Below are 57,671 nucleotides of genomic sequence, written 5' to 3'. Positions count from 1 at the left end.
CGCTGATAATCAGGAAGGTGGATTCTGGGTAAATGGAGCTGGAACCCCAACAATACATATTGATGGAACCGGAGCTAATGTAGATACTATCAACACAGGTGTAATTGCTTCCGGTTGGCATAGTGTAAAATATTTTGAACGAGCAGGAAGGAAATATGTTGCTGTCATTGGAAGAAATGATGCAACTTTTGGATTGACCATGTTGGTTTATGATATTACAACTTCTGAAAAATATCCAAAACACTTTCTAACGCTTTCTTTAACTAACGTTTATAATGCAAATGCAAATGCAACTGCGGATGTTACAGTTAAAGTTAATCCAACAGATGATTCATTTATTATTTATCAATTAGTTTCTAATAATGGCATTGCTGCATTTAAAGTTAATGCTTTAGATATCATTCAAGCGCGTGAAGATTTGAATGCTGATAACATCCCTGATAGAAAAACTGATACTGTATACGTTAAAGGAGTAGTATTCACTCCTAATTATCAAACCTCTAACCGTTCCTACTATATATGGGATGGTACTGCTGGTATTGCTACTTTTAAAAGTGGTTTGTTAAGCCCAGCGCTTAGTTTAGGAGATAGTGTTGGCATCACTGGTTTCATTGATCATTATAATGGTTTAACAGAAATTACTCCTTTAACTGATACAGATGTTGTAGTTTATAAAGACAGTGCCGCTTTACCTATTGAGCAAGAACTTACCTTAGCACAATTTAAAGCAACTCCGGAAGATTATGAAGCAGAGTTTGTACTTTTTAAAAATCTAACAAAAGTTTCTGGTAATTGGCCAACATCTGGAAGTGCAAATTTGACTTGCGTGACTGGTACCGATACCATTATTGTTAGGATCGATAGCGATACAGACATAGATGGTAATTTAGAGCCATCCTGGCCAAGTGATATTCGTGGAGTTATTACTCAATTCAGTTCTACAAATCCAGCTGCTGGGTATCAATTACAGCCCAGGTTTTTTACAGATTTTCTAGCAATTGTTCCAGTAGAACTAGCATCCTTTGCGTCAGTAGTTAAAGGAAATGTTGTTTCATTAAACTGGCAAACAGCTTCTGAATTGAACAACAGAGGATTTGAAGTTTACAGAAATAGTGAAATGGTAAAATTCATTCCTGGTTTTGGTACAACCAATGAAAAGAAATCATATCAGTTTGCTGATAATAATTTGAGCAACGGAACTTATACTTACAAATTAGTTCAGGTTGATTACAGTGGAGCCAAAAAAACAGTTGGCACTACTGAAGCGGTTGTAAATTCTGTTCCAACAGAATTTGCTTTGTTACAAAATTATCCAAATCCTTTTAACCCAAATACATTAATTAAGTTTGCCTTACCATCAGATTCAAAAGTAAGCTTAAAAGTATTTAGCATTATTGGTGAAGAAGTTGCCAGCTTAGTTAATGGCAATTTTGCTGCAGGAATTCACGAAGTTAATTTTAATGCTGTTAATTTCAACAGTGGAATATACTTCTACTCAATCAGTGTAAAGGGTGTTGATGGAACTAACTTTACAGGCACGAAGAAAATGATTTTAGTTAAGTAAACCTTAATTTTACATTCATTTTAGAAAGCCCCTCCAATATGGCGGGGCTTTTTTTTCCAGTCTAAAAGCAACTTCCAGTTAATTAATTCTATTCCATTTAAGAAAAAAAACACAGTTTGAAAGAAAAGATTCTCTCATTTAAGAAATCCAAAATGAAATGCTTGATTTTTTTGAATTATTATGTTTTAACTCTTATGGCAGGATTATTGTGTTTTGCTTTAGTGGTTTATTAACGGAGAAAGAGACGTTTACTTTTAACTATTGTTATGGAATTAGAAAGTATATTAAATAAAAATGAATTAACAAGAGAAGAAATAATTTATCTTCTTGAGTTATCTGATTTCAGAGATACCAGACGTCTTTTTGAAAAAGCAGATGAAGTTCGTAAACAATATTGTGGTGATGAAGTTCATCTTAGAGGAATAATTGAAATTTCTAACTTCTGCGAACAGGATTGCCTTTATTGCGGAATCCGAAATGGAAATAATGAACTTGAACGCTACAGAATGCAGCCGGATGAAATTATTGAAACCGCCAAAATTATTTCTAATATTGGGATAGGTACAATTGTAATTCAAAGTGGTGAAGATTTTGCTTTCGATACTGATAAAATTGCATATATAATTTATTCAATTAAGCAAGATGCGGATGTTGCAGTTACTTTAAGTTTAGGTGAACGGGAATTTGAAGAATACAAAACATGGAAATATGCCGGTGCAGATAGATATTTGCTTAAGCACGAAACGGCAAATCCAAAACTTTACTCAATCTATCACCAATCCCAAAAAGTGCAAGACCGACTTGAACACATAGAATTTCTAAAATCAATTGGATTTCAGGTTGGTAGTGGAAATTTGATTGGCTTACCGTTCCAAACTACAGAAGATATTGCTGATGATTTGCTGCTCTGTAAAAAATTAGATGTAGATATGGCTTCTTTTAGTCCGTTTGTACCTTCGCCGAATACTCCTTATTGGAATAAATCAATTGGAAGCGTTGAATTAACTTTAAAAACAATTGCAATAGGCAGAATACTTTTAAAGAATACTCACATTCCGGCTACAACTGCAATTGCTACAATCGATTCACTTGGTAGAGAAAAAGCATTGCAAGTTGGGGCAAACATTGTAATGCCTAATTTTACACCAAAAATCTACCGGGAAAAATATAAAATATATCCTAAGAAACACAATCTCATCGATGATCCAATTCACGGTACCGTTAAGATTCAACGCATCCTTGCATCGTTAGGCAGAAAAGTTTCCTGGTCAAGGGGCGATTCCATGAAACCAAATCCTGACTTGTCTCCAATCTCCTGATTTAGTATTATTCTAATAGAAGAATTATTTCTTTTACCATTTTTTCTTTGGAGTAAATTTATGAATAAATACTTTTTGGGTTTATCAACTATTTTTGCAATGATATTGTTTTTTACCGGGTGCTCAAAATCAGATAAAGGTTTTTGGGATGATGCTCTGAAATTTCAAAAAGAAGGTAAAGTAAACGAAGCAATTAATTCTTATGAAATGATTGTTGAGAAACATTCCCAAAGTCCGTTGGCAAACAAGGCACTTTTTGAAATTGCAAAATTATATCATGGCAATGCAGTAAAGAATGCTGATGGAAAAGAATCCTTAAAAAAAGCAGTTCAATACTATGATAGAATATTTAAAGAATATCCTAAAAGTGAAGAAGCCCCAAAAGCATTGTTTATGAAGGGATTTGTTCAATCAAATGATTTTAAGGATTTTGATGCTGCTAAAATAACATTCCAGAAGTTCATTGATACTTATCCAAATAATGAACTGGCAGCTTCTGCAAAAACTGAATTGCAAACCTTGGGTATGCAGCCGGAAGATATTTTAAAGCAAAATCTGCAATCAAAAAAATGACAGAAACTACACTTGACTATAGAAAATATTTAGATCCTTCGACTGTTTCTAAACTTAATTCTCTTGAATTAAAAGCACGGCTGGTTGTTGAAGGATTTCTGGTTGGATTGCATAAAAGTCCTTACCACGGATTTAGTGTTGAGTTCAGTGAGCATCGACCTTATATGCAAGGAGATTCCCTAAAAAATATTGATTGGAAAGTTTACGGTAAAACAGAAAAATTTTATATAAAACAATTTGAAGAAGAAACCAATTTAGTTTGCCATCTTATTCTTGACGTTAGCAAATCAATGGATTATGGCTACGAAAATAATATTAAGAAATTGGATTATGCTTCTATGCTTGCCGCCAGTTTAATTTATTTGATGCAGAAGCAGCAGGATGCGGTTGGGCTTACACTATACTCAGACAAAATAGAATCTTTTCTTCCACCTAAATCTTCCAAAAGTTATTTGCCGGAGCTTCTTAGAACTTTAAGCCAGGTGAAGCCTACAAGTACTACCAAAACTGCCAATTGTCTTAGCTCTGTTGCCGAAAAAGTAAAGAGAAGAGGATTGGTAATTATCATCTCCGATTTTTTTGATGATGTAAAATCTGTGCTAACTGCACTCAAGCATTTCCGATATAAAAAGAATGAAGTAATAGTTTTCCAGGTTCTGGATCCAATTGAAAGGAGTTTTGCTTTTAGCAGAGATGCAATTTTTAAAGATTTAGAATCCGCGGAAGAAATGACAACACAACCGCACCAGATTCAGAAAGCATATCAGATTGCGATGAAAGAATTTATTGAAATGATCAAAGAAGAATGTCTTAACTCCAATATTGAGTACAATCTGATAGACACATCTACGCCATTTGATAAAGCTTTGTTCAGCTACTTTAAGAAGCGAAGAAGGTTGATGTAATTAAGATTCCCTAATTTCCTTAAAATTTTTTATAATATCCCAGCATTTAGAAGAGAGTAAATTTGTTTCATAAATTCCGTGATCCATTTAGTGGTTTAAGTCATCTCGTAACGGCAATTTCAGCTTTGGTAGGATTAATCTTTTTAATTTTCACTTGTAGAGGTGATTTAATAAAATTAATTTCACTGCTTGTCTACGGAATGAGTTTGATTATAATGTTCTCAATAAGTTCAGCTTATCATCTAACATCTGCAAAACCAAAAACAATTGAAATTTTACGTAAGCTTGACCACTCTGCAATTTTTATTTTAATTGCTGGGACTTACACTCCTATTTGTATAAACCTGCTTACTGGTTTTTGGAGATGGGGATTGCTTATTATTATTTGGTTGATTGCAATAATTGGGATTATTGTAAAGCTGTTTATAATCAAAGCGCCCCGATGGATTTCTGCGAGTATTTATGTAGCAATGGGTTGGCTGGCATTAATTGCAATGAATGAAATTGTTACTGTATTTCCAACAGGTGCTTTAATCTGGTTATTCCTCGGTGGAGTTATCTTTACTCTTGGATCCGTTATTTATAGTTTCAAACTAATGAATTTTGTACCTGGTGTGTTTGGCTTTCATGAAGTATGGCACATCTTTGTAATTTTGGGAGGTCTTTGCCATTATATTCTAATATTTAAGTACGTTGCCCAAGCTGTATAAAAAAGTGCGGATTAAGTAAGTGTAATGAAAATTATAAATTTTTACTTCATTACTTTCAACTTTTATTTTTATATGTTCAAATTGATGAAATTAATTTTACATCATACTTTTAATTTCACTAAAATATTTATCAATAAATTTTTCAGCTTCTACAACTGTTTTAGCTTCTGTAATACATCTAATAATTGGTTCAGTGTTCGATTTTCTGAAATGCACCCAATGATCTTCAAAATCGATTCGTAAACCATCTTCAGTATTAATATTTTCGTTTTTAAATTTCTCAATTAGAGCATTAACAATTAAATCTGGATTCGTATTCTTCAGCTCAATTTTTCTTTTAGCAATATAATATTTTGGCAACTCTTCTTTCAATTCGGAAATTGTTTTTCCAAATTCTAAAAGATGCTGTAGCGTGATTGCGATACCAACCAAGGCATCTCTTCCGTAATGCAATGCAGGATAAATTACTCCACCGCTTCCTTCACCACCAATTATTGCATCCACTTCTTTCATTTTTTTTACAACATTCGCTTCTCCAACAGATGAACGAAAGACCTTGCATCCAGCAGCTTTGGCAACGTCATCCACAGCTCTTGTAGTTGATAAATTAACAACAACATTTCCTTTTTCTTTAGATAAAACAAATTTTACAGCCTGAGTAATTGTATTTTCTTCGCTAAACGGTTCGCCTTTATCCGTAATTAAAACTAATCGATCAACATCAGGATCCACAACAATACCAAGATCAGCTTTCGCTTCTTTTACAGCAGCCATTGTTTCTAATAAATTTTCCGGTAATGGTTCCGGCAAACGGGGGAAGATTCCTGTTTTCTCACAATTCATTTCAATCACTTCGCATCCAAATTCTCGCAGTAGATCAGGAATGCAATATGCTCCGGCTCCATTAACGCAATCTGCAAGTACTTTAAATTTTCTTTCCTTGATTTTTACTTTGTCAATGTACTTTAGTTTAAATACATCTTCCATATGTTTTTTCAATCCATTCTGATATAAAGAAATTTTCCCTAAATTATGCCAGCTTTTATAAGTTCTTTCCTTTGTCAGGATTTTTTGTAAATCAAGATTTTCTTCAGGGGTCATAAATTGTCCGGTACTATTCAGAAGCTTAAGAGCGTTCCATTCATTTGGATTATGACTTGCAGAAATTGCAATACCACCAGCGGCTCTAAGTGTTTTTACCGTGTATTGAACCGTAGGAGTAGGAACAATTCCAATATCAATAACTTCAATTCCTTTTGCGGAAAGAGTACCAACAACAATACTTTTTACCATTTCACCAGAAATTCTTGCATCCCTTCCAACCACTACTTTTCCTCTACCGCAAAAATCTGCATAAGCTGAAGTGTATTTAACTAAAACTTCTGGTTCCAAACCATCGCCTACCAGACCTCTAATTCCAGATATGCTAACCATTAGTGTGGACATCGTTCCTCCATAAAAACATTTTATTTTATTTTTAATATAAAATATTTATTTCATACGTGAAATATTCTGAAAGAAATATTTAGGTTATATTTACATTTAAATGAATTGTTGGCACAGAATTATTCCATTTGGGATATGTAACTAAATCAACTAATTTTGCAAATCATAAAAAGTGAATTTGAAAAGCAAATGAATAAATCATATATAAATAGAAAAAAACTCTCCTCCTTTAGTTATTTAATTTCTGCATTGTTGTTATTCAATATTGGGTGCTCAAAAGATTCCAGTAATCCAGTTATACCAACGGATAACCCACTTACTAACCCGCTGGATCCATTTGAACAAAATAAACGGCTTGGCAGAGGGATAAATCTTGGAAATGCCCTGGAAGCGCCGACAGAAGGAGAATGGGGTGTTGTTTTAAAAGAGGAATTTTTTCAATTGATTAAGGAAAAGGGATTCAATTCGGTTCGGATTCCAATTCGCTGGTCTTCTCACGCATTAACTGCAACTCCATTTACTATTGATCAAAAATTTTTTGAGAGAATTGACTGGGCAATAAATCAATCATTATCCAACGGACTTGCTGTAGTTATTAATATTCATCATTATGAAGAAATGATGACTGATCCTGTTAACAATAAAGAGAGATTTCTTTCATTGTGGAGTCAAATTTCTGCACGCTATGCAAATTATTCTGGCGATTTATTTTTTGAATTACTAAATGAACCGAATAACCAATTGACTCCAGACATCTGGAATCAAAATATTCTTGAAGCTATTAAAATAGTAAGGGAGAAAAATCCTTATAGAACATTAATTGTTTCTCCAGCTAATTGGAGCGGTGTTGAAAATTTATCAACTTTAAATTTGCCCAAAGATGAAAATAACCTGATTATTACATTTCATTATTATAATCCATTTCATTTTACTCATCAAGGTGCAGAATGGGTTTCCGGTAGCAATGATTGGTTAGGCACTAAATGGTTAGCATCTGCGCTGGAATTGGAAAATCTCAGTAGAGACCTGGATAGAGCTCTTTCCTGGTCAACAACAAATAACCGTCCACTTTACCTTGGGGAATTTGGTGCGTACAATAAAGCTGATTTGATTTCAAGAGCATATTGGACTTACTACGTTAGCCGATTGTCAGAGCAAAGAGGATTTAGTTGGGCATACTGGGAGTTTTGTTCCGGATTTGGTATTTATGATCAGCAAACAAAGTTTTGGAATGCGCAACTTCTTAATGCACTAATTCCTAAAAATGTTTAGAATTATTTCTGTCCAAAATAATCCATATGGAAAGTAAATTTTGGGAATTTCTTAGGTAAGTGAATGATATTATAAATCATCACTCCAATAGACATTCGATCCAACCAGGAAGACATGGGCCAGCCAAAGTGAATGTGAAGATGTTTTTCGGGAGGGAATTCATATTCAATAGTCTTAAGTAAACCGAATATCATATCAAATAATTTCATTTTCCGTTGGATTGAAAGGGAAAAATGATTTGGTGAAAGCGCCTTTGGTTGTTCTGTCCTTGGTGTGTAAAAACTAACGAATATTGAATCTTTGTGCTCTTCCTGGGCTTCCAATTCAGTTGGTCGACGGAAATAAATATGGACTTTATCAGCTATTGAATCAGCTATTGCAAAAATTACATCCATCGGAGTACTCGTAATCATTCGTACTTTAATTTCCGGAGACTTATATTTTGAAATTCTCAGACCTGCAAATAATACAATCGATGTTATACATAACCAAAGTACAGTTCCGTATGGTCTATGGATAATTATATAAGTAAAAGTACTTAACAGGATAATAAAAAGAATTAAAGTGCCAGTTCTGGAAGTTTTGTAAGTAATTTCTTTAGTTCCCCTTGAGTATCTATACATCAACAATGAGCCTGTGTTTATACAGAAACTTGCCACCAATCCTACGGCATACATTTCAGCAAGTATTGCCTGACTTCCGCTTGTTATTATTAATATAGCAGAATAAAAGAATGCATTAAGAATGTGAATCCTATATAACGATTGTTTTTTATTTAATTTAATAATTGATTCATAATTATATCTCTCAGCTATCTTTTCAATTAATTCTGCTGACGCTACCATCGCAGTATTAACTGCCATTATTAAAGTAAAAGTGGCTAAAATCGCAACTACAATCCCAAAAAATTGTCCATTTGTTAATGCTGCAAAAACAGGAATTAAGTCTGTTTCATGCTTTGATATATCTATTGGTGATGATAAAACTAATAATGCGATTAATGGAGTTACGATACCCACTGTTAGTGCAAGAAACAGATAAGCCTTTCTAATTTCTTTCCAACTTTTAACAAGAGAAGCAGTTTGAAGTACTGATTCTATACCTGAGTATGCTAGAATGCAACTTCCTATACCGATTATTATATTTTCATATGCAATGAAAGGAGAGCCTTCAGTTAAATCTCCTATGAATCCTTGAAAACTTGCAGCAATCTTTCCTGTAGAATTGGAATCTAAATTTAACGCACCACCAATAATTAAATTAACCAAAACAAATGCAGCAAAAACGAATATTAGAAAAGTAAATTTGGCATTTTCTTTTATGCCAATAATGTTGAGTGAAGTTATAAACCAGATTACTCCAAATTTTAGAATAAAATTTATTGCCGGGCTTGTTCCTAAAAATGATGTTCCGTTCTCAACCGCCGAAGCTGTTGAAATTGTTGCAGTTAAAACATAATCAACCAGAATAGATGAAATAGCAATGAATGAAAAACTTGGTCCAAGAACCATGTAAGAAAACGAATATACTCCGCCTCCTTTAATATTGTTTGCTTCTAAAATCTCAGCTATCTCAACCATCCTTGTAGAAAGGAATCGGATAAGGACTGAAGTAAGTGCGATATAAATTATAGCTTTTACACCTATAAACCGATGAGCTTCTGCATTTGCATAAAAGACTGATGTTAATTCGTCCATCAGGGTAATAATACCAATTGCAATCCAGGTTAAAAGCCACCGTCCATTCTGAAGATATGTAAGAAAATCTTTTTTGGAAACGAGCTTAATAAATGCTATTACAAGAAGAAGATTAATAATTATAAATATACTTGAATTCACTTTTAGACTTTATATTTGAAAAATCATAGATAAAAATAGGTGAATTTATTTGAAATTAGAAAAGAATATTTGTGGTTCTTAAAAGTCAATTTCCATTATCCAGGTTAACCACATTCTTCCTTGTTGAGGTAAGTTATAAAATCTTTTTTTGCTGTTAGCTTAATTAATAAATACGCAAGGAAAATATTTACAATAATAAACATAGTGGTTGTCGTTTATTCAATGATTCCAAAATTTATTGGTGGAGATATATTAAAAGACAAGATTTCCCTAAAAATTCAAATCAAATTTGTAGACGAGAATTATTTATGCACAAATAAAATAATAATTTTTGCGGTTTTTAATAAAATCGCTATATTTTGAACAACAAATTTGAATGGGCAGATAGCTCAGTCGGTAGAGCAATGGACTGAAAATCCATGTGTCGGCGGTTCAATTCCGTCTCTGCCCACGTTACAAAGAGGCATTACCGAGTGCCTCTTTTTTTATCTATAACCTTCAATCCTTCTTCTGTTACACAAACAGTTTTTTTTAAAGTTGTTTTATGTTAATTTTTAACAAAACATTATCAAGAATTTAATTGAATGAAAAATAAACTACAACCTATTGATGTTTTAAGAAATCTGTTAAGTAACCAGGAGTTACAATTAATAAAAAATGGTTTACTCGATCTTAAAAATGTTGTGGAAAATTCCGATAACCTGGAAATAGATTATTTGATTCCTAATAACAATGGGAATAAGAATAACATCAGAGAATATTTGTTGACTGAACTCAATCAAATAGTTGAAACGAAAACAATTGAAAGAACGAAGTATTACATCAGCCGTCTGATAAAAAGTTTGACTGTAAATGATGAAAACATTTTAAACGATCTTAATATGAATCTCTGGAAGCAATATGATGATATTATTACTGATAGCCTTTGGATATTTGATAAACGAGATACCTCCGGTGCGCATAACGCAGGATATTGGGGGAACTTTATTCCACAGATTCCAAATCAATTGTTAAGGAGATTTACAAAGAAAGGTGATTGGGTTTTGGATACTTTTCTTGGCAGCGGAACAACTTTAATTGAATGCAAGCGTCTTGGTAGAAACGGAATTGGTATTGAATTGTTACCTTCAATTGCTGAATTAGCAAAATTAAATATTGCAAAAGAAGAAGATATTTTTGGTTCAGATTATAAATCGAAAATAATTTGTGGAGACAGCACAAAAATTAATTTTGAAAAAGAATTGCAGAAAATTGGGATAGAAACGATTCAATTTGTAATTATGCACCCACCTTATTGGGATATTATAAAGTTCAGCAAGGATGAAAGTGATTTATCCAATTCAAAAAGTATTGAAGACTTTCTTGATCGATTAGGACAAATTATTGATGGAATTTATCCAATTTTAGGAAAAAGAAAATATCTTGCCTTGGTAATTGGAGATAAGTATTCTGGAGGTGAATGGATTCCTCTTGGATTTTATTCTATGCAAGAAGTTCTAAAAAGAAAATTCAAACTAAAATCTACCATCATTAAAAACTTTGATGAAACTAAAGGAAAGATGAATCAAAAAGAATTGTGGCGCTACAGAGCATTAAAAGGTGGTTTTTATATTTTTAAACACGAGTATATTTTCCTTTTCCAGAAAGTGTAAAAATGGAATTACTACAGATTGAAATTGAATTAAAGAAACGATTGGACTATCCTTACAATTGGGGAATGAAGCAGAATGATATTTTTGATAATCTTACTAATTTCATTTATCACACAGAAAAATTTCTTGATCTGCAAAAAAACATTAAGGAAAGATTTGATAAAAGAGTCGACTACGAATTACTTTCAAATTACGCTATGAACCGTTGGTTCAATTTCTGGTCTGCTCACGCAATAGAATTTATATTCTGCACGCTTCCCAATGTAAAACCTGCAAAGAATCATAAAGACAAACTTGTTGATTTTGAAATTATGGGAATAAGCTTTGATCATAAGACAACAGTATTTCCCAAAAAATATAATAAAACTATTGAAGAGGCACAGAAAGATCCAATCGATTTGATTAGATGGCTATATGTGAATCAAAGCCAACAGAAAAGAAAACACTTAAAGAACCGATTGTTTATAGTTCTACAATCACACGATGGTGAAAATTGGAAGCTTAAAGCTGAATTGTTTTGGTTGAAGGAACTGATTAAGAAATATGTGGCTGACTTCAATTCCAACAAATTATTTAGAATTGATTTAGATGAAAATAATTTTGTTCAGGCAGATATTATTTGGGGAATTAAGTGATGAAAGTTCTGTTGATAATTCCTCCATTTACACAAATAAACACACCATATCCATCTACAACTCAATTAGCAGGATTTCTTAAATCAAATGGTTATGAAGTTATTAATTTTGATTTATCATTAGCTGTTACTCTTCGTATATTTTCCAAAGAAGGATTAACTAAAATATTTTCTACAATTGCCGGGCAAAAATCAAAAAAAGATCAATATATAATCCGATGCCTGGCGTTATCCCAAAATTATATTGATGTAATTGATGCAGTTATAAATTTTTTACAAGGAAGAAATCAAAATCTTGCATACCGAATTATAAATGAAGATTTCCTGCCAAAAGGGAAGTCATTCGAAAAGGAAATTCCTGAAGACGCATTTGGGTATTTTAGCATTCAAGACAAAGCAAAATATTACTGCTCACTTTTAATAGATGATTTAACAAATTTAATCCGTAATACAATCTCACCACATTTTGGATTAAGCAGGTACGGTGAAAAAATTGCTACAAGCCTTTCAACCTTCGGACCAATTCTTAAGGAATTAACTCGAACAACAAATTTGATTGAGGATTTTATCATTGAAGAAACTTCTAAAAAAATTAGAGATTATAAACCCCATCTGGTAGGTTATACTATTCCATTTCCAGGAAATCTTTTAGGTGCATTGGTATCATCAAAATTTGTAAAAGATAATTTTCCTAAAACTAAAATTGTTTTTGGTGGTGGATATGTGAATACCGAATTAAGAAATATAAAAGACTCTAAAATATTTGATTATACTGATTACATTACTTACGATGATGGTGAACTTCCGCTGCTAAGTATAATTAATAATTTACATAGTAAGAATAAACCTAAAAATTTTATCAGAACATTGCGACGCAATAATGGTACATTAATTTTTTCTGAAAATGATCATAATGAACTATTTAAGCATGATAATTTTAATTCCCCATATTTAGCAGGAATTAATCCGGATGATTATATATCAATTACAGAAATGCTAAATCCCATGTACCGTCTTTGGACTGATGGCTATTGGAATAAACTTATGGTTGCACACGGATGCTATTGGCAAAAATGTACTTTCTGTGATGTAACCTTGGATTACATACGAAGATATTCTCCAGCAAAAGCTGTTACTGTTGTAGATTGTATGGAAGATTTAATTTCTCAAACAGGTAAAACAGCATTTCATTTTACTGATGAGGCTGCTCCACCAACTCTACTTAAAGAAATTGCATTTGAAATTCTAAAGCGCAAACTTAAAGTTACATGGTGGGGTAATATTCGTTTTGAAAAAGCATTTACAAAGGATTTGTGTAAACTGTTATCCTTATCTGGTTGTGTTGCAGTAAGCGGTGGGCTGGAAGTTGCTGATGATAGATTGCTTAAGTTGATTAACAAAGGGGTTACATTAGAACAGGTTGCAGTTACTTGTTCCAATTTTAGGCAAGCTGGAATTTTAGTACACGCATATTTAATGTATGGATTTCCTTCTCAAACTGAACAGGAAATAATAAACAGCTTAGAAATTGTACGCCAATTCATCAATTTGGACTTTATTCAATCAGCTTTTTGGCATTTATTTACGTTAACCATTCACAGTCCGATTGCTTTGAATCCCGGTTTCTACGGGATAAAAATAAAATCGTCTACAAGAAATTCATTTGCCAACAATGATTTGTTACACGAAGATTCCACAGGTGTTAATTATTATAAATATTCAGATGGATTAAACAAAGCGCTTTACAATTTTATGCATAGCATTGGTCTGGCTTGGGCTGCAGATAGTTGGTTTGATTTTAAAGTGCCACAATCAAATATTCCAGCAGAGTTAATAAAGAGTTATTTAGACAATTCCTATAAAGAGATTGAGTTAAATGATCGAATGAAAGTTTTATGGATTGGTTCTCAGCCAATTTATAAGAAATCTAACGATAAAATTGGGCTGCAAATATTTGGCAATTCTGCAGAAGGAAATTGGAAAGTAGACAAAAAAATTGGAGTTTGGTTGAGTGAAATTGCAAAGCTGTCCAGTTTTAATTCTGAACGGATATTTACTTATGGAGAATTAAAAAATAGTTTTCCCCTGGGTGAAAAGGAATTTGAAAAATTTATAAAGACTAAAGTTTGGAAAGAGATAAGAGAAATTTTTCTAATAATTCTTTAAGTTCAAAAATAATTTAAAAGTTTAGAAAAGTATAATTATGATTTGATTCCTGTATTTCCTGTTAAATAATCATTTTAATTTTTGCTTTGTTAACCCAGCCAATAGGAATGCAATTCCGGATGCTACTGCAACCACTAATCCCCAGCTAAAAGAAAATGAAACTCCTTCCACACCGGATACTTTTGAATTTACTTGCAGAAGTGCAATAAAAATTATAAGAATTATAAAAAGAGAAAGCACACCTGTTACAATAAATCCCAAATACTTTTTTACAATAAGCAGGTAAATCGTAAGAAAAATTATTAATACTATAGTAACAGCAAAGAAGGAAATATCACGCCACTGCCATAACCCATTCTGTAATTCAATATTATTCCAAACCGGAAAGATAGAAATGACCTCTTCATTTAATTTTGCAATTGGAATAAATCCTCCAATTAGCAATAATATTAACCCGAGAATTCCAAGGTATTGTTTTGATTTCATAACAACCACTTTGTTTTTCAAAATGAACTTATAATAATTTAAATCAATATTCAAGAAAGAAAGAGTTTGGAAAAAAATAATGGTGATAATATTTATATGGAAATTGTATTGCAATATCGATCAGAATGAATCCTAAATCTGTCCACAATATTTCAGATTAAGGTTTGAATAATCAACTCAGCTTTTTATATTTATAAACAAAAATTAAAGAGATAAGAATGCAGAGAGAAGTTTTATTAAAATCTGAGTTTCCAAAACTAAAATTGTTTAAAAAAGGGAAGGTTAGAGAAATATATGATTTAGATGAACATTTTTTAATTGTCGCATCGGACCGTCTTTCCGCTTTTGATGTGATTATGAATCAAGGAATTCCGTATAAGGGAATTGTCTTGAACAAAATTTCAGAATATTGGTTTAACTACTCAAAAAATATTATAAAGAATCATCTTATAACTTCCGATGTAAATGAATATCCAGCAGTTTGCCAGGAATATTTATCTGTATTGGATGGAAGATCAATGCTGGTAATTAAAACAGATGTTGTTCCAATTGAGTGCATTGTTCGTGGATATATCTCTGGATCGGGATGGAACGATTACAAAAAAACTGGAATGATTTCTGGAATAAAGCTTCCCGAAGGATTGGTAGAATCGGAAAAACTTCCCGAGCCAATTTTTACTCCATCAACAAAAGCTGAAATTGGTGAACACGACGAAAACATTACTGCAGAGCAAGCTATAAAAATTGTTGGCAATGAAATATTTGAGAAAATTAAAAGTGCTACATTAGAAATTTATAAAGCCGCTGCAGAATTCGCTTTAACTAAAGGAATAATTATAGCTGATACAAAATTTGAATTTGGAGTTTACAACGGAAAAGTAATAATTGTTGATGAAGTCCTTACACCGGATTCTTCCCGTTTTTGGCCAAAAGATAAATATCAAAAGGGAATAGCTCAGGAAAGTTTTGATAAACAATATGTAAGAGATTACCTTATTTCAATTGGATTTAACAAACAACCGCCTCCACCTGATTTACCAGAAGAAATTATCAAAGTTACGAGCGAAAAATATAAAGAAGCACTTTTTCAACTTACCGGTGAAAAATTGGATTAACTTATCATAAATAAATTTTACAGACTATAGAATTTTAAACTAACTTGCTGTTGTTAGATTGCAATTGATTTATTCCAAGGAGACATTTAGGAGTAAATAAATTTTTGTCTCATTAACAACAGTTTAATCAATCTTACATTATTTAAAAATTTAATAAATAAATGGTCTATCCTAATCAGTTAACTATACTCAGAATCATTCTAACGCCAATATTCCTGGTGTTATTTCTTTCTGAAGAACCACTTCTAAAGCAAATATCTTTAGGAGTTTATATCATTGCGGCAATTACTGATTGGTATGATGGTTGGCTTGCCAGAAAATTTAATTACATAACAAACTGGGGAAAATTTTTAGATCCGCTTGCTGATAAAATACTAACAGCTTCAGCTTTTCTTGCTTTTGCATTTTTAGGTATTTTAGAATTATGGATGGTGTTAATTATTATCATTCGAGATTTTGCAATTACAGGGCTGCGTGCTTATGCTGATTATAAAGGAGTTGGTATTTCTACAAGTTATATGGCAAAGTGGAAAACTTTTATTCAGATGGTTTTCATTTATTATCTTTTACTAATCTATACTTTAAAAACTATCAAACAAATTTATCTGGGAAATGAAAAACTGTTTGCATTGTTAACCGACCCAACTTTTATATACATTTGTATGGTGCTTGTAACTTTAATTACTCTTTATACCGGAATTTCATATATCTATTTCAACAGAAGATTAGTAAGGAAAATGTTTGGAGCGAATTAATTCTTTTGAAAAAATACTCGGTTCAGGATTTTATACCGGATATATTCCATTTGCTTCCGGCACTTTTGGAAGTCTGGTTGGTTTATTGATTTATTGTATTCCCGGGTTTGAAAATATTCATGTGATAATTCCTGCAATTATTGTTTTTTTTGTAATCGGAATCCAGATAGGAAATAAATTTGAGAAAGTGTATGGAAAAGATCCCGCACAATGCACTATTGACGAAGTTATGGGAATGTGGATCTCGCTTCTTTTAGTTCCTAAGACTATTTTAAATATGGTACTTGGTTTTTTTATTTGGAGAATTTTTGATATAATTAAGCCCTACCCGGCAAGAGATTTGGAGAAATTGGATGGTGGTTTAGGTATTATGATTGATGATTTTGTGGCAGCAATTTATTCTTTGATTCTTGTGCATTTTCTCCTTTTTATCATAAATAGGATGAATTAAATATTTATGAAAATTCAAATAATCAGTATTGGAGATGAAATTTTAATTGGTGATACCATCAACACGAATGCATTATTTATTGCCTCAAAACTGGTAGAAAATCAATTTGAAGTTCCCAAAATTACTGTTGTAGGTGATGATGAAGATGAAATTTTAAATGAATTTAATGATGCGCTTTCTAAAAATGATGCTGTGATAGTAACCGGTGGATTAGGTCCAACGCACGATGATATTACCAAGAAATGCATATCAAAGTTTTTCAATTCTGATCTAATCATAAATGAAGAAGCACTAAATGATTTGAAAATTTTCTTTGAGAAAAGAGGCAGACAGCTAACTGAAATTAACCGGATGCAGGCACTCGTTCCAGAAGTTGCCTCCGTTCTTAAGAATACCAAAGGTACAGCTCCAGGGCTATGGGTTGAGAAAGATAAAAAGATTTTGATATCGCTTCCCGGTGTTCCTTATGAAATGGAAGCCTTGATGGAACTTAGTGTTATTCCAAAACTTTTAATTGCAAGAGGCAAACTTAATAAAATTAAAAAAGTAAAAAATCTTTTAACAACAGGAATGCCAGAATCCTATTTATTTAACAGGCTTGGTAATTTGGATGAACTGCTTCAAGGGGCTAAATTAGCTTTTCTACCAAATCAATTTGGAGTTAAAGTTCGCATAACAGTTGAAGATGATACTGAAGATTCTGCAATAAACCGTTTAAGTGAAATTGAACAAAAAATTCGCACATTAGTTGGCAGATATATTTATGGAATAGAAAATATATCTTTGGAAGAAGTGATTGGTCGGTTACTTAAAGAAAGAGGTTTAACCATTGCTATTGCTGAATCCTGCACAGGCGGAATTATTAGCAATAGGTTGACCAATATAAGTGGTAGTTCCGATTATTTTGAGAGAGGATTAGTTACTTATAGCAATGCTGCAAAAGTAGAGCTATTAAAAGTAAATGAAGATTCAATAGTTGAATTTGGATCAGTTAGTGTGGAAGTAGCTAAACAAATGGCGGAAGGAATTAAAGCCATCAGTGGAACCGATATTGGACTTTCTACAACTGGAATTATGGGACCTACTGGTGCAACTTCTACCAAACCCGTTGGTTTGGTGTACATTGGATTTTGTCAGGAAAAAGTTTGCTTTGCAAAAAAATTCCAATTTAGTGAAGATAGAATTTTAAATAAGGAAAGATCTTCGCAGGCAGCATTGGAATTGTTACGAAGGCAGTTGCTGGGAATACCATATGAAGAATAGGTTATTTATAGCATTAAAATTACCACGGGATATAATTGATGAAATAGATTCTATTCGTAATTCGATTTATCAGGATGATATTGACAGAAAATGGGAATCAAAGGAAAAGTTTCATCTAACTTTAAAATTCCTTGGAGATGTTGAAGAATCCGATTCTGTTCCATTCATAAAAAAAATTAAACCTATTTTGGAAGGTTATAATAAAATTACCTGTGAATTTGATAAATTTGGATTTTTTTTATCGCGGATTCTGTGGATAAGTCTTAAAGTTGATGATAAGCTTTTAGAAATAGTTGATAAAGTTGAAAATGAATTTGAACATTTAGGATTTGAAAAAGAAAAACGTATGTTCAAACCGCATATTACTTTGTTGAGGATAAAAGAAAATCCTGATGATGAATTTATTTCAAGTTTCAAAAACTTTATTTTGCCGCAAAAAAGTTTTTACTGTAATGAAATATCATTGATGAAAAGTAAACTTTTACCTGGCGGTTCAGTTTATTCAGATGTAAAATTATTTAAATTGTTATAAACGGAGGAAAAATGTCTGCTGAGAAAGATGCAAAGTTAAAAATATTAGACGAAACGATTTCTAATATTGAGAAGAGTTTTGGTAAAGGCTCTATTATGAAATTAGGTAATGGAGTTATTGCTCCGGTTGAATCGATATCAACTGGCTCATTATCGCTGGATTGGGCGCTCGGTATTGGCGGCGTTCCCCGCGGCAGGATTGTGGAAATTTATGGTCCGGAATCTTCCGGCAAAACAACTCTTTGTTTGCACATTATGGCTGAGGCACAAAAAGTTGGAGGTCTTGCTGCATTCATAGATGCTGAACATGCACTTGATGTTAATTATGCTAAACGGCTTGGTGTTGATACAAATAACCTGTTAATATCTCAACCTGATTATGGTGAGCAGGCTTTGGATATCGTGGATACTTTAATCCGCAGTAACGCTATTGATATAATTATTATCGATTCTGTTGCAGCTTTGGTTCCCCGTGCAGAAATTGAAGGCGAAATGGGCGATGCCCACATGGCAATGCAGGCGAGATTAATGTCTCAAGCATTAAGAAAAATTACCGGCGCAATTTCAAGATCAAAAACCTGTGTTATTTTTACTAATCAACTAAGGAGTAAAATTGGAGTGATGTTTGGAAATCCTGAAACTACAACTGGCGGCAACGCATTAAAATTTTATGCTTCGGTTCGGTTGGATATAAGAAGGATTGCGGCAATAAAGGAAGGAACTGATGTAATTGGAAACAGAACAAAAGTGAAAGTTGTAAAAAGCAAAATTGCACCACCATTCAAGGAAGTTGAGTTTGATATTTTGTACAATGAAGGTATAAGCAAAGCTGGTGATGTAATTGATCTGGGTGTGAATCATGGAATAATTAAAAAAAGCGGTTCCTGGTTTACTTATGGCGAAGATCGGTTCCAGGGAAGGGAACAGATGAGGACAAAACTAAATGAACTCCCTGAAATTTTAGAAAAATTAACTCTGGAAGTAAAAACAAAACTGGGAATGATTAAAGAATTGGTTGAACCAGTTGAAGAAGTACCTGTAGTTAAAGAAAAGAAAAAGTAATTTCCTCTTATGCAAATTGCGGCAATTAGGAAAGTAAAAAGAAATGTACAGGTAATTTTAGACTCAGGTGAAGAGTTATTAATCAGGTATGAGATTTTTCTTAAAAATGGTTTAAGAAATGGCGATCCATTTACTGATGATTTAATTCAGGTTATCAGTAAACAAAACAAAATATTTGAAGCAAAGGAAAAAGCATTTAACCTTTTAACACGAAGGAATCATTCTTCAAAAGAAATTGAAAGAAAATTATTACAGCGCAAGTTTGATAAGGGAATTGTTACTGAAGTAATTATTGATTTGCAACAATCAGATTTTCTTAACGATGAAAGATTTACAAGAGAATATGTAGAAGAAAGATTAAGACTTTCTACAAATGGTTTAGGTAAAATTAAAAAAGAACTATATGCCCGGGGAATCCCGAGAGAAATAATTAATACAATTATTGATGAAAACAGTGATGTTGATGAAACTGATAATGCATTGGAGTTGGCAAAGAAAAAAATGAAATCTTTATCCTCAAGAAAAATAATTGATAAACGGAAGTTAAAACAAAAAATATATTCATTCCTTTTATCCAAAGGTTTTGATTACGAAACAATTGAAAATGCTTACAGAAAAATTATAACTGAAACTGGGAATGAAATTGGATTAAATGATGAATAATTTTGTTGGTGTAGATTACTTTAACATAGAAAATTTACTTTCAGAAGAAGAAGTCCTCGTCCGGGATACGGTTAGGGAATTTGTATCTAACGAAGTGATTCCAATAATTGAGGAGTATAATCGTAATTCCAAATTTCCAATTCAACTTGTTCCTAAAATGGCTGAGTTAGGATTATTCGGGAGTACTTTACCGGCTAAATACGGTTGTGCAGAAATGAATAATGTTGCATATGGTTTAGTTATGCAGGAACTTGAACGCGGGGATAGTGGAATAAGAAGTTTTGTTTCCGTACAAAGTGCACTGGTAATGTATCCAATATTTCAATTTGGTTCTGAAGAACAAAAAGATTACTGGCTTCCACTATTAGCTAAGGGAGAAAAAATTGGCTGCTTTGGATTAACTGAACCAGATTTCGGTTCGAATCCAGGCGGTATGATTACTAAAGCTGAAAAAGTCGATGGTGGATTTCTTCTTAATGGCGCAAAGATGTGGATTACTAACGGGACAATTGCAGATATTGCCGTTGTGTGGGCTAAGCTTAATGGAATAGTAAATGGATTCCTAATTGAAAAGGGAAGCAAAGGATTTAGCGCTCCGGAAATGAAAGGAAAACATTCTCTGAAAGCATCTGTTACCTCTGAATTAATTTTTGAAGATGTTTTTGTTCCTGAAAATAAACTACTGCCAAACACATCTGGATTGAAATCTGCTTTGATGTGTTTGAATCAGGCGCGATATGGAATTGCCTGGGGAGTTGTTGGTGCAATGATGGCTTGTTACGATGCAGCATTACAGTACTCACTCTCGCGAGTACAATTTAGTAAACCAATTGCAGCTTATCAATTAACACAGGAAAAATTGGTTTATATATTAACTGAAATTACAAAAGCCCAATTATTAAATCTGCAGCTCGGAAGATTGAAAGATTCCGGGAAATTAAAACATACACAGGTTTCTTTGGCAAAAAGAAATAATTGTGAGAAAGCACTGGAGATTGCCCGAATAGCACGGGAAATTTTTGGTGCAAATGGAATACTTGATGAATATCCGGTTATGCGTCATTCAGCCAATTTGGAATCTGTTAAAACTTATGAAGGCACTCACGAAATGCATACGCTGATTATTGGTGAAGATATAACAGGATTTCCGGCATATGATTAAACGATTTTAAAAACAATATTAATTTTAATTGAAATGAAAAAGAAACTAACTCCAAACAAAGGAAAACCCAAAGTAGTTTTTGAAGGATTTACATTTGATGATTTACTTTTACTTCCTTCAAAATCAAATGTATTACCACGTGATGTTGACATTACAACTTTTCTAACGACTGACATAAAGCTAAATATACCATTCCTTTCAGCAGCTATGGATACAATAACAGAATCGAAGATGGCAATAGCTATGGCGGTGGAAGGTGGTATTGGGATTATCCATAAAAATATGTCAATCGAAAGACAGGCAGAAGAAATTGATAAAGTGAAACGTTCTGAAAGTGGGATGATTTTGAAACCAATTACTCTTACTCCGGAAAAAACAATTCAAGATGCTCTTTTATTAATGAGCAAGTACCATATTTCCGGTATCCCGATTATAGACGAAGTTGGAAAACTTGTTGGAATTCTTACAAACCGAGATTTACGATTTGAACCCAACATTCATCTTAAAGTAAAAAATATAATGACTACAAATAATCTTGTTACTGCTCCGGTAGGCACTACGCTTGAACAGGCAGAAAAGATTCTTCAAAAACATAGAATCGAAAAATTACCCGTTGTTGATAAGAAAGGAATTTTAAAAGGATTAATTACCTTTAAAGATATTAGGAAGAAAAGGAAATTTCCTTTTGCCAGTAAAGATGAGCACGGAAGATTAAGAGTTGGTGCTGCCTTGGGAGTTACAAAAGATACTATGGAACGAGCTGAAATGGTTCTAAAAGCTGGTGCTGATGTTCTGGTTATCGATACTGCACATGGTCATTCATCAGGTGTTGTAAAAACAATAAAAGAGATCCATAAAAAATATAAATATGCTCAACTAATCGCTGGTAATATTATTAGTCCCGAAGCAGCGCTTGACTTAATACAAGCCGGCGTTAATGCAGTTAAAGTTGGAATTGGTGCAGGTTCAATTTGTACTACAAGAGTAATTGCCGGAGTTGGTGTACCACAAATATCAGCAATCATGAATGTTCATTCAGCTACAAAGTCAAAAGGGATTCCACTTATTGCAGACGGTGGAGTTAAGCAAACCGGGGATGTTCCAAAAGCGATTGCCTCCGGGGCAGATTCGGTAATGATCGGTGGTATGTTTGCAGGAGTTGAAGAAACCCCGGGAGAAAATGTTCTTCTTGAAGGAAGAAGTTTTAAAGTTTATCGTGGGATGGGTTCCCTTGGTGCAATGATGGAAGGCAGCGGAGATAGATATTTTCAGGATGCAGAAGATGGAATTAAAAAATTAGTTCCGGAAGGAATTGAAGGACGTGTTCCTTTCAAAGGTGCTTTAGCAGAAACAATCTACCAATTTGTAGGTGGACTTAGAGCAGCTATGGGTTATTGCGGAACAAAAAATATTAATGAATTAAAAGAAAAAGCTAAATTTATAAAAATGACAAATGCTGGATTGCGCGAAAGTCATCCACACGATGTTATAATTACTGAAGAAGCACCTAATTATCATATTTAAAAGTTTTTATAAAATTTTAGCCTAACGATTTTGAAAAGAATTAAAACATCCAGAATAATTAAACCAAATTTATAGGTTATTATGTTCAGAGTTCTTGTTATATCATATTACTTTCCACCAATGGGAATGGGCGGGGTACAGAGGACTTTAAGATTTGTAAAATACATGAAGAATTTTAATTGGGAACCGACAGTAATTACTACCGGTGCCACTAATTACTACGCCCACGATCCAGTTTTGTTAGAAGAAATTATAACAAATAATTTAAGAGTAATAAGAACAGATCCTTTAAATTCAGATTTTCTTTTTGCAAAAAATAAAACCTATAAAATGAAACCTGAATTTTTAAGAAAGTTTATTAGCAGAGTAATCAAAACCATTTTTATTCCTGATAATAAAAAATCCTGGTCTAAGAAAGCATTTGCTATTGCTAAAAATTTACTTGAAAAAGAAAAATTTGATATTATTTTCGTCTCTATTCCTCCTTTCTCATCGTTTAATATAGCTGCAAAACTAAGTCAAATGTTCGATATATCTTTGTTCGTGGATTATCGGGAGCTGTGGACACATAACCAGTTTTCATTTAATCTTACACCATACCACAAGTATCTTCACAAAAAAATGGAATATGGTGCTTTGAAGGTAGCAGATAAAATTATCACGGTAAATAGAAAGATAAAAGAAAAACTATTAAGCACTTTTCAGTTTTTAACGTTTGATGATGTGTTAATCCTACCAGAAGGATATGACCTTGAAGATTTTGCTAATATTACACGCGAATCGAAATTAAATAATAAACTTCGATTGACTTACGCAGGAATGTTTTATGAATTCATTACTCCAAAATATTTTCTAAAAGCTTTTAAGGAATTGACAATAGAAAGACCAGATGTAGCAGAAAATATCGAGCTTCATTTTATTGGATACTTGCTTAAAGAAAATCATAAGTTAATTAAGAAGTTAGGTTTGATTCCATACGTAAAAGATTTTGGTTACATTGATCATAAGTCAACAATAATTAAATTATTATCCAGTGATGTTCTTTGGATGATGATTGGAAACAGCAAAAACTCGGATACTCTTTCAACCAGTAAATTATTTGAATACTTTGGAACTCGTAAACCAATTATTGGGTGCGTTCCTGAAGGAGCAGCACGTTCTTCTTTACAGGAATATGGCGCTTCATTTATAACTGAACCAAATAATATTCAACAGATAAAGGAAACGATTATTCAGGTACATAAATTATATCGTGAAGGCAACCTTCCAAAACCAAATGAAGAATTTGTTGAGAAACATCGTGGTGATTATTTAACAGAGCAATTGACAAAACAATTTCAATTTTATTTAAGGGAAATATAATGAATGTTGCCCTAATTGGTTCCGGTGGAAGAGAACATGCCTTGGCGTATCAAATTTCTAAAAGTTCATCGCTCGACAAGCTGTACAACATCCCAGGTAATACCGGAACAGAATCGCTTGGAGAAAATATTTCCATCAAAGGAAATCCTGAGATTATTAATTTCTGCAAATCGAAAGAAATTGATCTGGTTGTGATTGGTCCGGAATTACCTTTAGTTGATGGTTTGGCAAATGAATTAAGGAAAAATAATATTATAGTTTTCGGACCAAATTCAGAAGCGGCGATGATAGAAGGAGACAAATCTTTTTCAAAGTGGTTGATGAAAAAGTATGGAATTCCTACTGCTGGATTCAAAACTTTTCATAAATCGCAATATGATGAAGTTTTTAATTATTTAAGAAAAAGTCCTTTCCCAGTTGTTATTAAAGCCTCAGGATTGGCGGCCGGTAAAGGAGTTTTAATTTGTAATAACAAGGAAGAAGCCGAGTTTGCAATAAAAGATATTTTTTTGAATGAAGTTTTTGGTTCCGCCGGTGATTCAATTGTTGTGGAAGAGTTTATGTTCGGAGAGGAAGCATCAATCTTTGCTATTACCGATGGAGAAAACTTTGTTTGTTTACCTGCTGCCCAAGATCATAAACGAATTGGATATAATGATACCGGTAAAAACACTGGTGGTATGGGAGCCTATGCTCCCGCACCAATAATAACCCAAGCATTACTAAAAGAAATAGAAGAAAATATTATTTTCCCAACTTTGTCAGCAATGAAAAAAGAGGACAAAACTTTTTCGGGCTGCTTATATTGTGGATTGATGATTACAAGCGAAGGTCCAAAAGTAGTCGAATTCAATTGCCGCTTTGGCGATCCGGAAACTCAAGTTGTATTACCTTTATTGGAAGGAGATCTCCTAAAATTACTTTACTCTGCTGCCGTTGGAAAACTCGAAAAAGAAGCAGTGAAATATAATGGCGGTTCCGCTGTTTGTGTTGTTGCAGCTTCCAAAGGATATCCGGATAAATTTGAAAAAGGATTTGAGATTAAAGGATTAGAGCAATTCAAATCTGATAATACAATTGTTTTTCATGCCGGTACAAAAAGAGAAAGTGATAAAATTATAACTAATGGTGGTCGAGTTTTGGGTGTTACCGCATTAACGGTGGAGAACAATTTAAAATTCTGTAAAGATAAAGTCTACGAAGCGATCAAGAAAATAGAATTCGAGAATATTTATTACCGGACAGATATTGCAGATAAAGGAATCAAAAGATTGCGGATTGATGAATGCGGAATAAAATTCTGCAATCCGAAATCTGCAATCTAAAATCAAATCATCCTGGCGGCCAGTTCATTTTTCTTCCACCAAGCAAATGCATATGCAGATGATACACTTCCTGCCCAGCATCCGGACCACAATTGATTACTAATCTATATCCGCTCTCTGAAATATTCTCCTGTCTGGCAATTTCATTTGCTGCGTTAAAGAGTTTTCCAAGCAAAGTTGCGTGTTTACCACCATTAATTTCTGATGTTTTTGTTATCTCATCATTCTTTGGAATAATTAAAATATGTGTTGGAGCCTGCGGATTTATATCCCTGAAAGCGAGAACATCATCATTCTCATAAACAATTGTTGCCGGTATTTCCTTTCGGATAATTTTTGAAAAGATTGTTTCTGCCATTATTCTTTTCCTTTCTCAATGTCATACTTTTTCATCTTTGCATACAGATGACTGCGTTGAATATCCAGAAGTTCTGCTGTCTTGCTGATATTCCATCCATTTGTTTCAAGCTGCTTAAGTATAAATGCTCTTTCAGCTTTTTCTTTAAAATCCTGGAACGAATTGGAGATATTTAAAATATCATCCATCTTAGCTTGCTGCGGGGAAATTAGACTAAACACATCTTTTTCTTTAATCTCTTTATTCGGAACCATAATTATAATTCTTTCAACAATATTTCTTAATTCGCGAACGTTTCCGCGCCATTCCATTACTTGCAACGCCTTTATTGCATTTTCATTAAACTCAACAGGTGCTATTTTATATTTTGCACAAATATCTTTAGCAAAATGCTTAACCAGCAAAGGAACGTCTTCGCTTCTTTCTCTAAGCGGTGGTACAAGAATAGGAATAACATTTAAACGGTGATATAAATCCTCGCGAAAATTTCCTTTCTCAATTTCATCTTTTAGATTTTTATTAGTTGCAGTAATTATTCTAACGTCAACTTCTATTTTTTTATTTCCGCCAACACGCTCAATCTTTCCATCTTCAATTGCTCGTAAAACTTTTGCCTGCGCCTGTTGACTCATATCCCCAATTTCATCAAGAAAAAGTGTTCCCTTATTTGCCAATTCAAATTTACCAATGCGTTGTTGCATTGCACCGGTGAACGAACCTTTTTCGTGACCGAACAACTCAGATTCAATTAACTCATTTGGAATAGCGGCACAGTTAACTTCTACAAATTTCTGGTCAGCCCTGCTACTCTGCTTGTGTATTTCCCTTGCTACCAATTCCTTTCCAGTTCCATTTTCACCTGTTATTAAAACTCTCACATCGGTTTGAGCGACCCTGGCAATAACATCCAGAACATTTTTTATTGGTGGCGTATTGCCAATAATTACTTCACTGCCAGAAATTGATTTTTTGAGTTCAATATTTTCTTTTAGCAAATTTATCTGGTTTAATGAATTGCGAATGCTCAGAAGCATTTTTTCGCGATCAATAGGTTTCTCCAGAAAATCAAAAGCACCAAGCTTGGTGGCTTTAACTGCGTTTTCCAAATTGCTGAATGCAGAAATTATAATTACGCTTACATCCAGGTTTTTTTCTTTTATTTTATTTAGTACCTCGAAGCCATTGATGCTCGGCATTTGAATATCCAATAGAACAACATCAAAGCTGCCAGCTTCAATTTTTTCTAAACCATCAACGCCATCGGTTGTGGTTTCAACTACATAATCCTCATACTCAAGGATCATTTTTATGCTTTCGCATATTTCTTTTTCATCATCAATAACTAAAATTGAGTTCATAAATTATAACTGAAAAATGTTAAATGATAAGCTGCCAGAATTTGTGATGGCAAAAGACTGATATTATTTTTAAGTGCTTTACCGAAAATATTTCCAAGATAATCTGTACAAAGATCTCTCTGATCAACCTTAGCCTGAATATAAAATTTCTCTTCGAAATCCTCCACAAAAATGCCAATAATTTCAGTAAAATCAAACCAGTAAGAACCATATGAAATGTAAGCGCTTCCGAAGAAATGAGCAAGCTTGTCCTTATCTCCAAAATCATTTTGAGGCGAATCATAAAATAAATTTTTGGGAAGATTTTTATTTTTTAACCGGAAGATGGAATCCACAGAATGTGGAAGATTAATGTTAATGGGAATATTAAGCAGTGGTGTAACAAGTGGAATTTGATTATAAGGAATAACAGTAAAAGTTAAATTGAATAAAGCATCACCAACATCGTTATTTGATTCTTGAAGTGATTTTATATAAAGCAAATCGAGTTGTGAAAAATCATCCATCTTTGTTTTGAGATTAGAAAAACTTTCTGAAGCAATAAAATGCGAAAGTTGATTTACGGATGCACCAAGTTTTGTTACCTGAGCGTTTAATGTAATTGATATAATTATTATAACGGCACTGAGAAGTTTAGAAATCATTCCGCAATATATTTTAATCATTTTTCTATAAATTAAAATAACAAAATTGCGTGTAACAATTATACCCGAAGAAATTTTATTTGCGGATTAGGTTTGTATTACACCAACATTAAACTTTTTTAACTCAGGATTATTATTTGCAATTTCTATTGCCATGGAAATGTAATTGCGAGTTAAAGCTGGATCAATTACTTCATCAACCCAAAGCCGGGCTGCCGCATAAACAGGAGTACTTTTCTCTTCATAAGATTTTTCAATTTCACCTAACATTTTTTTCTTTTCAGCATCACTTAGTTTTTTGTCTTCCTTATCAAGCTGCTTTATCTTGATGCTTAAAAGCGTGTTGCTTGCCTGCGAGCCTCCCATAACAGAAATTTTTGCATTTGGATAAGCAAAGATGAATCGAGGATCGTAGGCTTTTCCACACATTGCATAATTGCCTGCACCATAGCTGTTACCAACAATTATAGTAATCTTTGGAACAACAGAATTTGCCACTGCATTTACCATCTTAGCACCATCTTTTATAATTCCGCCTTGCTCTGCACGGCTGCCAACCATAAATCCCGTAACATCCTGAAGGAAGAGAAGTGGAATTTTTCGTTGATTACAATTCATTATAAATCGGGCAGCTTTATCAGCGCTGTCGGAGTATATAACTCCGCCAATTTGCATTTCGCCTGCGCCATTAATGGATTCTGTTTTTACAATATTCCTTTGATTAGCAACAATACCAACTGCCCATCCATCAATTCTTGCATAAGCGGTTATGATTGTTTTTCCATATCCGGCTTTGTATTCATCAATCTCTGATTTGTCTACAATCCGGGCAATCACTTCGTACATATCATATGGTTTGATTGTATTTTCTGGAAGGATTCCATAAATTTCTTCAGGATTGAAAAGTGGGGGATTAGTTTCAATTCTATTAAATCCTGCTTTCTGATTTTCAGAATACTTTTCTACCAGGTTTCGGATTTGTTCAAGGCACTCTTCATCATTTTTCATAATGTAATCAGTAACACCGGAAATATTTGATTGAACTTTAGCTCCGCCGAGATTTTCATTTTCAATATCTTCACCAATTGCTGCTTTAACTAAGTGAGAACCGGCAAGAAATACTGAACCTTCGCCATCAACGATTAATGCTTCATCACTCATGATTGGAAGATAAGCACCACCAGCTACACAAGGACCCATAATGGCGGCTATCTGTGGAATTCCCATCGAAGAAATTATTGCGTTGTTGCGGAATACTCGACCAAAGTGTTCTTTGTCCGCAAAAATATCTTCTTGAAGAGGTAAGAAAACCCCAGCGCTGTCTACTAAATAAATTATTGGAAGATGGTTTTCCATGCTCATTTCCTGGGCACGGAGATTTTTCTTAACAGTAATGGGAAACCATGCTCCGGCTTTTACGGTTGCATCGTTAGCCACAATTAAATGATTTCTATTGTGGATTTTTCCAATTCCGATTAATGTACCAGATGCAGGAGCGCCACCAAATTCATCATACATTTCATAACCGGCGAATATTCCAAATTCAAAAAACAAACTTTCCTTGTCAATTATTTTTTCAATTCTTTCCCTTGCAGATAATTTCCCTTTAGCTCTTTGGGCTTCTAACGCTTTCTTTCCGCCACCAAGTTTTATTTTATCTTTCAAACCTTCAATTTTTCTGTTGAGATTTTTGTTAAAATCTTCACGCTTAAGAAAAGATTCATTTGGTAAAATTGATGTTCCGATTTTTTTCATAAGTTTAAATAGCCTTCATTTTTATCTTCAGCTAACTTGCTTTGCTTTTAGTCCTTTAATAATTGTTTTGCAATAATCATTTTTTGGATTTCAGAAGTTCCTTCCCCGATAGTAAGTAGTTTTACATCGCGGTAAAATTTTTCTACCGGATAATCTTTTACAAAACCATATCCACCATGGATTTGAACGGCTTCATTCGCTGCCTTAGTAGCAATTTCGCTTGCATAAAGTTTTGCAATTGAAGCCTCAATTAAAACTTTTTCTCCATTATCTTTTTTTACTGCAGCTTTATAAGTAAGCAATCTGGCTGCTTCCAGATCAGTTGCCATTTCAGCTAATTTAAATTGTATTGCCTGGAATTCACTTAATTGTTTTCCAAATTGTTTTCTTTGCTTAGAATAATTAATGGACGCTTCCAAACACCCCTGCGCCAATCCAATTGATAATGCGGCGATTGAGATTCTACCACCTTCAAGAATTTTTAATGCTTGAGTTAATCCTTCACCATCGTTTCCAATAAGGTTTTCTTCCGGTACTTTGCAATTATCAAAATTTAGTTGAACAGTTTCACTTGCCCGCATTCCCAATTTATTTTCTTTTTTTCCAACTGAAAATCCTTGCCAGCCTTTTTCTACAATGAAAGCAGAAATTCCTTTTTTGTTTTTTGACTTATCACTTATTGCTAGTACGACTGCTGTTTCTGCAACTCCACCATTTGTAATAAAATTTTTTGTTCCGTTAAGAATATAGTAACCATCTTTTTTTTCAGCAGTGGTTTGCATACCTGCAGCATCGCTGCCGGAAGATGGTTCAGTTAATCCCCATGCACCAAGTTTTTTTCCTATAGCTAAATCAGGAAGATATTTTTTCTTTTGTATTTCATTACCAAATAAATTAATGTGGTTGGTGCATAGCCCATTGTGTGCGGCTAATGAAAGAGCTATTGATGGATCCACTCTGGCAAGTTCTTCTACGATCAAAGCATATTCAACATAGCCAAACCCCGAACCACCATCCTTTTCGGGAACAAGAATACCTAGAAATCCCATCTTGCCAAGTTGAGTAAATATTTCTTTAGGGTGAGTTTGCGTTTCATCCCATTCCATAATTTTAAGGCGAATATTGTTCTCGGCAAATTCTCGGATTGTATTCTTAATAAGAATTTGGTTTTCATCAAGTTGATATGAGAAAGGAATTTGTGTATCGACCATAAAGTGCCCTCTTTTGGTTGAATTATTTTTTCATTCTGATTTAGTTTCAATTTAAGTATAAAGATAAAAGCAGAAACTCAAATTGATTATTGTCAAGTCAGATCATTTTTGTAATGTTCTATTAATTCCTCTGCAAGAAGATATGGTGAAAGATTACCAAGAACAACCTGTTCAAGGGAATTACTCAACGCCTTTTCTCTTTCACTTGTCCATAATTCTTCTTTTAGTTTTGCTTCAACAATTTCTTTAATACGGATTTTAGAATTATGCTCCCGCTTGGTTTTAAACAAATTTTTGTCTTCAAGAAAATTTTGGTGTTGCACTATTGCTTTTGAAATTTCTTCTACACCTTTATTTTCAGTAGCGATTGATTTAATAATTTTTGGCAACCAGGAGTTTTCATCGTGTGGTTTGAAATACAAAATTGTTTGTAAGGAAGTAATTGCAGAATCGGCTCCAGGGCGGTCGCTTTTATTCATTACAAATAGATCAGCTATTTCCATCAAACCAGCTTTCATCGCTTGTATCGAATCACCTGATTCCGGTACAAGAACTACAAGAGTGGTATCAGCAGTTCTTACAATATCTAATTCAGATTGTCCCACTCCAACCGTTTCAAAAAGAATGTAATCGAAGCCAGCAGCATCAAGCACATCAGCAGCATCAATTGTTTTTTTACTTAAACCGCCAAGACTTCCACGAGTTGCCATACTGCGGATGAAAACTCCTGGATCGCTACCAATTTCACTCATGCGAACTCTATCCCCCAGAAGTGCTCCACCTGTAAAAGGACTTGTTGGATCAACAGCAATTATTGCAACTGATTTATTTTGCTGTCTGTAATATTTTGTTAGTTGATTTGTTAAAGTACTTTTACCTGCGCCAGGAGGTCCAGTAATTCCAATTCTATATGCGTTACCAGTTTTGCTATAAATTGATTTTAAGATTTGAGAAGCATCTCCATTCCCATACTCAACTTTGGAAATTGCGCGTGAGATTATTCTTTTATTTTCAATCGAAAGGTTTTCAACAAGTTCTTCTGGTTTCATTTGAATTATTTTGTTCAGCTTTTGTAAAGGTTGTTTTTAATAATATAATCTTTCACTTCATCTGTAACAAAAAAATCTATTGAAAGATTTCTTCTAACTCTCTCACGGATTTCAGTTGCTTTTATATCAATTGTTGGAGTTTCAACAAAGATAGCAGAATTGTAGTATTTATCTTTAACAGGAATTTCTTTTTCAACTTTTCTTTTCAAAACAATTAATTTTGCCAAAGTTAAAATTTCATCAGGCTCTTTCCACGTATAAAATTTTTCGATGTTATCATAACCGATTATCAATTCAATCATATCATATTTTTTCTTTAATTCGCGTAGTGTTTCTACCATATAAGAGACACCGCTTCTCTCAATCTCGATGGGGGAGTATTTGAATTGTTGATTTCTGTTTGTTGTCAATCTAACCATCTCCAATCTGTGTTTAGCATCTGAATGATTACCTGCGAGTTTATGAGGAGAAATATTGCAAGGAATAAATATAATCTTTTCAAGATTTCTTATTTCAACTAACGCCTGGGCGGTAATTAAATGACCAAGATGAATTGGATCGAATGTTCCACCTAAAATTCCAATAGCTCCCACTTATAGCAGCTCCTTATATTCAATAAATAGATGAGTAAATTTTTCGTGCGTTTCGTGATTGCAATATTCGATGCTCTCTTTCACAGATAGATTTTTGTAAAGACTTCTAAAATCATTTACATTCTCCACAGTTAAAAATCCATCCAGAGTAAAGAGATAGTAATCAAGTTTATTTATTCTTTGCAACAATTGTTCATAGGTAATATTGAATGAAGATAAATCTTTAAATAATTTCTCATCAAAATAATTGAATCCAAAGAAAGCGAGTTTATTCTCAATAGATTTACCAATTACAAAATTATTATCATCATTGTTTAGCAAGTTCATTGTTTTTAATAAATCACTCTGTTTTATTCCAATTGAATTTGCAAAAATCATTACAATATTTGGGAATGCTGAGGCTGGAAAAGTTTTTAAGGTTTTATAAAAATACTTTCCACTTTCTAAAGTATTAAAATATTGTGGTAAAATCCCATCGCAAGAATAATTTACCGGCATATTATCTTTGTCTTTTTCATCAAAGTAAAGATGAGTTTCTACATTTGCTTTAAAATTTTGTAAAACCTCTTTGTGGTTCAAGTACAAAGTTGAATATAAAAGAACAGAATCCTCTTGTGAAAAATTTGCAAATTGCGGTACAAAATCTTTATTAAGTAAAGGGGAGTGGGGAACAATATATATTAAATAATTTACTGCCATTTAATTCTTCAAAAGATTTCTAATATCATTTCTCAAGGTTTCAATTTCAGCCAAAAGGATTTTTTTTTTTATAATCTGTTGATTTATTTAATTGCATTTTTCTAAATGCTAAAGTTGTTATTAATTTCAAATATTTTGACTTGATATTTTCATCAATCCAACCTACAGAATCCTGCTTTTTATTCCTAAACACTTCAAGGTGCTCGGCAGGAAAAAGATTGTTAGCAACTTCTTCCATCATTTCGTAGTAAATCAAATTATTTTCAGCGCGTATTGATAATGCAAATACAGTTATAAAAATGAGTACAGAGAAAAATAAGAAAAGAAAACCAAGTATGATAGTTACACCAAAACTTACTGTAAGATTCCAAATAAAATGAATTAGCATTGCAGAAGATAATCCTGCAATTGAAAGAATTATTTTTATTGGAAAGCTTTTAAATTTTGAAAATGATAAGAATCCGCCAAACGTAGCGGTTGATAAAAAGTGCATTACAGCGGAAAATAAAGTTCTTATAATAACAATGGTAATCCATGAGGTGAAAGTAGTTCCGAAGGAAATAAAATATAAAAAGTTTTCTGTCATGCCAAAACCTAATCCAATTGCTCCACCATAAACCAAACCGTCGGTCAGATTATCAAACTTTTTGTTGTTAATTGTTAAAAAAAGGAAACAACCTTTTGCCAATTCCTCTACAAATGGCGCAATAAATAATGTCCCAGTTAATTTTTGTAAACCTTTATTTGAAATTAAACTTGAATATTCTGTTAGCAGAATGAAACTACTGATTGATGCAATTATAACTGCACCGATAGCACCCCAAAGAAAGTTGATGAGAACTAATTTTATCGGCTCACGGTCATTTTTATCTGCATACCAAATAACTGCAAGATAAATAAGCATCGGGAATATAGAAGCGATTGTTGAAAAAAAATATAGCATCTTGCTAAATTGAATTGTTATTTTCTCTAAATCAAATTTATAGATTTCTTTTTTATTTAAGTAAATAAAATTTGTAAAATAAATCAGGTGAATATTAATTGATTTATTGATATTTTGAATTTGGAGGAAGCAATGGTTAATTTGCTTATAAGATGCACAATCTTTATATTTTGATGCCTTTTTTGAAGGTTAAAGATGATAATCAAGTTCAGTAATTTTACAGATGGTGTTCATACAATTGAATTTGATGAACCGATTAAAAACATTAACTTAGATAATCCATACAAGGGAAATGTTGTTCTTTTAGTAAAAATGGATAAATCTCATAGTCAGATTGTTCTTAGTTGTGATGTAATTGTAAAAGCCGGGTATGAATGTGATAGGTGCGATGAAAATTTCGAATCAATCCTTGAAAGCAATTTTCGTCTTATTTATCTCATCACCAACAATCCACAAAAAACTGATGAGTTGAATTTATACTATCTTTCGCCAGAAGCTGATAAGATTGATTTGAAGAAAGATGTGAGAGAATTTATAATTCTTTCTGAACCAATGAAAAAATTATGTAAGGAAGATTGTAAAGGATTATGTTCTAAATGTGGTGCGAACTTAAATTTAGAAAGTTGTAATTGTAAAGAAGAAAATACTGAAAATGTTTTTTCTTCAATTCTAAAACAGAAAACAAAGTAAAATAGTAATAAAGAGAGACGACAATGCCAAATCCCAAAAGAAAGTGGTCTAAAAGCAGAAGAGATAAAAGAAGAACTCATTATAAAGCAGAGGCTTCCACCTTATCAACTTGCAGCAATTGCGGTGAATTAAAACTGAGCCATCGGGCTTGCCCAAACTGTGGTTACTACGCCTCGCGGTCTATGTTTGTGCCAAAGAGTTAATCATTTCAATGGAACAATCCCTGGTTACTTCTTCTTGTAAAATTGTAGTTGATGCAATGGGGGGGGATTACGCCCCATTGAATGAGGTTTCTGGTGCAGTTCAAGCTTTAATCGATTTTCCGGCAATTGATTTATATTTAATCGGTAGAAAGAACGAGATAGAAAAAATTCTGGAATCAGAAAAGCTAAACTTCAATTCAGAAAAAATTATTCATGCTGAAGAAGTAATAACGATGAGCGATACTCCAACAATCGCTATAAAGCAAAAGCAAAACTCTTCTATTGTTATAGGAACTCAATTAGTAAAAGAAAAAAAAGCTGACGCGTTTGTTAGTGCAGGAAATACTGGAGCAGTTGTTACTGCTGCCACATTAATTATGGGACGAATTAAAAATGTGGAACGTCCCACAATCGGAACTTACTATCCAAATTCTGCAGGTGTGTGTACTGTGTTTGATGTTGGAGCTTTTGTAGATTGCAAACCACAACACCTTCTTAATTATGGAATATTGAGCAGCCTTTATGTAAAAGAAATTTATGGTATTCCTAATCCATCAATTGGAATTCTTTCTACTGGTGAAGAAGAAGAAAAAGGCAATAAACTCACCAAGGAAGCTACATTACTTTTTAAAAATTCTAAACTTAATTTTATCGGCAATCTTGAAGGAAAGGATATCTTGAACGGTAAAGCAAATATTGTTATATGCGATGGCTTTATTGGTAATATTATTCTAAAATTTGGCGAAAGTGTTCCTAAACTTCTTAAGCACCTTTTAAAGGAATATGCTAAAAAGAGTTTGTTAAATAAATTAAAAATGGGATTACTGAAAAATTCATTAAAGGAAGCCTTAATTCCATTAGATCCGAATTTATATGGCGGAGTACCTTTACTTGGTGTAAATGGAATTTGTATAATTGGTCATGGTTCAAGTTCTGCAGTAGGCATTAAAAACATGATCATCCGTGCAAAAGAAATGCACGAAAAAAATATAGTTAATAAAATTGAAGAATCATTAAAGGAATATTCAAAAATTGGTTGATAGAAAATATAACGCGCAAATTACAGCAGTTGGAATGTATGTTCCTGAAAAAATCCTTGATAATAAATATTTTGAATCTATTGTAGAAACATCGGATGAATGGATAACAACGAGAACTGGAATAAAAGAACGCAGAATAATTGAAAATGGAGCAACTAGTGATTTAGCTGCTGAAGCAATTAAAGATCTTATGAGGACTTCTAATCTTCATCCTGAAGAAATTGAAGTTATAATTGTTGCAACTGTAACACCAGATATGTTCTTTCCTGCAACAGCATGCTTAGTTCAGGAAATGGTTGGAGCTAAAAATGCATGGGGTTTTGATCTTTCAGCAGCTTGTTCAGGATTTTTGTTTGCATTACGAACAGGCGCAAGTTTGATTGAAAGCGGTGCATATAAAAAAGTAATAGTAGTTGGGGCTGATAAGATGAGTGCAATTACTGATTACTCAGACCGCAATAACTGCATTCTTTTTGGTGATGCTGCATCGGCAATCCTGCTTGAACCCACTGAGGATCTAAATTATGGTTTAGTAGACTCAATTTTGCATATCGATGGAAGTGGGAAAAATAAACTTTATATGAAAGCTGGTGGTAGTGCAATGCCTGCGTCTCATGAAACTGTTGATAAAAAATATCATTACATTTATCAGGATGGTAAAGCTGTTTATAAAGTTGCAGTAATTGGAATGGCAGATGTTTCTTACGAGATGATGCAAAAACATAATCTTACAAGTGACGATGTAAGCTACCTCGTTCCACACCAGGCAAATTTAAGAATTATTGATGCTACAGCAAAAAGAATGGGTATTGGTGGAGAAAAGGTAATGATTAACATCGATAAATATGGTAACACTACTGCTGCCACAATTCCATTATGCTTAACAGAATATTTTAGAGCAGGAAAAATTACAAAGGGTGATAAACTTATTCTTGCTGCATTTGGAGCAGGTTATACATGGGGCTCATGCTATTTGGTTTGGAGCATGGAATAATGGGAAAGCGTGCATTCCTTTTTCCTGGGCAGGGTTCTCAATATGTTGGTATGGCTAAAGACCTATTTGATAATTCTGTTGAAGCAAAAGAGATGATCCAGATGGCTGATGAAGCCATTGGTATAAACCTTTCTCATATTATGTTCAATGGTCCAGAGGAATTACTTAAACAAACAGAAAATACACAACCAGCAATCTTTCTTCATAGTGTTATTATTGCAAGTTTGTTCAGGCGATTTAATGCAGATATGACTGCTGGTCATTCGCTTGGTGAATATTCTGCTTTAGTTACTGCCAGTGCCATCCAGTTTTACGATGCAATAAAAATTGTTCGCACACGCGGTATTGCAATGCAAAAAGCCGGAAAAATTTTCCCTGGTACAATGGCAGCAATTGTTGGTTTAACTTCACAAAAATTAGAAGAAATATGTGTTGAGGCATCTGCCGCAGGGATTGTTCAATGTGCTAATTTCAATTCTCCCGGACAAATAGTTATTTCTGGTTCTGTAGAAGGTGTAAGGAAAGCAATGGAAATTTGCAAGTTGAATGGTGCTAAATTAGTTAAAGAACTTGTAGTTAGTGGCGCGTTTCATTCACCATTAATGGAACCTGCAATTATTGATTTGAAAGAAAAACTTGATCAGACAAATATTTACGATTCGAAAATTCCTGTTTATGCAAATGTAACAGCTAAACCTGTAACAGATAAAGGTGAAATTAAGAAATTGTTAATTGAACAATTAAATGCTCCAGTAAGGTGGGAAGAAACAATTGTTAATATGATTAATGATGGTGCTGATGAATTTATTGAAATTGGTCCAGGAAAAGTTTTGCAGGGATTGGTAAAAAGAATAAATTCAAATGTTAAATTTTACGGTATTGATAAATATTCTGATTTAGAAAGGTATTTATAATGCCTGATAAAAAATTGGAGATTATCAAAGGATTGAAAATCGATCCTGTAATTTTCACTACAAAATTTGTTAAAGAATGTGATGTTTGCATTTGCTCAGGCGAATGCTGTTATTATGGTGTATATACCGAGGAATCAGAATATAAAAATATTCTTAAAGTAAAAGAAAGAATCATCAAATCCATGGATGATTCTCAAATAAAAGATCCGGAACAGTGGTTTGAAGAACCTGTTGAAGACGATGATTTTGAATCTGGAATTGCTGTAGGTACTGAAGTCCATAATGGTAAATGCGTATTTCTGGATAAACATGGCTTTTGCACGCTTCAAAAAATTGCTATGGAAGATGGATTAAACAAGTGGAAATATAAACCTCTTTATTGTATATTATTCCCTCTTGTTATTAGTGATGGAGTACTTACTGTTGATGATGATCATTTGGCAAGGTTGCATTATTGTAATCAAAAAGAAAATCAGTCCTCAACAGTTTTTGATGCATGTAAGGAAGAAATAAAACATGTTATTGGGCAGGATGGATTTGAAGAGCTGGTCAGGTACCGAGAAGAATATTTGTTGTCGGATGCAAGTAGTAATAAAAAAGAGTAGCCCATTTTTCACATAACAAATTAAATAAATCATTAATATTTTTGGTAATAATTGGAACTGAAAGGAAAAAGAGCAATAGTAACTGGTGGTTCAAGAGGAATTGGTAAAGCAATAGTTCTTGAATTGGCTTCTAAAGGATGTGATGTGGTTTTTACTTATCACAATAATCAGGAAGCCGCAAAATCAGTGGAATTAGAAGCTCTTGCAAAAGGAGTTAAAGCCTTTGCATTTCAAGCTGATGCTTCTTTAATGTCTGAAGCAGAAAGAACCATTCAATTTACAATTGAAAATCTTGGTGGTTTGGATATTCTTGTAAACAATGCAGGAATTACAAAAGATGGTTTGATGTTAAGAATGTCTGAAGCCGATTTTGATTCTGTCATTAGTTCAAATTTGAAAAGCGTTTTCAATTATACAAAAGTAGCAATTAAACCAATGATAGCTCAAAGGTATGGTAAGATTGTTAATATAGCTTCTGTTGTAGGAATAATTGGAAATCCTGGGCAAGCAAATTATGTTGCAGCCAAAGCTGGAGTTATTGGATTAACCAAATCTAACGCCAGGGAATTAGCTGGAAGAAATATTTGTGTTAATGCTGTTGCCCCTGGATTTATTTCAACAGATATGACTGCAAAATTAAACGAAAAACAGAAAGAAATTGTTCTAACAAATGTTCCAATTAAACGAGAAGGTAAACCTGAAGAGGTTGCACATACTGTATTATTTCTTTGCAGTTCCAATTCAGATTATATTACCGGACAAGTAATTTCCGTCGATGGCGGAATGACAATGTAATTCACTTAACTTTATACAAACAAAATGGAGTAAAAATGGACGTTGATGCAAAAGTAAAAGAAATCGTAATGGACAAACTGGGTGTTGAAGATTCTCAAATTACACCAGAGGCATCTTTTACGAATGACTTGGGTGCTGACTCTCTTGATATAGTTGAATTAGTAATGGGATTCGAAAGTGCTTTTAGTATTTCTATTCCTGATGAAGATGCTGAAAAAATTTCTACTGTTGGTGATGCAGTAAAATATTTAACTGAAAAATTAGCTTAATTTTATAGCACAGAAATCGTTATTAACCGTAACTGTATTATAATTTTTTCGATTCCCTAAAGTTTACTAAGTAAAATTTTTGGATTATTCGATTAAAAATATTTTAGGAGAATTTGCATGAGCAAAAGGAGAGTTGTTATAACTGGGATTGGGGCAGTTACACCAATTGGTATTGGAACGGATGAATTTTGGCAAGGTCTTGTTGAAGGAAGAAATGGTGTTGGCTTAATTACTAAGTTCGATGCTTCTACTTTCGATACAAAATTTGCTGCCGAAGTTAAAAATTTCGATCCAACCATCTGGATTGATAAAAAGAGTGTTAAACGACTTGATCCTTATGCTCAATTTGCAATTGTTTCTGCTGATATGGCAGTTACTGACTCCAAGTTGGATTTAGAAAAAATAGATAAAGAAAGATTTGGAGTTATTTTTGGTAGTGGAATTGGTGGCATTCTTACACATCAACAACAAACATTTACTTTTTTTAATGGTGGTGTAAATAGGATCAGTCCTTTCTTTGTCCCAATGATGATTTCTGATATTGCGGCTGGACATATTTCAATGAGATTTGGTGCCAAGGGTCCAAATTATGCAACAACGTCAGCCTGCTCAACCGCATCTCATGCTATTGCGGATGCATTTATGCTAATCCAGAGTGGTAGAGCCGATATAATGATTGGCGGTGGTAGTGAAGCCTCAATTATGGAAATGTCCATCGGTGGTTTCAGTCAAATGAGGGCATTATCAAATTGGAATGATAGATATTTAGAAGCATCTCGCCCATTTGATAAAGATAGAAATGGATTTGTAATGGGAGAAGGCGGCGGGGCGATTATTCTTGAAGAATATGAACACGCTGTTAACCGCGGAGCAAAAATTTATGCTGAACTTTTAGGTGTTGGATTAACAGGAGATGCTTACCATATTACGGCTCCATCACCAGGTGGCGAAGGTGCTGTTCGTTCTATGAAAGAAGCTTTAAAAGATGGAGGAATAAAACCAGAAGATGTTGATTATATTAATGCACATGGCACATCTACTCCATTAAATGATTCTACCGAAACTCAAGCAATAAAAACTACATTTGGTGCACATGCTTATAAATTAATTGTAAGCTCAACCAAATCCATGACGGGCCATTTGCTTGGGGCTGCCGGTGCAGTTGAAGCAATCGCTTCTATTTTAGCTATTGTAAATGGTATTGTTCCTCCAACAATAAATCTGAATAATCCTGATCCGGAATGCGATCTAAATTATTCACCATTGGTTGCTACCAAAAGAGAAATCAATTATGCGATAAGCAATACATTTGGATTTGGAGGACACAACGCATCGATATTGTTCAAGAAAATTTAGGATTATTGTTTGAATACAAGACTTCTAAACTTGCTGAAGAAAATAATATCTTCAAAAAAGTTTAAGTTTAGTGAATACCCGGAAAATTTTTCTGATATTTTATTGGAAAAATTATCCCTGCTTGAAAAGCTCCTCGGTTATAAAATAAAAGACCCCACTTTTTATATTAAAGCTTTAACCCACCGCTCTTACAATGAATTTACTGATTTCAATTTAAGATCCAACGAACGCCTTGAATATTTGGGCGACTCGGTACTAAGCTTACTAATTGCTGAATACCTGTTTAAAAAATTTCCTAAAGAAGATGAAGGATTTTTAACTAAAACCCGCTCTAAATTAGTTAATCGTAATGCGCTTGCAAAAGCGGCTGAACGTATAAATTTGCTGGACTATATGTTGGTGAGTAATTCATTTCTTTCAATTTCTAATGGTGTTGCTACAATTGTTTCTAATGCAATAGAAGCGTTGATTGGAGCCATTTATATTGATGCTGGTATTGATGCTGCAAGGAAATTTATTGAACTTGTTATAATTAAACCTGGGACAGAAGATAACGGAATAATGGAAGATAAAAATTTTAAAAGTCAACTATTAGAATATACCCAGGCAAATCGATTAGAAAATCCTTACTACAAAATTGTAAAAGAGGATGGACCAAATCACGCCAAAGTTTTTACTGTAGAAGTGTATGTTGATAATAATTGTTTGGGTAGTGGAACGGGTAAAAATAAAAAAGAAGCAGAGCAAAACGCAGCTAAACTTGCGTTAAGCGTAATTTGTGAAATTAAAATTAGTGAGCTGAATTAAATTTTAATTTATCATCAATTCCCCTAAAAATCGATTAACCTTATATACCCTAAATTCATATCTAACAGATTCTTTTCTTCAAAACAATTAGAAACCTGGAAATTCAGAATAAAATTTTAACTAATTTCGTTATATTTATAACCAAATTTTCTAAAAATAATATAGTCCACCAACAAAATTGGTTTTGCTATCATCAATTGTAAAATAAAAGATTGAGAATTAAAATTATGAAAAACTATGAAGCTACAGACAAATTTGTAAACCGCCATGTGGGTCCTCGGGATTCTGATGTAAATGAAATGTTGAAAGAAATTAATGTGGGTTCTTTACAAATGCTGATGAATGAGACTATTCCAGACAATATTCGACTTGAAAAGGAAATAAAATTAGATGAACCTTTAACAGAGTTTCAGTTTATAAAAAAACTAAAGCAAATTGCAGCAAAGAATAAAGTTTTCAAATCATATATAGGAATGGGATATTATAACACCATTGTACCAGCGGTTATTCAAAGAAATATTTTAGAAAATCCCGGTTGGTACACCCAATATACTCCGTACCAGGCAGAAATTTCCCAAGGAAGATTGGAAGCTCTAATAAATTTTCAGACTGTTATTGTTGATTTAACAAAAATGGATATTGCCAATGCTTCTCTTCTTGATGAAGCTACGGCTGCAGCAGAAGCGATGCAGATGTTGTACAATCTGAGAAAGAAAAAGAATGCAAATGTTTTTTTCATTTCGGAAGAATGCTTACCACAAACTATTGATGTTTTAAAAACACGAGCTCTTCCACAAGGAATTGAATTGTTAATTGGTGATCATCGGGAAATAAAATTAAATGATAATATTTTTGGAATATTACTCCAATATCCGGCTGCTTATGGTGAGGTTTACAATTACACGGAAATAATTCAACAGGCAAAAAAGAAAGAAATTTATGTAACGGTTGCTGCTGATTTGATGAGTTTAGTTTTATTAACTCCACCAGGTGAATTTGGAGCAGATGTTGTGGTTGGTAATACTCAACGTTTTGGTGTTCCCATTGGATTTGGTGGTCCCCACGCAGCTTACTTTGCTGTTAAAGATGAATTTAAACGATTTATACCGGGGCGAATTATCGGTGTATCAGTTGATGCGCACGGGAACAAAGCATTCCGAATGGCGCTTCAGACACGTGAACAACATATCCGCAGAGAAAAAGCAACAAGTAATATTTGTACTTCGCAAGTGCTGCTGGCAATAATGGCTGGAATGTATGCAGTTTATCATGGTTCTAGTGGATTAAAGAGTATTGCAGAAAGAATTCATAATCTTACTTTGCTATTAAACGAAGGATTAAAAGAATTGGGATTTGTTCAAACTAATTCTTATTTCTTTGATACTATTAAAGTTGAATTGACAGATCAGGTTCCATTAGAAATAATCAAAGATCTGGCAATAGCTTCCAACCTGAACCTGAACTACATTAATGAAAAAACAATTGGAATTTCTCTGGATGAAACAACCCAGTTTGAAGATGTTGAAAAACTACTTGATTTGTTTTACACCGCTTCAAATAATAAAATAATTAATATTGATCAACTTGGGAAAAATCTTAAAGATAATTTACCATTAAATTTAATCAGGACGAGTGCTTACTTTCAGGAGAAAGTTTTTAACAGGTATCATTCAGAAACTGAAATGCTTCGTTATATAAAAAATCTTGAAAAGCGAGATCTTTCCTTAACCGGTTCCATGATTCCTCTTGGCTCTTGTACAATGAAATTAAATGCGGCAACTGAAATGTTTGGATTATCATGGGAAGAATTTTCATCAATTCACCCATTTGTACCGGTGGATCAAGTGGAAGGCTACAAAATAATAATTGAAGATTTAGAAAAATGGCTTGCAGAAATTACCGGTTTCAATGCTGTTTCTTTGCAACCTAATTCCGGAGCCCAGGGCGAATATACTGGCTTGATGGTTATTCGTCAATATCATATTGAAAATAATAACGCTAATAGAAATGTAGTTTTAATTCCATCATCGGCGCATGGTACAAATCCTGCAAGCGCAGTTATGGCAGGAATGAATGTTATTGTTGTAAATTGCGATTCAAATGGTAACGTTGATATTGCAGATTTAAGGAAAAAAGCTGAAGCAAATAAAGCTAACCTTGCCGCATTGATGATAACTTATCCTTCAACTCATGGCGTTTTTGAAGAAGCAATTAAAGATATTTGCAATGTAATTCATTCAAATGGCGGTTTGGTTTATATGGATGGTGCGAACCTGAATGCACAGCTCGGTTATACAAGTCCGGCATTTATTGGTGCCGATGTTTGTCATTTAAATTTGCATAAGACATTTGCAATTCCGCACGGTGGCGGAGGTCCTGGCGTTGGTCCGATTGCTGTTAATGAAAAGTTAGCCCCATATTTACCAGGTCATTCAATTATAAAAGTTGGTGGACAGGAAGCTATTCGTGCCGTATCCGCTGCTCCATGGGGAAGTGCAAGTATCTTGATTATTTCTTATGCTTACATAAATATGATGGGTACAAGCGGTTTAAAACGAGCAACGGAAATGTCAATTCTAAATGCCAACTACTTGAAATCGAAATTGGAAAATTTCTATAAACCTTTATATACTGGTAAGAAGGGAAGAGTAGCTCACGAGTTAATTTTTGATATGAGACAATTTAAAACAACTGCTAATGTTGAGGTTGAAGATATTGCAAAACGCCTGATGGATTATGGATTTCATGCTCCTACAGTTTCTTTTCCGGTACATGGTACTATGATGGTGGAACCGACGGAGAGTGAATCCAAAGAAGAATTAGATCGGTTCTGTGAAGCGATGTTGATGATCCTTAAGGAAATAGAAGATATTGAAAAAGGAATTGCCGACCACGAAGATAATTTATTAAAGAACTCACCGCATACTGCAAAAACAGCATTAGCACAGGACTGGAAACATCCATATTCCAGGGAACAAGCAGTTTTTCCGACTACTTTTACAGTTGAAAATAAATTCTGGCCAAGTGTAGGAAGAATTAACAACGCTTACGGGGATAGAAATCTTGTTTGTACTTGTGAACCTATGAGCACTTTTATGGAGGAAACAAATACTTAATTTTGATTTTTTATTTAGCCCTGATTTATATTATGTTCAATTTAAGATTTGAAAAAAGGTAGGAAAAAAATGCGATCCGTTTGCCAAATATTAAATGAATCTAAAACAATTGCTGTTGTAGGAATTTCGGATAAAATTGAAAGAGATAGTAGAAGTATTGCTTTTTTTCTGAAAGAAAATGGATATGATGTTGTTGGAGTAAATCCGCATTTGAAAAATGTTGATGATATAATTGTATATCCATCATTAGAAAGTATTCCTTTTAAAATTGATATAGTTGATGTCTTTCGTCGAACTGATGCTATTCCGGATTTGATCCCTGATGTTTTAAAGGTAAAACCAAAAACCTTATGGCTGCAACTTGGTATTAGAAACGATAAAGCTGTAAAACCTGTCATTGATGTTGGAATAGAAGTCATCCAGAATAAATGTATTCTTATTGAGTTTAATAATTGTAAATAAGTTAATATGATTAAAAATATCAGTCCCCGATTTGTGCATAAATTCAATCATCCACATTGTTTTTAAGCTAACCGAACAAGTGTTATTTATATGACTAAACTTCAAATAATACTATTTCTTTTTCTCACAACTACATTTTGTTTTGCTTTAGAATTGGATTCTATGATGGTTGAAAATGAAAAATCTATCAGAGTGGATTCAATAAGATTAGTTGGAAATGAAATTACCAAAGACGAAATAATTCTACGCGAATTGAATTTTAAAATTGGCGATATGATTTCAAGGAAAGATTTACGATATAACGAGGAAAGAATATATAGTTTAGGTTTATTTAATCATGTTAGAACTGCTCAACTTGATGAAGATAATTTATCTAAAATTATAATAACTGTGGAAGAGAGCTGGTATATTTGGCCCCTGCCGTTGATAGATTTTAGAGATAATGATTTTAATAAGTTCACCTATGGAATGAATCTGTTGTACAAAAATTTTCGCGGTATGAATGAAACTATCAGCTGTGTATTAGCATTTGGATATGATCCATTTTACATTCTTTCTTATTACAATCCATGGTTTATTAAGAAACAAAATATTTCATTAAGCTTTGGTATTTCGTACAATAAAATATTGAATAAAAGTCCGCTTGCCTTTACAAGCTATGGCGGGCAATTCGAGTATAAATATTTATCCGCTTACATCAATATTGGCAAAAGATTTAACTTATTCAATGAGGCATATTTATTTTTTGGTTATGATTATGTAGAAATACCTAAAAAGGTTGATGGATTGATTACTGGTTCTGAAGATAGAATTGATCGAATCCCCAAAATAGGTTTAACATATATTTTTGATTCGCGAAACTTAAAACAATTCCCGGATTCTGGTATTTACACCAATGTTAACTATACTCAAAAAGGTTTCGGGGTAAATAAAATATATTATTCCAGTTTCAGCCTTAATTTTATCACTTACAATAAGGTTGTTGGTAATCTTACTAGTAAACTTAGATTTAGTAGCCGCTTTACATTTGGTAAAACAATTCCATTTTATGATAATTCATTTCTGGGTGTTGGGGATAAAATCCGTGGACATTACCAGGAAATAAGTGAAGGTCATAACCGTTACTTAGTTTCGGCGGAATTAAAATATCCGATTATAAGAGATTTTTATTTTTCTATTAAACTTCCATGGATTCCACAGGAACTTACAAGTTATCGGTTGGCTGTGTATGGTAACTTATTTGGGGATAATGGAGCAACACAGTTCCATCAGGATGGAATAAGAATAAAAGAATTATCCGGCTATGGAGCAGGTTTAATATTTTTATTTTTACCATATAACATTTTTCGTGCAACGTATGCATTAAATGAATATAAAAAAGGAGAGTGGATATTTGAACTCGGGTTCTCTTTCTAACATTGAATTATATTATTCTCCAAATGAGAATATTTTTAGGGACAAAATTGTAATCCTTGGTGAAGAGTGTAACCACATTGTAAATGTTATGCGCCATTCAATTGGAGATGATATTTATGTTTCAAACGGTGAAGGCAAGATTTACAATTGCATAATTACTATTATTGAAAAATCCAAAGTTAGTTGCGAAATAAAAAACATTTTGCCATTTGAAAATAGATTATCGAATATTTTTTTCTGCATTCCCAAATTAAAAAGTCAGGATAGATTTGAATTTGCCCTGGAAAAATGTGTTGAATTAGGAATTACAAATTTTATAATTTATCCAGCTAGAAATTCCATCATTAAAGGGAATAAATTGGATCGTTGGCAAAAAATACTCCTTTCAGCAATGAAGCAATCATTAAGAAGTTATTTACCAAAAATTAATATTGTTGATTCATTTGAACAAATAATAAAACTTGGAAATAATGTAGTAATATTTGAACAAAATTCGAATAAAAGCATTTCAAGTTTGGACCTGAACAGTGAATTGAATTACTATTTTATTTTTGGACCAGAAGGTGGGCTGGATCTTAATGAAATTCGATTAATTGATCCAGAAAATATTTATCATCTTGGGCAAAACCGATTACGTACAGAAACAGCAATTCTAAAAGTCGCTTCATATTTGTCTTTAAAACAATAAACCTTCCTATTCTTTCCCATCACTCAAATTGAAAATTCAGTTAGTTTTGTTATCATTTTAACCTCAAAACGCCATATATATTATTCCTGGTGATTTTGATCATTAAACTATTAACTAAAGTTGACATTGTGTCTGGTATTTGTATCTTTAATTGTAGTTAACATCTTGGTTCAGGCAAGACTAAAATTCAATTAAGAGATTATGAGAACAATAAAAATTTTTGAAAGATCTTATATGTTGCAATTATTCATTTCTAAAAATCAAATGAAATCTTATGATTTAGTTGCTAAAATGTAAATTGATTCTAAAAATGAATTAGAGGGTGCTTTATTTTTTCCAAATTGTCATTCTTTATTTTGGTGAGCGATGTCACGTCGGTTTGCAAATTAACCAAATGATTTTAAATTAGATATACGGTCTGAGTTCAAAATATGTTTCGCAATGTAAGTTTTGTAACTAACTGGGCGGAGCTTTAAAAAGGTAAATAAACACAAAATGAGAAACCAAATGAAAAATAATAACTTCAATTTTCCTGACGAAGAACCTATCAAATTATCTTATTTGTTTGAGGTTCTTGTAAGAAAAAAATGGACGGTAATTATAACTTTCTTTGTAATTGTAAGTGGAGTTGTAATCTATACTTTAACTCAGGATAAAATGTATGAAGCCACATCTGCAGTTCTGGTAAAAGATAATGATGCAAACCAATCATTAGGATTACTAAAATCTGATGAAACAATTGATAGAACAATTCAAAATGAATTAGAGGTTCTTGAATCGAGGGATCTTTTAATGCGGGTTGCCAAAAAGATTGATAAAAGAATTTATGTAGATCCTAACAGTAAAAAGGATACTCTTAACATTATTTGGGCAGCAATGGAATCATCAAAAAACTTTGATCTTAATTCAGTTGAGTTTGTTGGTGAAATTGCTGGCGAATTTTATAAAAGTGTTTCGTTCTACTACAAAGAGGGTACAAATGTAATAAAGGTTTCTGTAAAAAGTCCAGATCCTAAAGAAGCGGCGCTTTTAGCAAACCTGTACTCTCAAACTTATAATGAAAAGGACTTACTCGGCAGCCGTGAAAATGCTACTGGACTTAGAAATTTTTTAGAAGAACAAAATAAGATAAAAACAGAAAAACTTGCTAAAAGTGATTCCGCTATGCAAAAATATATGCAATCAACTGGTATTAAAGAATTAGATGGTCAAACAAATATATTAACAAATAAAGTTGCTACATTGGAATCTGAGCTTGAAGCTACTGACATAGAATCCAAAAACAGCCAGCTTTTATTATCTCGATATAAATCTGAACTATCTAAAATGACTCCAAACATGACCAAAAAATTGGTAGATGTTGATGACATGTATATTACTGAATTGCAGCAGGTTATTGCAAAAAAAGAAGCCGAAAAGGATTTACTTAAAGTTAACGCAAGCATTGAAGGTATGACCTCTCAATATGCTGATCAATATAGTAAATTGAAAAAGGGATTAGATTCCCTAAAAACATTGCTAAATACACGATCAAATAATTACATTCAGAATTCCTTAAACAATTATTCAGTTCTCGATAATAATTCCGGAGACAGCAAAAACTATATTTCTCAATTATCCGGGGAAATTCAGCGATTGGAAACAAGATTGGCTTCGCTTGATCAAAGTAGAGCAATGCTCCAGCAAAATCTTCTTAAGTATGAAGGAAAACTGGGCGGGATTCCAAAACAAAGCATAGAGTTGGCAAAACTGCAGAGAGAAAGATTGTTTAATGAAAAACTATATTTAAGTATCGGCGAAAAATATGAAGAGGCAGTTTTAGCAGAGCAGTCCTCATTTGGCAAAGTTTCAATTTTGGATAAAGCCGATATACCTACTAAACCTGTAAGTCCAAATGTTAAAATGAATTTGATATTGGGTGGGCTTTCTGGTTTAAGTTTAGGAATCTTATTCGCCTTTTTAATTAACTTATTATACAATAAAATATATTCACCAAGAGATGTAGAACATTTAGGATTTAGACTTTTATCCACAATTCCAAAATTAAAATTAGAATCTGGAAGAAGCTCAAAACTTTTAACTCAAGGTTCAAATCAAAATACAAGCGCTAATTTAATCACAGCAAAAAATCCAAACTCAGAAATTTACGAATCATATTTAAGGCTTGGCGTAAACATCGCTTATAACTTCATAGATAAGAACCTCAATTCATTGTTAGTTACAAGTCCCGGTCCTGGTGCAGGAAAAAGTGCAACTGCATTAAATGTTTCCATCACGTTGGCAAATCTTGGAAAAACTGTTTTGCTGGTGGATACTGATCTAAGAAGACCGGTGATTCATAAATATTTTAACAAATCAATGATACCAGGATTAACTGAATATCTTCTTGAACAAAAGTCTATTTCCGAAATTACACAGCAAACCGTAGTAAAAGGATTAGATATAATTACCTGTGGGGGCAGATTGTTAAATCCTTCACTAATTCTTTCTTCCGGAAGAATGAAAACTTTTATGGAGCAGGAAAATGAGTTTTATGATTTTGTAATTTATGATGCTCCACCACTAAACGCAGTAACCGATGCAATCCATCTTGCAAAAAATGTTGATGAAGTTGTAATGGTTGTAAGATCTGGTAAAACTTATGTTGAAGAATTAAAACACGCCAACCAATTACTTGGACAGGTAAATGTAAGTGTAGGTGGGGTAGTTCTAAACGATTTTGATGCTTCTAAAGCTCCGTTCTCCTATGGAAAGATGTATGGTTATTATGCTTATGAAGAGAAGGTTGAGAAAAAGGGAATATTCAAAAGAAGAAGAAAAAAAGAACTTGTTGTATAAACTTGATTTATAAAAAATATCAAATCATTAACTAATAAATTTTATTGATTGTAAAAATGAAGGGAAAAATGGCACAGTTTAAGTCCGTTGTTTTAGTAATAGTTTTGGTTCTTCTTGTCGGCACCAAAATATCTGCACAGGAGATTAGTGGTTTTTATAAAGTTGATAATACAGGTGAACTAACCAAGAAGGTTAATATTTGGGGATATGTAAAAAATCCTGGTAGGTATGAAGTTCCTGCTTCTACCAATCTTGTTCAACTTATTTCTATTGCTGGCGGACCGCAGCAATATGCAACATTAGACAACGTTAAAGTTTTTAGACTCCTTGATAACGGCGCCAAATCTGAAAGGGAAGTTGATGTGGAAAATCTTTCGAAAACATTAAATTCAGATTTGATATTAAATAATGAAGATACAATCGTTGTTGATTATAGTGCCACAGTTACCTGGAAAGACATTCTTAATTTCCTTTATACTCCAGTAGCTTTGGTTGTAAGTGTTATTTTCATTATCGATAGAGTCAAGAAGTAATTGTTCAACTTAATTTCTTAAAAATAATTTATAGGGAAAAAATGGAATTGCTGGAAATAATAAAAAATAAGACTGCAAAAGTAGGCATCATTGGACTTGGGTATGTTGGTTTACCATTAGGATTGGAATTCGCCAATAAAGGATTTGATGTACTGGGATTTGATTTGGATGATAAAAAGATATCATCCATTGAAGAAGGGAAAAGTTATTTTAAACATATTTCTAACGATAGAATTGCAAAAGCTTTTAATGGCGGAAACTTTAATGCAACAACAGATTTTTCTAAATTGCCAGAAGTAGATGCAATTATTATTTGCGTTCCTACTCCGTTAGACGAACATAGAGAACCAGATTTAAGTTTTATCATTAACACTGCAAAAACAGTTTCTCAATATTTAAGAGAAGGTCAATTGGTTGTTTTAGAATCTACAACTTATCCGGGAACTACAGACGAAATTCTACTCCCTATGTTTGAAGAAAGCCAAAAGTTAAAAGCTAAAAACCTGATGGTTGAAGAACTTCACGATTCCAATGTGCAGGATTTTGTTGAATCAGATGATACATCAGTCGCTTCTTCTTTTAAAGTTGGCAAGGATTTCTTTCTTGCATTCTCGCCTGAAAGGGAAGATCCAAACAATCCTGATTTTAGCACTTCAACAATTCCCAAAGTTGTTGGTGGTGTTACCCCCCAATGTTTAGAAGTCGCGCTTGCACTTTATAATAATGTTATCGTAAAAACTGTTCCAGTTAGTTCAACACGCATTGCCGAAGCAACAAAGCTGCTGGAAAATATCTATCGTTCTGTAAATATTGCGTTAGTAAATGAATTGAAGATGGTTTTTGACAAAATGAATATTGATGTTTGGGAAGTTATAAGTGCTGCCTCAACAAAACCTTTTGGATTCCAGGCATTTTATCCAGGACCAGGATTAGGTGGGCACTGCATTCCAATTGATCCTTTCTATCTAACCTGGAAAGCGCACGAATATGATGTGAATACAAAATTTATTGAATTGGCTGGTGAGATAAATACTTCAATGCCATATTATGTTGTTGAAAAAGCGGCAGAAGCGCTGAATAAATTTCAGAAATCATTAAATGGTGCAAAGATTTTAATTCTAGGAGCATCTTATAAAAAAGATATTGATGATATGCGCGAGTCTCCATCGCTTAAGTTGATAGATATTTTAGAAAAGAAGGGTGCCGTAGTAGATTATTATGATCCCTATGTTCCAAGTTTACCAAAGAGCCGTCATTATAAATTTGAAATGCGTTCTGTGGACTTAACGAAAGATGTTCTTAAGAGTTATGATTTGGTTTTAGTAAGTACCGATCATTCAACTGTGGATTATAAGTTTGTACACGACAATTCCAAACTGCTTTTGGATACACGAAATGCATTTGGAAACCGTGGCATATTTTCTTCAAAAATTGTGAAAGCATAATGAACGATAGTATTTCAGTTGCAGAAAAAAGTTTTATGCTGAAATTATTTTTAAAGAACGATCAAATCAGATCGGTACTTCAGTTCATTAGGCTGCATAATTTAAAAGAAAAATTATTATCAGAAACATCCTGGTATCTTGCTTCAAATCTGATTTATAGTGCATCTACTTATATGGTTGGTCTACTTATTCCATATGTTTTGAACACAAACTATATGGCATATTTTACTGCAGGAAATCAAGCATTGCTGCTTCTTGCTTTTATCTTTGAGTTCGGATTATCCATTAGTTTCTTAAGATATTACCGAATTGATAGATCGACTAAATATATAAATAGCATTTTGCAATTCTCTTTATTTGGATTGCTAATAATTGTTGGATACTTTTTTAGCGGACCGATAAACAATTTATTTAATTTAGAAGATGTGCCACTCGATTCAAGAGTACTTTATTTACTTGTAATTTCCCAATTGTCCTGGCTATTTATTAAAAACTGGATGTTAGCAGCCGGGCAAAATAAAATGCAGGTTGTTCATTCACTAATAGTCTTATTTTTGCGGATTGTTTTCATTTATCATCTTTATCATGTTAAGACTGTTACAATAACTCAGCTTTTTTTAGAAACGTTGCTTTATCCATTTATACCCGCAATTTTACATCTCTTATTTGTTAATACAAAAATAATAGTGCAGGCAATTCCAGCTTTAATTGAATTAAAAACTAAAGCTCTCTCTATCTTTTTTACAAAAACTAAAGAATATTTAAGCTACTCTTTACTTACTTACTTTGCTGGATTTCTTTATCTCTATACTGGAAGATATTTTATTATTTATTTATCCGGTAGAAACCATGTGGCATTGGCAGATGTAGGTTATTCGATGACTTTTATTGGTGTAATACTTGTTTTCTATGCTTCATTTAGAAATTATCTTATTTCCAAATTAAGCAAAGATAGATTGGATTTTATTAATTCTTACATACTTAATATGAAAAAGCTTAACAAGTATTTTCTCATTGGAAGCTTTTTAGTTTCATTATTTTTTTCATATCTGGTGTTTATCATTAAACCGCACTACCTAACTTTTGATGCAGTCCTTTTTGCCTTTGTACTTTTCTTTACAAGAATTTCAGTCTTTTATCTCGGTTTGTTTACAGTTCTGTCAAAAACAATGAACTATAACCGGCTTGAGGTTGGACTGAATGTAATTCGATTAGCTGTAGTTATTGGTATAACACATCTGCTTATGTGTAGGAATGTTCTTGTTGCTTTTATTTTAATTAATGCATTTGACCTGATTACAGAAATTATTTATTCAAAAATTATTCTTAGAAGGATTGCTTATGCAACTCAGCTTCAAGCTGTATAATTATTTTTATGACATTATCAATTTTGTTTTCATTTTCAGTTTGTTTAATGATAATTATTTTGCTCAGGCATTTGGTAGCAATTCTCTAAGGGCAATTTTTGCACTTTTCATTTTATTTAATTTAAAAAGGCTTTACAAAAATTTTACTAACCCGGTATTACTAAAAGAATTAATCCCCTTTTTTATATTCCTAAGTTTAAATTTTTTCATTCTAATTATTAATCCAGGTTCTGATGATAAAATCCACCTGCTCAATAATTTTCTTTTGCTAATTGCAATGTTTGTAATAACTGTTGTTTATATCAATTGCGATTTTAATAAAGTAATATATTTCATCTGGATTGCCATTTTACTCTCAGTTATTATTTTAGTTTTCAATAAGTCAATATCTCAATGGACTTTTAGAAAAACGGGTGGAACAAATGATCCTAACGAATTTGCAACACAACTTCTTTCATTTATAGCTTTATCAATATTCTTATTCAGAAAGAACAAGAATTATTTCTTTTTGATTATATCGGTGATTGCATTTGTTTATGCAATTTTACAGGCAGCTTCTCTTTCGTCCTTTCTGGCTTTTGGTGTAATTAGTGTATTTGTTCTTTTAAGATATATGCGGTTAGCATTTGCCAAAAGCTTAGTTACAGCAGTTATTGCTTTAGTATTATTCGGGTTTATCTTTTTAACATTTCAGGATAATATTTTAAAAATGAAATCTGTAAATAATGTTATGGGTAGAACCGAAAAGACACAAACTGCTCAATCTCGTTTTAAAAGCTGGAATGCTGGTTTGAATATGTTTGTAGACAAACCCTTTCTTGGCGTAGGTATGAATAATTATGGAGATAATTCTCCCAAATATTCAAAAGTATATTTAGCTAAGGATGCTGTTGCTCCTCATAATGTTTATTTAAAAGCACTTGCTGAAACAGGAATTCTGGTTTTCTTTTCATTTATAATTTTTCTATTGGATTTATTCACCAAACATTTTAAAAGAATTATATCAACAGATTTCTTTTGGATTTATTTAGCATCTATATCATATATGCTTATGGGTTTTACACTTGGATTGAACTACAATAAATATCTTTGGTTAACATTAGCATTATTGATGAACGTACATATTCAGATTTACCTACAAAGGAAAGCACAGTTAATTGTTTCAAACAATATCAAGGAAGTAGAATGAAAATTGTTCATATCATTTCATCTTTTAGTCCAGGTGGTGCAGAAGTTTTAGTAAAGGATATCGCCATAAATACAGGTAATAATTATGATGTTGAGGTGTGGGCAGTTGGATCAACAGGTGATAAAATTTTTGAAGAAAAATACAAGAAAGAATTGGAAGAAAATGGAGTTGGTTTTGTAAATGTTGGTAAAGTAGTTCATAAAAATAAATTTTGGGTTGTAATTAAACTCCGCCAATTAATCAAAGAACGAAAACCCGATGTTATAAATTCTCACACAGAATTAGCAACGTTTTATTGTACTCCAGCAATTATTGGCTTAAATGTAAAATTACTCCAAACTATTCATAATACAGTTATTGGTTTTCCATTATTGCAAAAATATTTTTCCCGCCCATTTATAAAAAAATATATAGCTATTTCTGAAAAATGTAAAGTTTTAATAAAAGATGTATTGAAAGTTGATGAGGAAAGAATTGAACTGATCTTTAATGGAATAAATATTAGGAAGTACCAGCAAAAACAAAGAGTAATTAATGACGAAGTAAAAAATATTATTTGTGTCGGCAGGCTTGATGTACAAAAAGATCATGCAACATTACTAAAAGCTTTTTCAATTTTAAGAGTAAAATTACTTGTTGAGGATAAGTTAGTTCCAAAATTAAATCTTGTAGGGATTGGTGTTTTAGAAGATGATCTAAAAAAATTAAGTAGTAAACTTGGCTTAAACGAAGATGTTATTTTTTGGGGAGCAAGAAATGATGTTCCCGAATTACTTTTCCAGAATGATATCTGGGTAATGTCATCCAGATGGGAAGGTTTATCCATAGCTTTATTAGAAGCGTTTTCATCAGGAATTCCGGTTGTTGCCACTGATGTTGGAAGCAATGGAGAAGTAATTGAGGACAAGTTTAGTGGAAGATTGGTTGAAAAGGAAAATCCTCAAGCACTTGCCAATACACTTTACAAATTAATTACAAATCCAGAAGAGAGAAAACTGTATTCAAAAAATGCTCAGAAAAGAGCCCAGGAATTTAAAATTGAGTCTTGTGTAAATAATTACCTAAGACTTTATAATTCTTTGTTCGAATTGAAAAGTAATCTGCTATCATTATCCAGCTCAAAAGCGTAATAATCATTTTCATAAATAAACATCAAAGTTTTGAACATCAAAATAAAAGACAGAAGGAAATAGTGGCAAAATTACTACTGATAGGTCCAAGAACAACAAGAAAAAATCCTGAAAAAACTGGAGGAGTAATCGTTCTTTTTGAACAGTTGATTTACGAATTAAAAGAAACAAACACAGAAATGTTAATAATTGATGCGAACAGTGCAAATTATGGAAGTCGTAAAAAAGCTCTTTTAAACATCATTTATAAAATGATAAAAACCATTCCTAAGGTTGATCATGTTTCTTTGCATGGTACAGCAACGAGTTATATTTTTGTAGCTCCTTTCGCCATTATACTTGCTAAATTATTCCACAAGACTTTAAGCCTTAGAAAATTTGCCGGCAATTTTAATCAATTTTATGAAATCAGTTCACCGATTCGAAAGAAATTAATAGAATGGATTTTAAGGAGCGCAGATTATTCATTTTTCGAAACGAAATATCTTGTGGAATATTTTAAAAAATGGAATGAGAATACATATTGGTTTCCAAATGTTCGCAAAAGATCATTTTTACCATCGCTTCCAAGAACTTACAATAAAAAATTTGTATTCATTAGCCATGTTAGTAAAGGAAAAGGAATAGATCAGATTTTAGAAGCTTCGCAGAAATTGGATAAGAGTTATACGATTGATATTTATGGTCCTATAATGCAGAATGAATACACGAATGAAAGTTTTAAGAATTTTAATGTTACCTATAAAGGTGCATTAGAACATACTAAGGTTATTCAGACATTGAACAACTATGATGTGCTTCTGCTTCCCAGTTATAGAGCAGAAGAGGGGTACCCTGGGATTATTATTGAAGCGTACTCACTTGGTATTCCAATAATATCCACAACCCTAAAACCCATTAAAGAAATTTGTACTGACGGAATTGAAGGAATTCTTGTTGAACCTAAAAACGTTTTACAAATGGTTGATGCTATTCAATACTTTAACAATAATAACTATAAAATGTTTTCAGAGAATGCTTACGAAAAATTTGAAGATTTTAGATCAGATCTTCATACAAGCAGTTTTATAAACAAACTTGAACTAGTATCAGATGAAAAATAGCCAATCTCAATCTACAAATACCTCTAATTTATATTTTAATAATTCTCCGGAAAAGTTGATGAATATCTTCGAAAAGGATTTGGCAAGGAAAATTTATTTCAAACTCTCATATCCTTTCCAGTTCATAGCAATTAACCTTCAAGGTTTATACTTGAAAAGGAAAAGATATCCCAAACGATTTTATCAAATTCTGGAAGAATATATGCGAGTTGATAAAACTGAAAGATGTAATTTGAATCTGAGAAAGATTAAAGCTGTTACCGAAACTACTTCTTTTTATAATATTCAAACAAAAGAGGATTTTAATTCATTACCAATTATAA

Annotated in this window: 54 protein-coding genes and 1 tRNA gene (2 of these 55 running past the window's edge); 43 read left to right on the top strand and 12 right to left on the bottom strand. The window is 32.8% G+C overall.

The features are described from left to right. From NTX22_05635 to NTX22_05615, 5 genes are all read left to right on the top strand, one after another. A protein-coding gene (locus tag NTX22_05635; protein MCX6149990.1) for a T9SS type A sorting domain-containing protein crosses the window boundary here: on the top strand, positions 1-1,564 show its 3' portion. 584 nt of this gene lie to the left of the window's left edge; the window shows 1,564 of its 2,148 coding nt (coding positions 585-2,148); its start codon lies beyond the left edge, outside the window; it ends in the stop codon at positions 1,562-1,564. A 266-nt stretch (positions 1,565-1,830) separates the two neighbouring features. After that, positions 1,831-2,883, top strand: coding sequence for a [FeFe] hydrogenase H-cluster radical SAM maturase HydE (gene hydE, locus NTX22_05630; GenBank protein MCX6149989.1), 1,053 nt, complete (start codon positions 1,831-1,833; stop codon positions 2,881-2,883). Between the two features lie 60 nt (positions 2,884-2,943). Beyond that, on the top strand, positions 2,944-3,456 hold the full coding sequence (locus NTX22_05625; protein MCX6149988.1) for a tetratricopeptide repeat protein: 513 nt from the start codon (positions 2,944-2,946) through the stop codon (positions 3,454-3,456). Continuing rightward, positions 3,453-4,361: a DUF58 domain-containing protein gene (locus tag NTX22_05620; GenBank protein MCX6149987.1), complete on the top strand. Its 909-nt coding sequence runs from the start codon at positions 3,453-3,455 to the stop codon at positions 4,359-4,361. The genes NTX22_05625 and NTX22_05620 overlap by 4 nt, the downstream gene beginning before the upstream one ends. Before the next feature lie 62 nt (positions 4,362-4,423). Further along, entirely contained in the window at positions 4,424-5,071 is a 648-nt protein-coding gene (locus NTX22_05615) for a hemolysin III family protein (GenBank protein MCX6149986.1), read from the top strand. Positions 5,072-5,167: 96 nt separating this feature from the next. Here NTX22_05615 and glmM read toward each other — a convergent pair whose 3' ends face one another. Further along, positions 5,168-6,517, bottom strand: a complete 1,350-nt coding sequence (glmM, locus tag NTX22_05610) for a phosphoglucosamine mutase (protein MCX6149985.1) — start codon at positions 6,515-6,517, stop codon at positions 5,168-5,170. A gap of 189 nt (positions 6,518-6,706) precedes the next feature. Here glmM and NTX22_05605 point away from each other — a divergent pair, with 189 nt between their 5' ends. Next, positions 6,707-7,789, top strand: a complete 1,083-nt coding sequence (locus NTX22_05605) for a glycoside hydrolase family 5 protein (GenBank protein ID MCX6149984.1) — start codon at positions 6,707-6,709, stop codon at positions 7,787-7,789. Between the two features lie 2 nt (positions 7,790-7,791). Here the strand turns inward: NTX22_05605 and NTX22_05600 are convergent, their stop codons facing one another. Continuing rightward, entirely contained in the window at positions 7,792-9,627 is a 1,836-nt protein-coding gene (locus tag NTX22_05600) for an APC family permease (GenBank protein MCX6149983.1), read from the bottom strand. Between the two features lie 378 nt (positions 9,628-10,005). Here NTX22_05600 and NTX22_05595 point away from each other — a divergent pair. The 4 genes from NTX22_05595 (at position 10,006) to NTX22_05580 (ending at position 14,079) form a co-directional block, all read left to right on the top strand. Next, positions 10,006-10,078 (top strand) — tRNA-Phe (locus NTX22_05595). Between the two features lie 430 nt (positions 10,079-10,508). After that, complete coding sequence (locus NTX22_05590; GenBank protein MCX6149982.1) at positions 10,509-11,279, top strand: DNA methyltransferase; 771 nt, start codon at positions 10,509-10,511, stop codon at positions 11,277-11,279. A 2-nt stretch (positions 11,280-11,281) separates the two neighbouring features. After that, positions 11,282-11,914 (top strand): hypothetical protein, encoded by a 633-nt coding sequence (locus NTX22_05585; GenBank protein MCX6149981.1) that lies wholly within the window; start codon positions 11,282-11,284, stop codon positions 11,912-11,914. Further along, complete coding sequence (locus tag NTX22_05580) at positions 11,914-14,079, top strand: B12-binding domain-containing radical SAM protein (GenBank protein MCX6149980.1); 2,166 nt, start codon at positions 11,914-11,916, stop codon at positions 14,077-14,079. Before NTX22_05585 ends, NTX22_05580 begins: the two co-directional genes overlap by 1 nt. Before the next feature lie 69 nt (positions 14,080-14,148). On the opposite strand, the gene NTX22_05575 is transcribed toward NTX22_05580, so the two are convergent. Further along, on the bottom strand, positions 14,149-14,565 hold the full coding sequence (locus NTX22_05575) for a hypothetical protein (protein ID MCX6149979.1): 417 nt from the start codon (positions 14,563-14,565) through the stop codon (positions 14,149-14,151). 218 nt (positions 14,566-14,783) lie between these two features. Here NTX22_05575 and NTX22_05570 point away from each other — a divergent pair, with 218 nt between their 5' ends. From NTX22_05570 to purD, 11 genes are all read left to right on the top strand, one after another. Next, a complete protein-coding gene (locus NTX22_05570) occupies positions 14,784-15,680 on the top strand; it encodes a phosphoribosylaminoimidazolesuccinocarboxamide synthase (GenBank protein MCX6149978.1) in 897 nt (298 codons plus the stop codon). Positions 15,681-15,841: 161 nt separating this feature from the next. Beyond that, on the top strand, positions 15,842-16,435 hold the full coding sequence (pgsA, locus tag NTX22_05565) for a CDP-diacylglycerol--glycerol-3-phosphate 3-phosphatidyltransferase (GenBank protein ID MCX6149977.1): 594 nt from the start codon (positions 15,842-15,844) through the stop codon (positions 16,433-16,435). Next, on the top strand, positions 16,422-16,886 hold the full coding sequence (locus NTX22_05560; GenBank protein ID MCX6149976.1) for a phosphatidylglycerophosphatase A: 465 nt from the start codon (positions 16,422-16,424) through the stop codon (positions 16,884-16,886). The genes pgsA and NTX22_05560 overlap by 14 nt, the downstream gene beginning before the upstream one ends. A 6-nt stretch (positions 16,887-16,892) precedes the next feature. After that, the gene (locus NTX22_05555) at positions 16,893-18,149 is read left to right on the top strand and encodes a competence/damage-inducible protein A (protein ID MCX6149975.1); all 1,257 of its coding nucleotides are present in this window, start codon (positions 16,893-16,895) and stop codon (positions 18,147-18,149) included. Further along, complete coding sequence (thpR, locus tag NTX22_05550; GenBank protein MCX6149974.1) at positions 18,139-18,681, top strand: RNA 2',3'-cyclic phosphodiesterase; 543 nt, start codon at positions 18,139-18,141, stop codon at positions 18,679-18,681. Before NTX22_05555 ends, thpR begins: the two co-directional genes overlap by 11 nt. A gap of 11 nt (positions 18,682-18,692) precedes the next feature. Then, a complete protein-coding gene (recA, locus tag NTX22_05545) occupies positions 18,693-19,742 on the top strand; it encodes a recombinase RecA (protein ID MCX6149973.1) in 1,050 nt (349 codons plus the stop codon). A gap of 9 nt (positions 19,743-19,751) precedes the next feature. Further along, on the top strand, positions 19,752-20,405 hold the full coding sequence (locus NTX22_05540) for a regulatory protein RecX (protein MCX6149972.1): 654 nt from the start codon (positions 19,752-19,754) through the stop codon (positions 20,403-20,405). Then, positions 20,395-21,567 (top strand): acyl-CoA dehydrogenase family protein, encoded by a 1,173-nt coding sequence (locus tag NTX22_05535; protein MCX6149971.1) that lies wholly within the window; start codon positions 20,395-20,397, stop codon positions 21,565-21,567. The genes NTX22_05540 and NTX22_05535 overlap by 11 nt, the downstream gene beginning before the upstream one ends. 33 nt (positions 21,568-21,600) lie before the next feature. Next, positions 21,601-23,091 carry an IMP dehydrogenase gene (guaB, locus tag NTX22_05530; GenBank protein ID MCX6149970.1) on the top strand — a complete coding sequence of 497 codons (1,491 nt, stop codon included), beginning with the start codon at positions 21,601-21,603 and terminating at the stop codon, positions 23,089-23,091. An 81-nt stretch (positions 23,092-23,172) separates the two neighbouring features. Continuing rightward, a complete protein-coding gene (locus tag NTX22_05525; protein ID MCX6149969.1) occupies positions 23,173-24,453 on the top strand; it encodes a glycosyl transferase family 1 in 1,281 nt (426 codons plus the stop codon). Then, the gene (purD, locus tag NTX22_05520) at positions 24,453-25,778 is read left to right on the top strand and encodes a phosphoribosylamine--glycine ligase (GenBank protein ID MCX6149968.1); all 1,326 of its coding nucleotides are present in this window, start codon (positions 24,453-24,455) and stop codon (positions 25,776-25,778) included. The genes NTX22_05525 and purD overlap by 1 nt, the downstream gene beginning before the upstream one ends. 7 nt (positions 25,779-25,785) lie before the next feature. Here purD and NTX22_05515 read toward each other — a convergent pair whose 3' ends face one another. The 9 genes from NTX22_05515 to NTX22_05475 form a co-directional block, all read right to left on the bottom strand. Beyond that, positions 25,786-26,136, bottom strand: a complete 351-nt coding sequence (locus NTX22_05515; GenBank protein ID MCX6149967.1) for a histidine triad nucleotide-binding protein — start codon at positions 26,134-26,136, stop codon at positions 25,786-25,788. Beyond that, a complete protein-coding gene (locus NTX22_05510) occupies positions 26,136-27,494 on the bottom strand; it encodes a sigma-54 dependent transcriptional regulator (protein MCX6149966.1) in 1,359 nt (452 codons plus the stop codon). The genes NTX22_05515 and NTX22_05510 overlap by 1 nt, the downstream gene beginning before the upstream one ends. After that, a complete protein-coding gene (locus tag NTX22_05505; protein MCX6149965.1) occupies positions 27,491-28,159 on the bottom strand; it encodes a hypothetical protein in 669 nt (222 codons plus the stop codon). The genes NTX22_05510 and NTX22_05505 overlap by 4 nt, the downstream gene beginning before the upstream one ends. A 66-nt stretch (positions 28,160-28,225) precedes the next feature. After that, a complete protein-coding gene (locus tag NTX22_05500) occupies positions 28,226-29,893 on the bottom strand; it encodes an acyl-CoA carboxylase subunit beta (GenBank protein ID MCX6149964.1) in 1,668 nt (555 codons plus the stop codon). A 47-nt stretch (positions 29,894-29,940) separates the two neighbouring features. Next, positions 29,941-31,104 carry an acyl-CoA dehydrogenase family protein gene (locus NTX22_05495; GenBank protein ID MCX6149963.1) on the bottom strand — a complete coding sequence of 388 codons (1,164 nt, stop codon included), beginning with the start codon at positions 31,102-31,104 and terminating at the stop codon, positions 29,941-29,943. Between the two features lie 92 nt (positions 31,105-31,196). Further along, the gene (gene meaB, locus NTX22_05490; GenBank protein MCX6149962.1) at positions 31,197-32,153 is read right to left on the bottom strand and encodes a methylmalonyl Co-A mutase-associated GTPase MeaB; all 957 of its coding nucleotides are present in this window, start codon (positions 32,151-32,153) and stop codon (positions 31,197-31,199) included. Positions 32,154-32,167: 14 nt separating this feature from the next. Next, positions 32,168-32,746: a nicotinate-nucleotide adenylyltransferase gene (gene nadD, locus NTX22_05485; GenBank protein ID MCX6149961.1), complete on the bottom strand. Its 579-nt coding sequence runs from the start codon at positions 32,744-32,746 to the stop codon at positions 32,168-32,170. Further along, a complete protein-coding gene (locus NTX22_05480) occupies positions 32,747-33,445 on the bottom strand; it encodes a hypothetical protein (GenBank protein MCX6149960.1) in 699 nt (232 codons plus the stop codon). 46 nt (positions 33,446-33,491) lie between these two features. Further along, positions 33,492-34,388, bottom strand: a complete 897-nt coding sequence (locus tag NTX22_05475) for a PrsW family intramembrane metalloprotease (protein ID MCX6149959.1) — start codon at positions 34,386-34,388, stop codon at positions 33,492-33,494. Between the two features lie 195 nt (positions 34,389-34,583). Between NTX22_05475 and NTX22_05470 the strand changes: the two genes are divergently transcribed. From NTX22_05470 to NTX22_05365, 22 genes are all read left to right on the top strand, one after another. Beyond that, a complete protein-coding gene (locus NTX22_05470; GenBank protein ID MCX6149958.1) occupies positions 34,584-35,078 on the top strand; it encodes a DUF177 domain-containing protein in 495 nt (164 codons plus the stop codon). 23 nt (positions 35,079-35,101) lie between these two features. Beyond that, the gene (gene rpmF / locus NTX22_05465) at positions 35,102-35,281 is read left to right on the top strand and encodes a 50S ribosomal protein L32 (GenBank protein ID MCX6149957.1); all 180 of its coding nucleotides are present in this window, start codon (positions 35,102-35,104) and stop codon (positions 35,279-35,281) included. An 8-nt stretch (positions 35,282-35,289) separates the two neighbouring features. Beyond that, complete coding sequence (gene plsX / locus NTX22_05460; protein ID MCX6149956.1) at positions 35,290-36,321, top strand: phosphate acyltransferase PlsX; 1,032 nt, start codon at positions 35,290-35,292, stop codon at positions 36,319-36,321. After that, complete coding sequence (locus tag NTX22_05455) at positions 36,314-37,315, top strand: ketoacyl-ACP synthase III (GenBank protein ID MCX6149955.1); 1,002 nt, start codon at positions 36,314-36,316, stop codon at positions 37,313-37,315. Before plsX ends, NTX22_05455 begins: the two co-directional genes overlap by 8 nt. Further along, positions 37,315-38,229: an ACP S-malonyltransferase gene (fabD, locus tag NTX22_05450; protein MCX6149954.1), complete on the top strand. Its 915-nt coding sequence runs from the start codon at positions 37,315-37,317 to the stop codon at positions 38,227-38,229. Before NTX22_05455 ends, fabD begins: the two co-directional genes overlap by 1 nt. After that, positions 38,229-38,834 carry a DUF3109 family protein gene (locus tag NTX22_05445; GenBank protein MCX6149953.1) on the top strand — a complete coding sequence of 202 codons (606 nt, stop codon included), beginning with the start codon at positions 38,229-38,231 and terminating at the stop codon, positions 38,832-38,834. The genes fabD and NTX22_05445 overlap by 1 nt, the downstream gene beginning before the upstream one ends. Positions 38,835-38,885: 51 nt before the next feature. Further along, on the top strand, positions 38,886-39,629 hold the full coding sequence (gene fabG, locus NTX22_05440) for a 3-oxoacyl-[acyl-carrier-protein] reductase (protein ID MCX6149952.1): 744 nt from the start codon (positions 38,886-38,888) through the stop codon (positions 39,627-39,629). Positions 39,630-39,664: 35 nt separating this feature from the next. Continuing rightward, complete coding sequence (locus NTX22_05435; GenBank protein MCX6149951.1) at positions 39,665-39,898, top strand: acyl carrier protein; 234 nt, start codon at positions 39,665-39,667, stop codon at positions 39,896-39,898. A gap of 117 nt (positions 39,899-40,015) precedes the next feature. Further along, on the top strand, positions 40,016-41,254 hold the full coding sequence (fabF, locus tag NTX22_05430) for a beta-ketoacyl-ACP synthase II (GenBank protein ID MCX6149950.1): 1,239 nt from the start codon (positions 40,016-40,018) through the stop codon (positions 41,252-41,254). Between the two features lie 9 nt (positions 41,255-41,263). Next, positions 41,264-42,061, top strand: a complete 798-nt coding sequence (gene rnc / locus NTX22_05425) for a ribonuclease III (protein ID MCX6149949.1) — start codon at positions 41,264-41,266, stop codon at positions 42,059-42,061. Between the two features lie 227 nt (positions 42,062-42,288). After that, positions 42,289-45,177 carry an aminomethyl-transferring glycine dehydrogenase gene (gene gcvP / locus NTX22_05420; GenBank protein MCX6149948.1) on the top strand — a complete coding sequence of 963 codons (2,889 nt, stop codon included), beginning with the start codon at positions 42,289-42,291 and terminating at the stop codon, positions 45,175-45,177. Positions 45,178-45,246: 69 nt separating this feature from the next. Then, positions 45,247-45,639 (top strand): CoA-binding protein, encoded by a 393-nt coding sequence (locus NTX22_05415; protein MCX6149947.1) that lies wholly within the window; start codon positions 45,247-45,249, stop codon positions 45,637-45,639. A 90-nt stretch (positions 45,640-45,729) separates the two neighbouring features. After that, entirely contained in the window at positions 45,730-47,055 is a 1,326-nt protein-coding gene (locus tag NTX22_05410) for a BamA/TamA family outer membrane protein (protein MCX6149946.1), read from the top strand. Continuing rightward, a complete protein-coding gene (locus NTX22_05405; protein ID MCX6149945.1) occupies positions 47,033-47,743 on the top strand; it encodes an RsmE family RNA methyltransferase in 711 nt (236 codons plus the stop codon). Before NTX22_05410 ends, NTX22_05405 begins: the two co-directional genes overlap by 23 nt. 507 nt (positions 47,744-48,250) lie before the next feature. Next, entirely contained in the window at positions 48,251-50,581 is a 2,331-nt protein-coding gene (locus tag NTX22_05400; protein MCX6149944.1) for a polysaccharide biosynthesis tyrosine autokinase, read from the top strand. A 68-nt stretch (positions 50,582-50,649) separates the two neighbouring features. Further along, positions 50,650-51,114 carry an SLBB domain-containing protein gene (locus tag NTX22_05395; protein MCX6149943.1) on the top strand — a complete coding sequence of 155 codons (465 nt, stop codon included), beginning with the start codon at positions 50,650-50,652 and terminating at the stop codon, positions 51,112-51,114. Positions 51,115-51,155: 41 nt separating this feature from the next. Next, entirely contained in the window at positions 51,156-52,559 is a 1,404-nt protein-coding gene (locus tag NTX22_05390; GenBank protein ID MCX6149942.1) for a nucleotide sugar dehydrogenase, read from the top strand. After that, entirely contained in the window at positions 52,559-53,926 is a 1,368-nt protein-coding gene (locus NTX22_05385; protein ID MCX6149941.1) for a hypothetical protein, read from the top strand. Before NTX22_05390 ends, NTX22_05385 begins: the two co-directional genes overlap by 1 nt. After that, entirely contained in the window at positions 53,901-55,115 is a 1,215-nt protein-coding gene (locus NTX22_05380) for an O-antigen ligase family protein (GenBank protein ID MCX6149940.1), read from the top strand. The genes NTX22_05385 and NTX22_05380 overlap by 26 nt, the downstream gene beginning before the upstream one ends. Next, positions 55,112-56,245, top strand: a complete 1,134-nt coding sequence (locus NTX22_05375; protein ID MCX6149939.1) for a glycosyltransferase — start codon at positions 55,112-55,114, stop codon at positions 56,243-56,245. Before NTX22_05380 ends, NTX22_05375 begins: the two co-directional genes overlap by 4 nt. 62 nt (positions 56,246-56,307) lie before the next feature. Continuing rightward, positions 56,308-57,348 carry a glycosyltransferase gene (locus NTX22_05370; protein MCX6149938.1) on the top strand — a complete coding sequence of 347 codons (1,041 nt, stop codon included), beginning with the start codon at positions 56,308-56,310 and terminating at the stop codon, positions 57,346-57,348. Positions 57,349-57,406: 58 nt separating this feature from the next. After that, positions 57,407-57,671: the start of a hypothetical protein gene (locus NTX22_05365; GenBank protein ID MCX6149937.1), read on the top strand. The gene runs 1,070 nt beyond the window's last position; only the first 265 of its 1,335 coding nucleotides appear in the window; the start codon lies at positions 57,407-57,409; its stop codon lies beyond the right edge, outside the window.

Source organism: Ignavibacteriales bacterium, assembly GCA_026390815.1.
GTDB lineage: Bacteria > Bacteroidota > Ignavibacteria > Ignavibacteriales > SURF-24 > JAPLFH01.
Note: the sequence above shows the minus strand (reverse complement) of the source record. Positions and strands in the feature narration are given on the sequence as shown.

Coding starts and splice junctions, on each gene's coding strand:
- hydE (MCX6149989.1), top strand. CDS start 1,831: ATGGAATTAGAAAGTATATTAAATAAAAATGAATTAACAAGAGAAGAA.
- NTX22_05625 (MCX6149988.1), top strand. CDS start 2,944: ATGAATAAATACTTTTTGGGTTTATCAACTATTTTTGCAATGATATTG.
- NTX22_05620 (MCX6149987.1), top strand. CDS start 3,453: ATGACAGAAACTACACTTGACTATAGAAAATATTTAGATCCTTCGACT.
- glmM (MCX6149985.1), bottom strand. CDS start 6,517: ATGTCCACACTAATGGTTAGCATATCTGGAATTAGAGGTCTGGTAGGC.
- NTX22_05605 (MCX6149984.1), top strand. CDS start 6,707: ATGAATAAATCATATATAAATAGAAAAAAACTCTCCTCCTTTAGTTAT.
- NTX22_05590 (MCX6149982.1), top strand. CDS start 10,509: ATGAATCTCTGGAAGCAATATGATGATATTATTACTGATAGCCTTTGG.
- NTX22_05585 (MCX6149981.1), top strand. CDS start 11,282: ATGGAATTACTACAGATTGAAATTGAATTAAAGAAACGATTGGACTAT.
- NTX22_05580 (MCX6149980.1), top strand. CDS start 11,914: ATGAAAGTTCTGTTGATAATTCCTCCATTTACACAAATAAACACACCA.
- NTX22_05575 (MCX6149979.1), bottom strand. CDS start 14,565: ATGAAATCAAAACAATACCTTGGAATTCTCGGGTTAATATTATTGCTA.
- NTX22_05570 (MCX6149978.1), top strand. CDS start 14,784: ATGCAGAGAGAAGTTTTATTAAAATCTGAGTTTCCAAAACTAAAATTG.
- pgsA (MCX6149977.1), top strand. CDS start 15,842: ATGGTCTATCCTAATCAGTTAACTATACTCAGAATCATTCTAACGCCA.
- NTX22_05555 (MCX6149975.1), top strand. CDS start 16,893: ATGAAAATTCAAATAATCAGTATTGGAGATGAAATTTTAATTGGTGAT.
- thpR (MCX6149974.1), top strand. CDS start 18,139: ATGAAGAATAGGTTATTTATAGCATTAAAATTACCACGGGATATAATT.
- recA (MCX6149973.1), top strand. CDS start 18,693: ATGTCTGCTGAGAAAGATGCAAAGTTAAAAATATTAGACGAAACGATT.
- NTX22_05540 (MCX6149972.1), top strand. CDS start 19,752: ATGCAAATTGCGGCAATTAGGAAAGTAAAAAGAAATGTACAGGTAATT.
- NTX22_05535 (MCX6149971.1), top strand. CDS start 20,395: ATGATGAATAATTTTGTTGGTGTAGATTACTTTAACATAGAAAATTTA.
- guaB (MCX6149970.1), top strand. CDS start 21,601: ATGAAAAAGAAACTAACTCCAAACAAAGGAAAACCCAAAGTAGTTTTT.
- NTX22_05525 (MCX6149969.1), top strand. CDS start 23,173: ATGTTCAGAGTTCTTGTTATATCATATTACTTTCCACCAATGGGAATG.
- purD (MCX6149968.1), top strand. CDS start 24,453: ATGAATGTTGCCCTAATTGGTTCCGGTGGAAGAGAACATGCCTTGGCG.
- NTX22_05515 (MCX6149967.1), bottom strand. CDS start 26,136: ATGGCAGAAACAATCTTTTCAAAAATTATCCGAAAGGAAATACCGGCA.
- NTX22_05510 (MCX6149966.1), bottom strand. CDS start 27,494: ATGAACTCAATTTTAGTTATTGATGATGAAAAAGAAATATGCGAAAGC.
- NTX22_05505 (MCX6149965.1), bottom strand. CDS start 28,159: ATGATTAAAATATATTGCGGAATGATTTCTAAACTTCTCAGTGCCGTT.
- NTX22_05500 (MCX6149964.1), bottom strand. CDS start 29,893: ATGAAAAAAATCGGAACATCAATTTTACCAAATGAATCTTTTCTTAAG.
- NTX22_05495 (MCX6149963.1), bottom strand. CDS start 31,104: ATGGTCGATACACAAATTCCTTTCTCATATCAACTTGATGAAAACCAA.
- meaB (MCX6149962.1), bottom strand. CDS start 32,153: ATGAAACCAGAAGAACTTGTTGAAAACCTTTCGATTGAAAATAAAAGA.
- NTX22_05480 (MCX6149960.1), bottom strand. CDS start 33,445: ATGGCAGTAAATTATTTAATATATATTGTTCCCCACTCCCCTTTACTT.
- NTX22_05475 (MCX6149959.1), bottom strand. CDS start 34,388: ATGCTATATTTTTTTTCAACAATCGCTTCTATATTCCCGATGCTTATT.
- NTX22_05470 (MCX6149958.1), top strand. CDS start 34,584: ATGATAATCAAGTTCAGTAATTTTACAGATGGTGTTCATACAATTGAA.
- rpmF (MCX6149957.1), top strand. CDS start 35,102: ATGCCAAATCCCAAAAGAAAGTGGTCTAAAAGCAGAAGAGATAAAAGA.
- plsX (MCX6149956.1), top strand. CDS start 35,290: ATGGAACAATCCCTGGTTACTTCTTCTTGTAAAATTGTAGTTGATGCA.
- fabD (MCX6149954.1), top strand. CDS start 37,315: ATGGGAAAGCGTGCATTCCTTTTTCCTGGGCAGGGTTCTCAATATGTT.
- NTX22_05445 (MCX6149953.1), top strand. CDS start 38,229: ATGCCTGATAAAAAATTGGAGATTATCAAAGGATTGAAAATCGATCCT.
- NTX22_05435 (MCX6149951.1), top strand. CDS start 39,665: ATGGACGTTGATGCAAAAGTAAAAGAAATCGTAATGGACAAACTGGGT.
- fabF (MCX6149950.1), top strand. CDS start 40,016: ATGAGCAAAAGGAGAGTTGTTATAACTGGGATTGGGGCAGTTACACCA.
- gcvP (MCX6149948.1), top strand. CDS start 42,289: ATGAAAAACTATGAAGCTACAGACAAATTTGTAAACCGCCATGTGGGT.
- NTX22_05415 (MCX6149947.1), top strand. CDS start 45,247: ATGCGATCCGTTTGCCAAATATTAAATGAATCTAAAACAATTGCTGTT.
- NTX22_05410 (MCX6149946.1), top strand. CDS start 45,730: ATGACTAAACTTCAAATAATACTATTTCTTTTTCTCACAACTACATTT.
- NTX22_05400 (MCX6149944.1), top strand. CDS start 48,251: ATGAAAAATAATAACTTCAATTTTCCTGACGAAGAACCTATCAAATTA.
- NTX22_05395 (MCX6149943.1), top strand. CDS start 50,650: ATGGCACAGTTTAAGTCCGTTGTTTTAGTAATAGTTTTGGTTCTTCTT.
- NTX22_05390 (MCX6149942.1), top strand. CDS start 51,156: ATGGAATTGCTGGAAATAATAAAAAATAAGACTGCAAAAGTAGGCATC.
- NTX22_05385 (MCX6149941.1), top strand. CDS start 52,559: ATGAACGATAGTATTTCAGTTGCAGAAAAAAGTTTTATGCTGAAATTA.
- NTX22_05380 (MCX6149940.1), top strand. CDS start 53,901: ATGCAACTCAGCTTCAAGCTGTATAATTATTTTTATGACATTATCAAT.
- NTX22_05375 (MCX6149939.1), top strand. CDS start 55,112: ATGAAAATTGTTCATATCATTTCATCTTTTAGTCCAGGTGGTGCAGAA.